Consider the following 56,495-nt stretch of genomic DNA (forward strand, 5'->3'; position numbering starts at 1 on the left):
GCCCCCGTCTACGGACGGGGGCTCTGCGCTGTTCCCTGCAGGCCGTCAGGTCCGGCGCTCCCAGCGGTAGAACTCGTGGGCCATCGCGTCCTTCGGGCTCCGCCAGGTCTCCGGGTCGTAGGCGCTGACGTACGCGGAGAGCTTGTGGCTCACGTCGCGGAAGTCAGGGTGATCCACGACCTTGGCGACCGCGGGTCCGGGCGGGCGGTCCGACTCGATCAGATGCAGGTAGACATCGCCGAACTGGAACAACGTCCGCCGGGTGACCCCGACGAGGCCCGGCAGCTCACCCCGGTCGGATTCCTCGAACACCTTGGCGATGTCAGGGGCCGTGCCGGGTGCCATGCGGGCGACGATCAGAGCTTGGTGCATCGGGGAGGGTCCCTTCGGTGGGTACGGGCGTGGGTCAGTCGGTGGTGACCGCGACGACGTCGCGCTCGCGCGCCCGCTGCTCGATCTTGTCCCGGATGAGCTGCATCTGGACCTTGGAGTTGCGGTTGATGTTGTCGGTCATCCAGTCGTCGTCGACCGGGGCGTCCGGCTTCATCGCGAAGTCCTGGGTCCAGTGCATCAGGACACCCTGCGGGGTCTCCTTGTACGTCCAGCGGATGTCCATGTGCTGGAACGGGCCGGTCTCGACGCGCCGGGCGCGCACCGTCAGCGCCTTGCGGTCAGTGGTGCGCTCCGACACCCAGCTCCAGACCTTGCCGTTCTCGTCGGGGTGCATGGTCAGCCGGAACGTGGTGGTGTTCCGGTCGCGCTCGACGATGTCCACGGACGCGTACTCGCTGAAGAGCTGGGGCCAGTTCTCGATGTCGTTGGTCATGTTCCAGACGAGATCGAGCGGTGCCTCGATGGTGATCTGGTTCTCGGTGTGCCCGGACACTTCACGCTCCTGCCATGAGGGAGTTGTTGACGAGGTCGAGGAACTCACGCGGCGTCTTGCAGCGGTCCGCGTCGGTGGGCAGTGGGCGGCCGTAGCGGTTCTCCAGCTCGCCGACGATGCCCAGCAGGCCGAGCGAGTCGAGCCCGTACTCGTCGAACCGGGCCTCGGGACGGCCGCCCATCTCCGCCGGATCGACCGTGATGCCGGCACCCTTCTTCATCAGGGCGGCCAGTTCTTCGATGGTCAGCTTGGTGATTTGCGTGGTCATGTGAGAGTCCTCCGTCTCACGAGGGGTTGTCGGCGCCGCGCCTGAGCACCAGCGCCGCGTTCGAGCCCATGAGTCCCCGGCTGAGGATCAGGGCCGTACGCAGTTCGGCGGGCCGCGCCCGGCCGGTCACCACTTCCAGGTCGTGGCATACGTCGAACACATTGGGTGTGGGCGGGACGAGGCCGTCCTGGAGAGCGAGCACCGCGGCGGCGGTGTCCAGCACCGGAGCCCCGCAGTAGGCCCTGCCCGTACCGGTCTTGGGGGCCGTGACCGGGACACGTGCGCAGTGCGGGCCCAGGGCGTCGGCGATCGCCATGGCCTCGGCCCGGTCCGCCTCGGGGATACCGAGTGCGTCCGCGAACACGACATCGATCTCCTCGGGGGCACACTCGGCGTCCGCGAGGGCACCACGGATCGCGTGGGCCAGACCTTCGCGGGACTGCTGCCAGCGTGAGGCGCCGGTGAAGGTCGCGGCATGTCCCGCCACGACCGCGCGCACCGGGACGCCGCGCTCACGAGCTGCGGCCTCCGCCTCGACCACGAGCATCGCGCCGCCCTCGGCGGGTACGAAGCCGCAGGCGCTGGGGGTGAACGGGCGGTAGGCCCGCTCCGCCTCCTCGCACAGGCTGAGCTCCCGGTAGCCGAGCTGGCAGACGAGCGAGTACGGGGCGAGGGGTGCCTCGGCCGCGCCGATGACCACGGTGTTGGTGCCCCGGGCGATCGCCCGCCCGGCGTGCGCGAGGGCGTCCAGACCGCCCGCCTCGTCGCTGGCCACGACACCGCAGGGGCCCTTGAAGCCGCCGCGGATCGAGATCTGTCCCGTACTCGCCGCGTAGAACCAGGCGATGGACTGGTAAGGGCCCACATAGCGCGAGCCCTGCCCCCACAGGCGTTGCAGCTCGCGCTGGCCGAATTCACCGCCACCGGATCCGGCGGCGGTGACCACTCCTACGCCGAACGGGTTGTCGGCGCTGTCGCCCGGGGCGATCCGCGCATCCGCCAGCGCCATGTCGGCGGCGGCCATGGCGAAGTGCGTGAACCGGTCGGTCTGTACAAGGAAACGTTCCTCCACCACGGACTCGGGTGCGAAGCCGCGGACCTCGCCGGCGATACGCACCGGCAGATGCTCGCAACCTTCCCGGGTGATGTGGTCGAGGACGCTCAGGCCTTCCCGTGTGGCCTTCCAGAAGGCGTCGGTGCCGACCCCGTTGGGGGCGACGACACCCATTCCGGTGATGACCGGACGCCGGTCCTGCCGAGGACTCATCTTGTCCTCCCTCCTGGCCGGGTCAGCACCACGGCGGACTGGAACCCGCCGAAGCCGCTGCCGACCGAGAGCACATTGCGCAGCTTGAGGGCGCGCGCCGTGCGCGGCACATAATCGAGATCGCACTCGGGGTCGGGCGTCTCGTAGTTCGCCGTCGGCGGCACCACCTGATTGGCCAGTGCCAGCACGCAGGCGACGATCTCTATCGCCCCGATGGCCCCGAGCGAGTGGCCCACCATGGACTTGATGGAACTCATCGGCACCTTGTAGGCGTGTGCTCCGAGCGACTCCTTGACGGCGGCCGTCTCGTGCCGGTCGTTCTGCTGGGTGCCCGAACCGTGCGCGTTGACGTAGTCGATGTCCGAGCCGTCGAGCCGGGCGTGATCGAGCGCGGTGTCGATCGCGCGGGCCATCTCCAGGCCCTCCCGGGTCAGACCCGTCATGTGGTACGCGTTGCCGAAGGTGGCGTAGCCGCCTACCTCGCAGTACACGGTGGCACCCCGGGCACGGGCGTGCTCGAGCTCCTCCAGGACGAGGACGGCTCCGCCCTCGCCCATCACGAACCCGTCCCGGTTCGCGTCGAACGGGCGCGAGGCATGGGCCGGGTCGTCGTTGTTCGCGGAGGTCGCCTTGATCGCGTCGAAGCAGGCCACGGTGATCGGGGAGATCGGCGAGTCGGACGCGCCCGCTATGCAGACGTCGACCTTCCCCTCCTCTATCGCGTGGAAGGCGTAGCCGATCGCGTCCAGACCGGAGGTGCAGCCCGTGGACACGGTCTGCACCGGGCCCCGGGCCCCGGTCTGCTCGGCCACCTCGGAGGCGAGGGCGCTGGGCGCGAACGCCCGGTGCAGATGCGGCTCGGCCTCGCTGTGGTCGACGTCCCAGCGCCGCCCGGAGCTGCTGACCTTGACGTAGTCGTGCTCCAGGCGGGTGGTGCCGCCCACCGCGGTGCCCAGGGAGACACCGATGCGCCAGGGGTCTTCCCGATCCGGGTCGAGCCCCGCGTCGCGCAGCGCCTCCCTGGCCGCGACCAGCGCGAACTGGACGTACCGGTCCGCGCGCTGGATCGTCGCCGGGTCGAGGCCGTGGGTGGCCGGGTCGAAGTCGCACTCCGCGGCGATGCGCGAACGGAAGCCCTTCGGGTCGAAGAGCGTGATACCGCGCGTCGCCGTGCGTCCGTTGGCCAGAAGGTCCCAGAACGCCGGTATGCCCACACCTCCCGGCGCCACTATGCCGACGCCGGTGACCGCTACCCGCCGTGTCATGAAGCCGTCCTTGTCCGTTCGGGCGGCCGGTGCCCTCCGGTACCGGCCTTGGCCGGGGTCTCCTCGGTGTCGACGTGTCCGAGCTCCGGCCGTGGCGCCAGCGGGCCCAGATGGAACACCATCCGGGCCTCCGTGCTGCCCACGTTGCGGAACCGGTGCCGTACATACGCGGGGATCAGCAGACCCTGGTCCGGGCGGAGCGCGTACGTCTCGTCGTCCAGGTCCACTTCGAGTGCTCCGCTGACGACGTACACGAACTCCTCGGAGTACGGGTGGTAGTGCTCACCGATGCGGTCGCCGGGCTCCACGATCGCCAGGCCCATGAACCCGCTCGTCGCGCCCACCGTGGTGGGCGTGAGCATGGCGCGCAGGTCGCCTCCGCGCTTGGTGTTGGGCTGGGTCTCGCTGAGATCGACGATGCGATGAGGTGTGGTCATGAGATTCCTCCACGTGGCCGGATGGCGTTGGGCCGGCGGTGCGGCGGACCGGATGGGCCCGGCGCGCCGCACCGCGCGGCGCATGACGGACGGTTCAGGGACCGACGGGGGACCGGCGATCGGTGATCAGGCGCATGTCGGCGCGAGCGAGGAAACGGAGCATGTCCGCATCCGTCGCCGGAGAACCGCCGCCGAACGCGTCCTCGTCGAGAAGACGGGCCACCATGGCCGCCTTGCGGGGACCGTGCGCTCCTCCCGCGAGCATCGGAGCGGCTTCAAGACCGCCCCGCACGTCGACGAGCCGGATGACGACGTCGTCGCGCAGGAAGATGGTGCTGCTCTCGATGACCCCGGAGGGGTCGTGGGCGGCTACCTCGTCCTGACGGGCGAGGAGCTTGGCCAGAGCCATGCCGCAACCCTGCTTGGCCGGGTAGTACAGCGCGTGTCGCTTCGAGTCCGAGTGCTCGCCCTCGACGGCCGCCAGATGGTGCACCGCCGGAAGCGAGGCCCGGGTGAAGAACATCCGTGCCGACTCCTGGTCGTTGAGGTCGCGGTACTGCTCCAGATAGGGGTTGATGGCTTCCTCGAGCGCCTGCACCTCGGGCTGCCTGGCCACATGGCGCAGCGCGGCGAGCAGATCGCCCTGCACCTCCACCGCGCGGATGACCCGGTTGCGGTGCATGAACAGGGAGGTACGGCGCAACCGGGTGTTGTCGTCCACCCGTGGCTCGGGTGACTTGTAACCGGCGAGGAGCTCGGCGACGATCTCCTCGCTGCCCGGCTTGACGGTAAAGGTGAGGGCGTGTCGGACGATGCCGTCACCCATCCGCGCGTATGGCTGAAGTGCACCGCCGAGCTCCGAGGCACGGGCCTCCGTGTGGATCTTGCCCGTCTCACGCAGCACGCTGAAGCGCAGCGAACGGGTGTCCCGCACACAGCTGTGCAGCGGCTTCACCACGTCGACGTGCTCCTCGCTGTTCACCCACTCGATGAACGGCGGCGCGCTCTCCCACTCACTGGTGATCAGCCACTGCGAAGGATTCTCGATCGACTGGCACAGCTGGTCACTCAGGTGGCCGGGTACCGAAGCCACCTGGTTGCGCATGTGCTCGTACGCGGCGAGAAAGCTCTGCTGCGCACCGTCATGAAGATCCACCAGCAGTACGACCCGCAGCCTGGAGCCGTCGAAGGCCGACTGAGATATACGTTCCGACAGAGTTGTCATGTTCCACGCATCTCCTTCGAGACAGTGAAGCCGCCACCGAAGTGACGGAGCCGGCTCTCCGGGGTTCGGAGTAAGGGGTCCGACGCATTGGAACCGCCGATCAGCGCCCAGGCGATGCGGCTGTCCGGCTTCGATCCTGTGCCGATACCACGGGTGGCGCGAGATGTGTGAACCATGCGGGTGAAGGGGCGATCGAGGCGCTCCCGCAAGGGCATGGAAACTCCAATCCCCCCAACCGGCGGCTGGAGCTGGAGCAACTGATGGAAGAAAACTTCGACGACCGTGTACCGGTCCTGATCGTGGGCGGCTCGCTGGTGGGCCTGTCCACATCGCTGTTCCTGGGCCGGCTCGGCGTCGGGCACATGCTCGTCGAGCGGCATGCGAGCACCTCGAGGCATCCGCGCGGTCGCGGCAACAACGTACGCACCATGGAGCTGTTCAGGGTGGCGGGGGCCGAACCGCTCATCCACGAGGCCGCATCCGCACTCGCCGGCAACCACGGCATCCTCCAGACCCCGTCACTGGTCGGCGACGAGGGCGAGTGGCTGCTCAAGGAGATCGCCCCGGGCGACGGACTGACCCGTATCAGTCCCTCCGGCTGGTGCGTGTGCAGCCAGAACGACCTGGAGCCGGTGCTGCTGGAGTGTGCCCGCAAGAACGGCGGCGACCTGCGCTACTCCACCGAGATGAAGTCGTTCGAGCAGGACGCCGACGGTGTCACCGCGGTCATCGAGGACCGCGAGAGCGGCCGGACCCGCGTCGTCCGGGCGGACTACCTCGTGGCGGCCGACGGCCCCCGCAGTCCCGTGCGCGAGCAGCTCGGCATCGGCCAGACGGGGCTCGGCGACCTGTTCCACAACGTCAGCGTCACCTTCCGGTCCCGCGCGCTCGCGGATGTCGTCGGTGACCGCCGCTTCATCGTCTGCTACCTCACCAACCCCGAGGCGGACGGCGCCCTGCTGCCCGTGGACAACGTGGAGAACTGGGTCTTCCACGCGCCCTGGCAGCCCGACAAGGGCGAGAAGCTGGAGGACTTCACCGAGGAGCGCTGTATCGCCCACATCCGCAAGGCGACCGGCGCCCCGGACATCGACGTCGAGATCACCGGAAAGGCCCCCTGGCACGCCGCCGAACGGGTGTCCGAGCGGTACGCGTCGGGCCGGGTGTTCCTCGCAGGCGACTCCTGCCACGAGATGTCGCCCACCGGGGCGTTCGGCTCCAACACCGGTATCCAGGACGCGCACAACCTCGCCTGGAAGCTCGCCATGGTGCTGGGCGGCGCCGCGGGTCCCGGGCTGCTCGACAGCTACGAGGCGGAGCGGCTGCCGGTGGCCAGGGCCACGGGTATGCGGGCGTCGAGCAGGTCGGAGGAGCACAGCCACCCCGGCTACGACCCGTCGTCGGTGGCGGGCCGCGGCGGCGGTCCCGGCGGTCCGGGCATGGGTGGTCCTGGCGGTCCCGGTGGTCCGGGTATGGGTGGCCCCGGTGGCCCCGGTGGCCCCGGTGGCCCCGGCGGTCCGGGGATGGGTGGCCCGGGCGGACCCGGCGGCCCGAGCATCGCCGGTGGTCCCAACGGCAGCCCCGGCGGGATGCTCGCCGTCGCGATGGGCTACCGCTACCCGCACGGTGCCGTCATCGGGGCCGACGCCGACATGCCCGTCATCCCCAAGGGGATCCAGGTCGTCGGGGAGCCCGGCGCCCGTTCGCCGCACATGTGGCTGCACAAGCCCGGCACCCAGCGCCGGATCTCCACGCTGGACCTGTTCGAGCGGTCGTACGTACTGCTGACCGGTTCGGGCGGTGCGGCGTGGCGTGCGGCGGCGCGTACGGTGGCAGACCGGCTCTCGTGCCCGCTGGACGCCTACCTCGTGGGTGAGGATCCCGAGGCCGATCTGATCCCCGAAACCGGCTTCGACTGGGCCGAGTCGCACGGCGCGTCCCCCGAGGGCGCGGTCGTGGTCCGCCCCGACGGGTTCATGGCGTGGCGCTCGACGGGGATGGAGTCCGACCCCGAAGCGGCGCTCATGACGGCCATGAAGTCGCTGCTGTACCGCTCGTGAACCACCCCTGAGCCGCCGCGCTAGCAGTCCGCCCCGTCGATGCCCACCCCCGTGAGGCACCGACGGGGCGGACTGCCGTCACCACCGGCAAGGCTGTCAGCGCTGTCACTGCTGTCGCAGCCGAACGCGCTGTCGAAGCGCAGCCCGCTCACTTGACCGAGCCCGCCATCACCCCCTGCACGAAGTGCCGCTGGAAGGCGAAGAAGACCACCACGGGCACGATCAGGGACAGGAACGCACCGGGCGCGAGCACATCGATATTGCTGCCGAACTGGCGCACCTGCGACTGGAGTTCCACGGTGAGGGGCTGCGATGAGCTGTCCGCGAAGAGCAGTGCCACGAGCATGTCGTTCCACACCCACAGGAACTGGAAGATCGCCAGACTCGCGATCGCCGGACGGCCCACCGGCAGCACCAGCCGGGTGAAGATCCGCCACTCGCTGCCGCCGTCCATCCGCGCCGCCTCCAGCATCTCGCGCGGGATGTCGGCGAAGTAGTTGCGCAGCAGGAAGACGGCGAACGGCAGCCCGTAGGCGACGTGGAAGAGCACCACACCGGGGATCGTGCCGAACAGACCCAACTGGCCGAACAGCTTGGCCACCGGCAGCAGACCCACCTGGACGGGCACCACCAGCATGGCCACCACCAGCAGGAACAGCCAGTCCCGGCCCGGGAACTCCAGCCAGGCGAAGGCATAGCCCGCCAGCGCCGCGATCACGATGACCAGGGCCGTCGCGGGCACCGAGATCATGACCGTGTTCCAGAAGGCCTGGGTCATCCCCGCGTTGCCGAGCAGCGCCGAGTAGTTGTCGAACGACAGCTGCCCGGGCGAGGACAGCGCGGTCCACCAGCCGCTGCCCGCGCTGTCCTGCGCCGAGCGCAGTGAGGACAGCAGCAGACCGGCCAGCGGAGTGATCCATACGAGCCCGATGACCACCAGGAGCGCTTGGACAACGCCGTTGCCGAGCCACTTCCCCAGCCTGCTCCCGGAGCGCCTCCGAGCGCTGCGGCGACCGGTCGGCGCTTGCTTCGTGACAGCCGGTTCGGTGACGGTGGCGCTCATGACTGGCTCCTGCGAAAGCGGCGGACGTTGAAGACCATGGCAGGGATGACCAGCAGCAGGAGCAGCACGCCCAGCGCACTGCCGAGCCCCTGGTTGTTGCCGCCGCCGAAGGAGACCAGCCACATCTGGGTGGCCAGCACGGTGGCGTCTTCCTGCACCGGCCCGGGCGCGATGATGTAGACGAGGTCGAAGACCTTCATCACATTGATGACCAGGGTCACGAAGACCACGGTCAGGATGGGCGCGAGCAGCGGCACGGTGATCCTGCGGAACACCTGCCACTCGCCGGCACCGTCCATCCGGGCGGCTTCGAGCACGTCGCGCGGCAGGGACGACAGGCCCGCGCCGATGAGCACCATCGCGAAGCCGGTCCAGATCCACAGGTACGCGCCGATGATCGCCGGGGTGACCAGCGCCGGGCCGAGCCAGGACACCCCCTCGTAGGGCGGGGCGAAGTTCTGCGCGGGCAGCCGCACGGTGTAGGAGCCGGCTGCCAGGCCGGGGAAGCGGAAGGAGCCGTCCGATGCGGTGGTGGCGGTGGCGACCGGGCGCCCGTCGCGTAGCGCCTCGACCGTCAGTTCCGGCAGTCCGCTCTCCTTCGGGTCCACCCGGCCCTGCTCGCCGCCGCCGCCCGGTGTGAAGTCGAGATAGGCCACGCCCAGCAGTTCACCCGGCCCGGCTTCGCGGCTCGCCGCCGGCTGCGCGGGCCGTGCGTCCGCGGACAGTTCCTTCGGCGGCACGCCGACAAGCCCGAGGGCGATGCTCTGTCCGCCGGGGGACACCGTGCCCGATGTGCTGTACGACCCGTCGGGTCCCTTCGTCAGCCCCTGGCCGTCCCGGGCGCGGGCGGTCGGATACGAGGACGAGCCCTTGACGGCGTCATGCACCCCGACGACGGCGGCGTTCAGCACCCCCTTGTCGGGGTCCTCTTCGTAGGCGAGCCGGAAGATGATGCCCGCGGCGAGGAAGGACACCGCCATCGGCATGAACAGGAGCAGTTTGAACGCCGTGGCCCAGCGGACCTTCTCGACCAGCACGGCCAGGATCAGTCCCAGACCGGTGAGCAGAGTCGGGGCGATGACCACCCAGATGGCGCTGTTGCGGACCGCCTTGAGGGTGGCCGGGTCGCGGAACATCTCGGCGTAGTTCTCGCCGCCGACGAAGCGTGTGCCACCGGCGTCGAAGAAGCTCCGGCCGACGGAGAACAGCACGGGATAGACGACCAGCGCGCCGAGCAGCAGCAGCGCGGGCAGCACGAAGGCCACGGAGACGGTCCGCCGACGGCGCTGGGCGCGGCGGCGGGGGTCGTGCCGGGGGGTGCGCCCGGGACCGGCGGCCCCGGCGGGCCCCGGGAGGGGGCCCGCCTTCGGTGATGTGGAGGTGGCAGCGGTCATGATCGTCAGCCCTTGTACGCCTTGGTCGCCGCGTCCTCGAGCTTGGCCGCGGTGCCCTTCGGATCCGACGGGTCGCGCAGGAAGTCCTGGAGCAGCTTCCACTCGCCCGCGCCCTTCGTCCCGCCGAACGCCGCGGGCGCCTGGTCGGACATGTCGAAGCGGACGGAGTCTCCGGCGTCGATCAGTGACTTGGCCGTCTGACGGGTGGTGTCATCGCCGTAGGACTTGAGGTCCAGCTTCTTGTTGGGGGACAGGAAACCACCCGCCTCGGCCCACACGGCAGCGGCCTCGGGCGTGGCCAGGAACTCCACGAAGGCCATGGCGGCCTTCTTGTTCTTCCCGTCCTCCAGGGCGACCGCGGCGTCACCGCCACTGACCACGGGCGCGTCGCCGCCGTCGACCGCCGGGAAGGGGAAGAAGGCGGCGTCCTCGCCGATCTTTCGGCCGAACTGGTCCTTGGCCACACCGGCGACGAAGTCGCCCTCGTAGACCATCCCGGCTTCCGGGTCGGGGCCGAAGACCTTCTCCACGGATCCGGGGAAGTCCGTGCTCAGCGCGCCCTTCTGGCCGCCCGCGATCAGCTGTTTGTCGGCGAACAGCTTGCCGAGGGTGGTGAGGGCTTTGACCACGCTCGGATCGGTCCACGGGATGCTGTGCCCGGCGAGCTGGTCATACGTCTGGGGACCCGCCTGGGACAGATAGATGTTCTCGAACCAGTCGGTGAGGGTCCAGCCGTCCTCACCCGCGACCGCGAACGCGGAGAGACCCGAGTCGGACACCGCCCGCCCGGCCTTGAGGAGCTCCGCGTAGGTCTTCGGCGCCTTGACCCCGGCCTGGTCCAGGGCGTCCGGGCTGTACCAGACGGTGGACTTGTGCGCGGCCTTGAAGTACACCCCGTACAGCGTGTTCTCGACGCTTCCGTAGTGCTTCCACACACTGGCGAAGTCGGTGTCCACGGACTTCTCGGCCGTCTTGGAGAGCGGGGTGAGCCAGCCGTTCTTCGCGAACTGCTGGAGCACACCGACCTGCGGCACCATCACCACATCGGGTGCGTTGCCGCCCTCGATCTTGCTGCCCACCACGGTGGAGACGTTGTCGCCGGTGGAGACGAACTGGGCCTTGGCTCCGGTCTTGGCGCTGAAGGCGTCGAGCACCTTCTGGAAGTTCTTCTGCTCGGCGCCGGACCAGACCCCCGCGACGGTGATCGTCTGGCCGTTCAGCGACTTGTCGCCGCCGTTCGCGGTGGTGACGGGGCCGCTGCCACAGGCGGTGGCCCCGAGGGCCAGGGTCAGCGCGGTGCAGCCCGCGAGTATGAGGCGTCGCGTCATGACGGGGATCTCCTTGGTGGGCGAGGGACAGGCGAGTTCGGACGAGGACCGAAGGGAACGGACCAGGACCGACGGGAGAAGGGGATGCTGGTTCAGGGGCCGGTGCCGTCGCCGGTCCACCAGGCGGCGGTGGATCCGGGCAGTACGCCGTTCGGGCAGGGACCGCTGGAGAGCAGCGGAGCTCCGGAGACGGGCGCGGGCACGGGTGCGGTGCCGAAGTTGACGGCGCAGACGAGACCGTCACCGCGGACGAAGGCGAGCACCCCGGGCGCCGACTCCAGCCAGCGCAGGGTTCCTTCGCCGAGCTGCGGCAGCCCCCGGCGGAGCTGGAGGCCGTCGCGGTAGAGGTGCCAGAACGAGCGGGTGTCGGCGACCGCCCGGTCAGTGGCGTGCTCGGCGAACCAACCGGGCTGCGGCAGCCAGGGCTTGGCCCCTTCGGCACCCGAGGTGAAGCCGAACGGGGAGGCGTGCCCGGACCACGGCAGCGGCACCCGGCAGCCGTCGCGGATCCGGGACCGGCTGCCGGTGCGCCGGAAGATCGGGTCGGTGAGGACCTCGTCCGGCAGGTCGACGACCTCGGGCAGCCCCAGCTCCTCCCCTTGGTAGATGTACGCGGCCCCGGGCAGTGCCAGCATCAACAGCGCGGCGGCCCTGGCCCGAGCGGCGCCGAGTCCACTGCCCTCGGTGCCGGACTCCCCGTAACGGGTCACGGTGCGGACCTGGTCGTGGTTGTTGAGCACCCAGGTGACCGTGGAGCCGGTGCCCGCGATGTCCTGCATGGCCTCGGTGATCACCTTGCGGAAGGCGCCGGCGTCCCAGGGGGCCGAGAGCAGATCGAAGAAGAAGGCCTGGTGCAGCTCGTCCGGACGCACGTAGCGGGCGTGTTCCCGCGCGGTGGGCACCGAGACCTCGCCCACCAGCAGCCGCTCGCGGCCGTCCCGCAGGGTGTACTGCTCGCACACCGACCGCCATTGGCGCCACACATCGTGCACCTCGGGCTGGTTCCACGCCAGCGGATTGACCGCGTCGCGGGTGCGGGCGTCGGCCTCGGGGTCGGAGGAGTCGGGCAGATCGGGGTGCTTGTAGAGCCCTGCCGCCACATCGATACGGAAGCCGTCGACACCATGGTCCAGCCAGAACCGCAGGACGCGCTCGAAGTACGCGGTCGTCTCCGGGTTGCGCCAGTTCAGGTCGGGCTGCTCGGGCGTGAACATGTGGAGGTACCACTGGCCGGGGCTGCCGTCGGTTTCGGTGACCCTGCTCCAGGCCGGCCCGCCGAACATCGCATGCCAGTTGTTGGGCGGCACGTCGCCGCCGGGGCCGCGGCCCTCGGCGAAGTGGAAGCGAGCCCGAGCCTCGCTGCCCGGTCCCGACGCGAGGGCCGCGCGGAACCACTCGTGCTCGCTGGAGCAGTGGTTGGGGACGATGTCGAGCAGCACCTTCATGCCGAGCCGGTGCGCGTCCGCGACCAGCAGGCCGAACTCGGCCAGGTCGCCGAACACCGGATCCACATCGCAGTAGTCCGCGACGTCGTAGCCGTGGTCGTGCTGCGGCGAGGGGTAGAACGGGCTCAGCCATATCCCGTCGACGCCGAGCTTCTTGAGGTACGGAAGTCCGGCGCGGACCCCCGCCAGATCGCCGATTCCGTCGCCGGTGCTGTCGAGGAAACTGCGGACGTAGACCTGGTAGATCACCGCGTCACGCCACCAGTGGTGCCGTGTGGGGCGCTGCGCGCCGCCCTGTGGGAGACCGTCGCCGGCCGTGGATGTGAGCATCACCCGTGAACCTGTTTCTGCACGTGTGTCTTCTGCATGAAGGGAGCATCCGCAGCCAAGAACGACCAGCGGTTATGCATTCATGTTAAGTAGCGGTGTCACGCAGGTGTCAACGGTTATGCAGAGCTGTACCGGCAAGTTGGGGGGATTGCCCGTTTTTATCCGCCGTAAATGACGGCGTGCGGCATGGCTTGAATGCCTAACGGTTAAGTAATGATGTCCGTGCGGGCTCAGCCGCGCCGGGCGATGGCGGCCAGCTCGCCGCTCAGCCTGCGCACAGCGGCGTCCGGCCCCTGGTGCTGGGCCATGGCGTCGTGAACGACCGCCTGCACGGCCAGACTCACCTGCTCGTACCGCGCGCTCTTCGGCCGGGGAGCAGCCGCCAGCACGCTCTTGCGCAGCGCGGGCAGATAGGGGAACTCCCGGATGAGCGCCGGGTCCTGGTAGAGGGCAGCCCGCACGGGGGGAAGCGCCCCCTCGGTGAGCACCTTGCGCTGCACCGGGGCGCTGGTGAGATACGCGATCAGGTCGCCCGCGGTCTCCGGGTGCCGGGCGCCGGTGCTGACGGCGAGATTGGACCCGCCCAGCACGCTCGTCCCCGCTCCGTGGGGTCCCGGGAGGGGTACGGCGCCGAACTTGCCCGCGACCCGCGAGCCGGGCCCCGACGCTCCCGCGTAGGCGTAGGGCCAGTTGCGCAGGAAGAGCAGCCGGCCGTCCTGGAAGGCCTGCCGGGACTCCTCCTCCTTGTAGCCGAGCGCTTCCTCGGGGATCCAGCCGTCGCGCACCCCGCGAGCGAGGAAACCGATGCCGGTACGTGCCGCGGGGGAGTCCAGCGTCACCCGGCCGTCGCCACCGAGCACTGTGCCGCCCGCCGAGTAGACCGCCTCGGTCGCGTTGACCGTGAGCCCCTCGTACGGGAGGAACTGACCCGCGTAGCCGCCGATCCCGTATCGCGGGGCGATGGTCCTGGCCTGGCGCTCCAGCTCCGCCCAGCTGCCCGGTGGGCGCTCGCCCTCGCGATCGAGGATGTCCTTGCGGTAGTAGAGCATCCCGGCGTCCGTGACGTAGGGAACCGCGTACAGCCTGCCCTCGTACGTGGCCGTGTCCACGACCGGCGGCAGGAAACTGTCCAGTGGGAAGCGCCCGCGCTCCAGCGGGGCTATCCATCCCGCTGCGGCGAACTCCGAGGTCCAGGCCACGTCGATGTTGAGGATGTCGAACCGGCCCGCACCCGAGCGCAGCTCGGTGGTCATCTGGGCGCGGGTCTCGTCGGCCGAGTCCGGCAGCTCCACGAGCGTGACCCTCTCGCCGGGGTGCCCCCGGTTCCAGCCCTCCAGCAGGGGCTCGAGATACCCGGTGAGAACACCGGCCGTAGCCAGCGTCACCGGTCCCCGGCCGCCGCCGCGCGCACCCTCCGCCGACGGCCCTCCGGCCCCGGCACCGGACGACACACAGCCCGCAATCACGACCGCCGCGACCAGGAGACCCCTACCGGCGGCACGTATCCACCGCATAGGTTCCTCCCTGTACCTCGGTCCCGGGCCTCGTCGCCCTCGTCACTCCGGACAACGGCATGTATACCCGTTAGGCATGGGCGATACTAGGGCCGGTATCGCATGCCGACCGGTATGGCGAATCGGGAAGAGCGGGACAACGGCAAGGGAGGAGAGCACGCGTGCGCCTGCCCCTCCTGGCACTTCTCTCCCGGGGCCCGGCCCATGGCTACGAGCTCAAGCAGGACCTTGAGCAACTGCTGGGCTCCGCGTACCCTCAGCCGAACGTCGGCCAGATCTACGTCACCCTCGGCCGGCTGGAGAAATCGGGCCTCATCGAGGGCGAGGACGTCGCCCAGTCGAACAGGCCCAACAAGAGGATCTACCGCCTCACCGACGCCGGGACGGAGGCGCTGCGCGCCTGGTTCGAGGAGACGGCGGACGAGCCACGGGTGCGGGACGAGTTCTTCATGAAGCTCGCCCTCGCGCCCCGGACCGGACTCGTCGACCAGATCGCCCTCATCAACAGACAGCGCCGCGAATACCTCAACACCATGCGCAATCTGTCCAAGCTGTCCGCGAGCGAGACCCGGGACAACCGCATAGCGCACCTGCTGATCGAGGGAGCCATGCTGCACCTCCAGGCCGACCTCGACTGGCTCGAGCGCTGCCAGGAGGAACTGGAAGGGCTGGAATGAGCGACACCGCGGTACCCGGCCCGGCCGCCCCCCTGCTGCGGGCTGCGGGCCTCGTCAAGACCCACCAGGGTGAGGGCGCGCCGGCCCACGCCGTACGGGGAGTGGACCTCTCCGTGGGCCACGGCGAGTTCGTGGCCGTCACCGGCCCGTCCGGCGCGGGCAAGTCGACCCTGCTGCACCTGCTCGGCGGGCTCCAGCGCCCGGACAGCGGCAGCATCTGGCTCGACGGGGAGTGCACGGACGCCTACAGCGAGGCCCGCTGGGCGCTGGAGCGCCGGCGGCGGATCGGCATCGTCTTCCAGTTCTTCAATCTGGTGTCCAACCTCACCGTGGCCGACAATGTCGAGCTGCCCGCACTGCTCGCCGGGACCAGCCCCAAGCAGGCCCGCGCCGAGCGGGAGAAGCTGCTCGCCGAGCTGGGCCTTGAGGGCAAGGCACGCAGCATGCCCGGCGAGCTCTCCGGTGGTGAGCAGCAGCGGGTGGCGCTCGCACGCGCGCTGGTGAACCACCCGCGACTGCTGCTCGCCGACGAACCCGCGGGCAGCCTGGACAGCAAGGCCACCCGAGAGGTGATGCGCCTGCTCTCCCGCTTCCACCAGCGCGGCCAGACGATCCTGCTGGTCACCCACGACGCCCGGCTGGCCAGCGCCGCCGACCGGGTCATCAGCTTCTTCGACGGACGCATAGCCGACGACGCCGAACTCGGCGGCACACCGGCCAGGGGCGGCGGACTGTCCGACGTCCTCGAACTGAAGGACTGACCGTGCGGGCCACACTGCGCTGGGCGCACGCCGATCTGCGCACACACCGGGGCGAGGCGCTGTTCATCGTCTCGGCCACCGCGGGGATCGTCGCCGCACTGCTGCTGGCCGCCGCGCTCTTCGGTTACGCCACCAACCCCTGGCAGCGGGTGTTCGCCCAGTCCCACGGGGCCCATGTGTGGATCCACACCGGGCCGGACGCCGACGCGAGCGCACTCGCCGCACTCGACGGGGTCGACGCCGTGTCAGGGCCCTACCGAACCGCGCACACCACTGTCGAGTCCCGGGGCGCACGCGCCGCCGTCGAACTGCGCGGAGCGGGCACCGAACCGCCCGCCACCGGCCGCCCCCTGCTCACCTCCGGGCGCTGGCTGACCGCCGGCAGCCCGGACGGGGCCGTCCTGGAGAGCAGCCTGGCCCGCGCCCTGGTCGTCGGGCCGGGTGACGCCCTCACCCTGCCAGGGACCGGGCAGATCCTCACCGTCGTCGGTGTCGCCGACAGCGCCGAGCCCCGCTACCGCCCCGGAGAGCGCGCCGGCACCGTCTGGGCATCCGCCGGTGCCGTACGCGCCGCAGCCGCAGGTGGCGGGGACCGCCCGGGCCAGGTCACCGGCCTGCTGCTGGCCGACCCCGACGACACCGACTACGCGGTCCAGCGTGCCGTCACCCGCCTCGGCGCCGGAGCCGTCACGGACGTGTCGAACTGGCGGCAGGCACGGGCCGAGGCCCAGGGGGACACCCGGCTGCTCGGCCAGGTGCTGGGCCTCTTCGGACTCGGAGCCCTGCTCGCCGCGGCCCTCGCCGTCTACGGCGCGATCAGCACCCGGGTACGCGGCCATCTGCGGGACATCTCCATCCTCAAGGCCATCGGATTCACCCCCGGCCAGGTGGTACGGGTCTTCCTGGTCCAGCACCTCGCCTTCGCCGCGCTCGGCGCGGTCGTCGCCACCACCCTCACCGGCCCACTCGGCAGCCGTATCCCGGGCAGGCTCGGCGAAGCCGTCGGCGTCTGGCAGGGACTGCCCGGCCACAGCCCCGCGCTGCTCGCCGTGCCCGTCGGTGCCGTGCTGTTCATCGGCGCCACGACCGCTCTCGCCGCCTGGCGTGCGGGACGGGTACCCCCGGTGCCCGGACTCGTCGGCGCGCCCGGCGCACGCGGCCGGCTCTCCGGCGCGGCACGCAGCGCCCTGGGCCTTCGGGTACCCCCGGCGCTGGTGCTCGGCTTCCACCGGGCCTTCGTACGCGGACGGCATACACCCGCCACGGTGGCCCGGCTGGCGCTGCCGCTGCTGCTGATCACGGTGGCACTCAGCGCGTGGACCACCATCGCCCGCTTCGACAGCCGGCCCCAGGAGCTCGGACTCGCCGCCGCGCTCACCGCACGCGCCGACAAGGACCTCGGCGACACCGAGGCAAAGGCCCTCATCGAGCGTGACGACCGGGTCGCCGCGGCACACCCCGGGGTCGAGGTCGCCGCCCTGGCCCCGGGCCAGACCGGCACCATCGCCCTGCGCGGCTTCGGCACCCGGCAGCAGCCCTACCCGTACTCGGTCGCCGAGGGCCGCGCCGCCACCGGACCCGACGAGGCCGTAGCGGGACAGGGACTGCTCGATCTCCTCGGTGTGCACGTCGGTGACTGGGTCAGGATGACCGTCGGCGGCCACCCCCAGGTGCTGCACATCGTCGGCCGCAGCATCGAGCCGGAGAACGCCGGCCGTACCGTCTCCACCTCGCTCGACACCCTCCGCGAGAACGATCCCGCCCTGCGGGCGACCCTCTACCAGGTGCAACTGCGGCCGGGCACGGACCCCGGCGAGGTGCGCACCGCTCTGTCCGAAGCCTCTGGTGGCCGGCTGGACATCCACGAGGTCACCAGCCCCGCCGACCGGCTGTCGGCCATGCGCGGAGTCGTGGCGGGCCTGATCGCCGTGCTGGCCCTGATCGGGCTCACCGAGGTCTCCACGGTGATCGGCGGCACCGTACGGGAAGGCGAACGCGACCTTCTCGCCCTGAAGGCGATCGGGCTGTCACCGCGCCAGATCACCGCGGTCACGGTGACCGCGGTCGGCTTCACCGCGCTTGCCGCGGTGACGGTGGGTGCCGGACTGGGTGTGCCGCTGGCCGGCTGGCTGATCGACGCGGAGGGCCGCTCCAGCGGCATCGGCGCCGGCATCGCCCATGCGCCCTCGCCCGTGCTGCTGGTGCTGCTGGCGGCCGCGGCCGTACTGGGAGCCGTCGCGCTCGCCCTGCTGCCCGCGATGCGCGCGGCCCGCCGCAGGCTGGTCGACACCCTGGCGGCGGTCGCCTAGGCCCTTTCCGGTCCGGCCGTCCGGGCAGGACCTGGGTCCTGCCCGGCGCCGGGGGACCTACGCGGGCGGACCGTGCAGCGCGTCCCTGAGCGCCGCCGTGGCCTGGTCGATCGCCGCTCCCGCGGCATGCGTGGACCGCAGCGCGTTCAGCATCACGAAGTCATGGATGATGCCCTGGTACCGCGTGGACGTCACCGGCACACCGGCCTGGCGCAGCTTGTTCGCATACGCCTCGCCCTCGTCGCGCAGTACATCCGCCTCACCGGTGATCACCAGCGCGGGAGGCAGCCCCGCCAGCTCGTCCAGTGACGCACGCAGAGGCGATGCGGTGATCTGTGCCCGTTCACGCTCGTCGGTCGTGTACTGGTCCCAGAACCACTGCATGCCGTCGCGCCGCAGGAAGTACCCCTCAGCGAACTGGTGGTACGAGGGGGTGTCGAAGTTGGCGTCGGTCACCGGGTAGAAGAGCACCTGCTGCACCAGGGTGACATCGCCGCGCTCCTTCGCCATCAGGGTCAGCGCGATGGCCATGTTCCCGCCGACGGAGTCACCCGCGACGGCCATCCGCGACGCGTCCAGGTTCTTGCTCATGCCGTCGGAGACCACCCAGCGCGCGACCGCGTAGTTCTGCTCGATCGCGATCGGGTAATGGGCCTCCGGCGAGCGGTCGTACTCGGGGAAGACCACCGCGGCGCCCACCCCGACGGCGAGCTCACGCACCAGCCGGTCGTGGGTGTGCGCGTCACCGAACACCCAGCCGGCGCCGTGGATGTACACGATCACCGGCAGGGTTCCGGTGGCATCGGCGGGTTTGACGATACGGGCACGGACCGAACCCGTGGGGCCGCTGTGGACCGTGATCCACTCCTCGTCGACCGCGGGCATGGTGACGTCGCCGGACTGCACGTCGTCCACGGCTCTGCGACCTTCGGCCGGGGGCATCTCAAAGAGGAACGGGTGGTTGCTCGTGGCCGTCGCGAACTCCGACGCCTCGGGCTCGAGCACCGGAGAGCTGGGCATGTAGGCGGTTGACATCGGCTCTTCTCTCTCGATTTCCCCCGAACGGACCACTCATTCGAGGCTAGGCCGGGCCGTCCGGGCACGCATCACGGCTCCCTCGGGCCGTCACGCGTCACTCCTCCCTCACCGCCGTCAGCACCCCGATCCGGTCGATGCGGTGCTCGGGATTCCCGTGCGCGTCACGCCAGTAGTTGCCTGCCGCGTGGTCCTCCGGCGTGGCACAGGTCGATATCGTGATCATCGCTTCCACCGGCTGTTTCCCGGGCGTCCCCGGGACGGCGGCCCGCTGCTCGGCCAGTGAGCGCCCGGAGCGGAACGAGGTCGTGCGGAGTTCGGTGATCCGGTACTCGTAGACCGTCCCGTCCCACGTCGCCGACACCGTGTCGCCGATGCCGACGGACGGCAGCTCGTGCAGCGGCCCGCCCGCGGCCAGGCGGTGCGCCGTGACGAGATAGTTCCCGACCTGGCCCGGCCCGACGCCGCCCCGCCGCCCGTAGGGGCTGGCGGCGATCCCCCGGTCCTGTATGCGGGTGCCGGGCCCGTCGTCGGTGGTGCCCTCGTAGGGGAGGACCTTCAGGTCCCTGACGCCTATCGCGGGGATGGCCAGCCGGGCCGGCTCGGTACGCAGTCGGGCCGGGTCGGGCGTCGTATGTGCCGTTGCCGTTGCCGTTGCCGTTGCCGTTGCCGTTGCCGTTGCCGTTGCCGTGGGCGTGGGCGACGGGGCGGTGGACCGGGCCGTGACCGGGGCAGCGGGGGAAGGGGAAGCGGCCGGTCGATCCGTGATGGGCCGGCCCAGGGTCGTGCAGCCGACGCTCAGGGCAGCCAGCGCGCCACAGAACGCGAGGCGCACCGCTCGGGAAACCGGCGAAGCTGGGGAAACTGGGGAAGGGGACATGGATCTCCAGAGGGTGCCCGGGTACCTGGCCACCACAACGCGCGCACTCGCTCACGTGTTCCCGCGCCGCAACCCAGCGCGCTCCGCCGTGGCCCGTGTGACGCTGGAGCCATGCCCAGGGCCAACGAAGAGATCGAAGCGCTGCTCCAGGAGTACGCCGACCTCATCGCGATCACCGGCGGGGATGCCTTCCGGGCCCGTTCCTACGAGAAGGCCGCCCGGGCCATCGGCGGCTACCACACCGATGTCGCCACACTCGATGCCAAGGGCCTGAAGGAGATCCCCAATGTCGGCAAGTCGATCGCCGACAAGGTCAGCGAGTATCTGACGACCGGGCAGATCGCCGTCGTCGAGGAGCGCAGGCAGTCCATCCCGGCCGGGGTACGCGAGCTCATGACCATCCCCATGCTGGGGCCCAAGAAGGCTCTGCTGCTCTACCAGGAGCTCGAGGTCGCCTCCGTCGACCAGCTACTCGACGCCATCCACCAGGAGCGCCTGCGGGACCTCAAGGGGTTCGGCCGGAAGACCGAGGAGAACCTCCTCCACGGCATCGCCCTGATGCAGAAGGCCGGGAGCCGGATCCTCCTGAACGCCGCGACCGAATCCGCCGAGCAGATCGTCGCCGCCCTGTCGGAGATCGAGGGCTGCGAGGGCTGTGCCTACGCCGGGTCGCTGCGCCGGATGCGCGAGACCATCGGGGACATCGACATCCTCGTCGCCGCGAAGAAGTCGGCGCCCTTCATGGAAGCCCTCGGCAGCCTCCCGTACACCGCCGAGATCATCGCGCACGGCGAGAAGAAGACCTCCATCCGCACCACCAAGGGCCTGCAGATCGATCTGCGGGTGCTTCCACCCGACGCCTGGGGCGGCGGCCTCCAGTACTTCACCGGATCCAAGGCGCACAACATCCGCACCCGCGAGATCGCCGTCCGCCTCGGCCTCAAACTCTCCGAGTACGGGCTCTTCGACGCCGAGAGCGGGAAGAAGGTCGCCTCCAGGACCGAGGAGGAGATCTACGAACGCCTCGGCCTGCCCTGGATCGCGCCCACCCTGCGCGAGGACCGGGGCGAGATCGCGGCGGGGCTGCGCGGCGAACTCCCTGATCTGGTCGTGGACAAGGACATCCGCGGGGATCTGCACACCCATACCGATCTCACCGACGGCCTCGCCTCACTGGAGGACATGATCGCCACGGCCGCCGAGCGCGGCTACTCCTACTACGCCGTAACCGACCACGCCCCTGACCTCGCCATGCAGCGGATGACCAGGGAGAAGATGCTCGCCCAGCGCGAGGAGGTCCGTGCACTCGACCGCAAGCACAAGGGGATGCGGCTGCTGCACGGCACCGAACTCAACATCGGACCGGACGGTGACGTCGACTGGCCCGACGACTTCCTCGCCGGCTTCGACATCTGCGTCGCCTCGATCCACTCGCACTTCAACCAGAGCCGGAAGGCGCTCACCCGCCGCCTGATCCGTGCCTGCGAGAACCCGTATGTCGCGATCATCGGGCATCCCACCACCCGCCGCATCGGCAAACGCCCCGGCATCGACGCCGACTTCGACGCGGTCTTCGAAGCCTGTGCCAGAACCGGTACCGCCCTGGAGATCAACGCGCACCCCGAGCGCCTCGACCTCTGCGACGAGGACATCCTGCGCGCCAAGAGGTACGGGGTGAGATTCGCGGTGAACTCGGACTCCCACTCCACCACGCATCTGCCGTACATGCGCTACGGAGTGGCCACGGCGCAGCGGGGCTGGCTGACCAAGGACGACATCATCAACACCTGGACGCTCACCAGGCTCCGCCGCTTCCTGCGCCCTGGAACCTGACGGACGACCACTCCCGGCCCGCGGTCAGCAGGGCTGCCGCCACGGGTCCAGATTCAGCCTCTTGCGCATCGACGACAGCCCGAGACGGCGCGCCTGCGCACAGAACTCGCCCGTGGACAGCGCGTATTCGACATGAAAGACCGCCTTCCCCGCCTTGATGAAGGGGGTGAGCAGCGCACACTCCTCGTACTGGGCGCACTCCTCGTTGACCGCGAAGTCGAAGTCCCGTACCAGCTCGGGGATCTGCGGCAGATCGTTCTTCAGCCCGACGGACAGCCCGCGCTCATGGGCGAGGCGGGCGAGCATCCGGTTGAACGCGAGCTGGTGCTCCGCCGTCAGCGGGAAGCCGGTGTCGTTCAGATACGCGTCCATGAGGTCCGGCTCGACCGCGGCGAAGCCCTTGTCGCGGCACATGTCGAAGCGCCGCTCCAGCAGTGGGCGCAGCACGTCGAGGCGGCGGATGTCCAGCCAGCGCTCGCCCCGCCAGCCGTTCGGCTTGCCCCGCACGGCGGCTGGGTAGTCGGCCTGGTCGGGCCGGAAGTCCTCCCAGGAACCGGCGTTGATGTAGCAGATGACCTTGCGGCCGTCCCGGTGCAGCCGGGCCACGTCGTCCGCGGTGTTCTCGAAGCCGTCGATGTCGTACACGGGCACGTCGGCCGTGGGGTCCAGCCGGTCGCTCAGCTGCCACTGCCAGGGCGTTCCGGGCGTGGGCAGCCAGCGCGGGTGGTCCGGACCGGGCCTCGGCGCCGGATCCGATGCGCATCCCGCCAGCAGGAGCAGGCAGAGGACGACGAGCAGCGCGGAGCACCGGGACCCGCGACGTGCCGGTGCACGAGCGGTCACGCGGATTCCTCGAGCAGTACGGGCGGCGGGGCGAGCCATGGGTTGGGCAGCGTATCCGCGACCGCGCACGACACCGCGGCGCCACGCTCGGTGGCCGCCTTCTCGGCCACCCGTGCAAGGGCGGGCGGAACCCCGTACACCAGATGGCAGAACCGTTCCGGCGGATGCCGGGCCGTCCAGCGGGGGAGTGTGAACGAGGACAGATACACCGTCCATGGGCCCTCGAAGGTCACCAGCAGATCCGCGATCCGCGCATAGCCCGGAGCGGGATGGACCCCGTGGTTGAGCACGACGGTCGCCGCACCGCGCTGCCGTGCCGCCCGCACCAGGCGGCGGCAGCCGGGCAGCGCGGAGCGGTCGGCCGGCACCTGGTCGAAGAAGCAGCCATCGGTGCCGTACCACTCCCGGTGCCGGTCGATGTCGCGGAGCACCGCGTCGTCGGGACGCACCCCGTAGTCCAGGTCGACATAGCCGAGGACGCGCGTCCCCGCCGCCCGCAGTGCGCGGGCGGCGGAGACGAACGCCGGGTCGGGCGAGGTGCCCGGCCCGTTCGCGGTGTTGAGCACCACGCCGTAGATCCGGTCGGCGGCCGAGGTGAGCAGCCGCCAGGCATCCGGGTCTTCGGCGGGGTGCACATAGAGCGGCACCAGGAGGCTCATGGCACCGCGTCCAGTCTCGCCTGCGCGGACACCGACTCCCAGAGCACGGCGAGCGAGTCCCCGAGCCCGTACCTGGGTGCCCAGCCCAGTGACTCGTGCGCCGCCGTGATGTCGGAGCACTGCCAGCCCACACCCGCCGAACGGGCCGATCCGGCCGTCGCCGCCTCCTCGATACGGCCCCGGAAGCCGGCCTCGGTCACCAGTCCGTGCACGAGGTCCCGGATCGGCACGGCCCGTCCGCCGCTGATGTTGAGCACCCGGGGGAGGGGCCCCGTGGTGGTGGTTGCCAGCACGACCGCCCGTGCCAGGTCCCGTACGTCGACGAAGTCGCGGTACGCCGACAGATCGCCGAACCGGACCACGGCGCCGGGGGTGTCGCCCGCCCGCATCAGCCGATCGGCGGTGCCACCGGGCAGGCTGTTCGACGGTGCCCCGGGGCCCACCGGATTGCCCACCCGCAGCACCACCGCGTCGAGTCCCGACGAGGTCACGGCCAGGGTCCCGGCGAGTTTGGTCGCCCCGTAGGGAGCCACGGGTCCGGCCGGTGCCGTCTCGGCCACCCGGACCCCGTGCTCGGCCGGACCGTACTCCGCCGCCGACCCCAGGTGCACCAGCCGGGCCGAGGGCGCCGCCTCCCGCAGAGCCGCGCACAGCACGGCCGGGCCGCGGGCGTTGACTTCCGCGAGTCTCACCGAGTCGCCGCCGACGGCTCCCGCGCAGTTGACGACCGCGTCGGGTGCGAAGTCGGCGAGTGCCTCGGCCAGCCGTCCCGCGTCGGCCGTGGCGAGGTCGACGCGGAGATCGGCGGCCGGGGAGCGGCCACCGCCGAACAGTCGCACGCCGCCCAGCGCGCGCAGCTGTCCGGCGATGTGTCCGCCCAGATACCCGGTGAAACCCAGGACGATGATGCGCATAAGACGTTCAGGCTCCCTTGAGCAACAGGGACTGGTGCGTGGTGAACTCGGCGTTGGCCCGGTCGTAGTCGTCGGGGCGGCCGATGTCCAGCCAGTAGCCGTCGAACTCGTAGGCGTGCGGCGGGTTGCCGTGCTTCAGCAGGTCGAGGACCAGCTCGTCGAAGCCCAGCGGCAGCCCCGGGGTGTATCCGTCGAGGGTGCCGAGGGAGAGCCCGTACACACCCATGGAGACCCGGTAGTCCATGCTGGGCTTCTCCCTGAAGCCCACCACCCGGTTCTCGTTCGTGGTCAGCACACCGAAGTCGATATGGACCTTGCGGGCGTAGGTGGCGATGGTCAGCGCGGCCTCGGACGCGACATGCCGGCGCAGCACGTCGGCGTAGTCGAGGTCGGTGAGGACGTCGCCGTTCATCACCAGGAAGGACTCGGGCAGCCGGTCCCGCATGGTCAGCAGTGGGCCCATGGTGCCCAGTGGGCTCTCCTCGATCGCGTAGTCGATCGTCAGTCCCCAGCGTGAACCGCTGCCGACATAGGCGCGGATGATCTGCCCGAGATGGCCGACGGCGATGGTGCAGCTGGTGAATCCGCAGGCGGCGAGCTGCCTGAGGACGATCTCCAGAATCGCGTGCTGGTCGCCGATCGGCACGAGCGGCTTGGGGAGGGCGGTGGTGTACGGACGCAGCCGGATGCCCTTGCCTCCGGCGAGAATCACTGCGTGCATGAGGAGCCCCCTGCGGGTACGGCGGTTGGATGGAACATGGTGGTGAGGGTCCAGTCCGGTCGTTCTTCGGTGGGTTTCTTGATCGGTGTTCGTCAGATGTTGTAGATGTCGGTCTTGTAGCGAGCGAGGTTGGCGGGGTCGCGGAAGAACTCGACGGTCTTCAGGAGCCCCTGCTCCAGGTCGGATTCCGGTGCCCAGCCCGTCGCCTCGCGCAGCCGGGAGGCGTCGGCGACCAGGCGCATCACCTCGGAAGCGGGGGGACGGATACGCTGCTCGTCCTCCTGTACGTCGAGGTCGGTGTCCATGACCTTGCCGATCAGCCGGACCAGGTCACCCACCGAGATCTCGCCGCCCGTACCGGCGTTGAAGGTCCGTCCCACCACTGCCTCCGCGGGAGCGGTGCCCACGGCGAGGAAGGCCCTCGCGGTGTCCTTGACGAAGGTGAAGTCCCGCGTGGGCCGCAGGTCCCCGAGGGTGATGGTCTTCGCTCCCGCCGCCACCTGGCCGATGACCGTCGGGATCACGGCGCGCATGGACTGCCGGGGACCGAAGGTGTTGAAGGGGCGCAGAGTCACCACAGGGGTCTCGAAGCTCGCGTGGTAGCTGTCCGCCAGCCGGTCCCCGCCTGCCTTCGAGGCGGCATACGGCGACTGGGTGTTGATGGGATGGTCCTCGGTGATCGGCACGGTCTGCGCGGTGCCGTAGGTCTCACTCGTGGAGGTGTGCACCAACCGCGGGATGTCCAGTGCCCGCACCGCCTCCAGCACATTGAGCGTGCCCGTGACATTGGTGTCCACATAACTGTGCGGTGCCTGGTACGAGTACGGGATCGCGATCAGCGCGGCGAGGTGGTAGACCGCGTCGGCGCCCTGGACGAGGCCACGGACGGACCCCGGGTCGCGGACATCTCCGAGGACGATCTCCACCTCGTCGAGTACCTCCGACGGCAGGGTCTCCAGCCAGCCGTAGGAGGAGAAGGAGTTGTACTGGGCCATGGCGCGCACCCGGTACCCGGCGGCCACCAGGGTTTCGGTCAGATGGGAGCCGATGAAGCCCTCGGCCCCGGTGACGGCGGCCAGAGGGGCTGGAGTCGAGGTCACGGTGAGTGGTTCCTTTCCTGGAACGTGCTGTGTGGTGCCCGGGGCTGTCCCCGGTGTTTCTGGGGGCTTTCTCGAACTTGTGTCTGCTGGTGATCGTGTATGTGCGATGCGTAGTCGCCCCGGTCCGTGCGTGACTGTCCCGGGTCGGGCGGGGAATCAGGCGTGTGCGGTGGGCCGCCCCAGTAGCCACAGCGCGCTCGCGGTGAGGAGCACCGCGGCGGCGGCGCAGCACAGCAGCAGGGCCGAGGCGTCCGGCGCTCCGGCCGTGACCGTCGCGAGCACCGCGACGGACGCCGCGCCGACGGTGATCACGGCCGGGGTCCAGGCGATACCGAACGCCTGAAGGAGCAGCGCCGTCCACAGCAGGGCCGCGACGGCGACCACCGGCCCGGGCGGCGCGCCCGTCAGCAGCGCCGCCGGTACGAGCGGCAGCAGATAGCCGCCGAGGCAGACCGCCAGCGTTCCGGCCGACCGGAGCCGGAAGCCCGGCTCGTCCGCCGCCGCCCGCAGCGCCGCGAGCGAGAGGCCCCGATAGCGGTACAGCAGCCACTCCGCGGGGCCCATGCTCAAGGTCAGCGCCACAACGGCCAGCGCACTGCGCTGTCCCACGAGCGTCACCAGCACCCCCGCGGCCAGCCCGAACAGCCCGTACGGCAGCGACGCGACAAGCTTCGGCCGGGTGCCGCCCCCGGCCCCCGCAGCGGCACGCAGCATCTCCAGGACGGAGTGCCCCGCAGCGGCGAGGGACAACAGCACCGTCAACGCCGGCAGGGCGATCCGCACCACGGCACCCGGTTCCCACCACGGCAGCACCGCGGTGCCCGCGATCAGCGGGGCCAGGGTGGCCAGCAGGATGCGCTCCCTCCCGCACACCAGCAGCACCCCGGCCGCAGCGAGATACAGCGACTGGCCCACGGCGAACAGCGCCGCAGGCCCGGGGCCCGCCACGGCCAGCGCCGCAGCCGAAGAGATCAGCGCACCGGCCGGGGCGCCGAACAGCAGCGTCCTGCCCGACTCCCGCCGCCCCACTGCCAGCCGCAGATACGCCCGGTGACTGAGCGCCTGCCCCCAGGCCCAGGACAGCAGCCCGGCCGCGATCAGCGCGTACACCCCCCGCTCCCCGTGCCACAGCCGCCCGGTCAGGACATACGCGAGACCCGGAAGGGCGAACAGCACGCCGCGCAGGGCGCACCGGACATGGTCCGGCGCCCAGGGGTCGGCGCCTCGCGGCGGCTCGGGAAAGCTGCGCGGCACCCGTCCGTAGAGATCCCAGGCCAGCGAGAACAGGCCCGGATGGCGGTACCGCTCCCTGATCTGTTCACCCGTCAGCCCCTCCGACTCGAGAAGGGCGGCCACCTCCCAGGCGTGCACGGCGGGCCCGATCTGGTCGGCCATGTCCGCCGCCAGCCGGTCCACCGGATCCTCGGGAGCCCTGGCCACACGCAGCGCGAGAGTGGTGTCGTGGCGGGCGCTCAGCCGCAGGGCCAGCGTGTCATCACGGCCGCCACCCGGCTCGAGGGACAGGGGGCCGCTCATCCGGCCACGCTCCTCAGCATCACCGTGCTGTCGAGGTCCGCGCCCCACGGATCGGCGAGCTGGAACATGCCGCGCACGGACAGCTCCAGATAGATGCCCCGGAAGGTCTCGATGGTCTGACGGAGCGTGAACTGCTCGATGACCCTCAGCCTGGCCGCTTCACCCATCGCCGTCCGGCGTGCCGGGTCGCCGAGCAGTTCCAGAGCCGCGGCCGCCATCGCGTCCGGATCGCGCGGCGGCACGACGAGTCCGGCATCGCCCACGGCCTCCCGTACCCCGCCCACATCGGTGGAGACGGTCGCCCGGCCGCACGACATGGCTTCGATGAGCGTGAAGGGGAAGCCCTCGCTGATGCTGGAGAGCATCACCACACTGCCCGCCGCATAGGCGTCCCGGATGTCGTCGACCCGGCCCTCGAAGGTGACCGCGTCGCCGTGTCCGAGCGAGGCGGCCAGCGCCTCACACCGCTCCCGGTACGCCTCGCCGCCGCGCGGGGTACCGCCGAACAGCCGCAGCGCGGCCTCCGGAATCACTTCTCGGACTTTCGTGAACGCCCGGATCAGGGTCTCCAGGTCCTTGATCGGGTCGACCCGGCCGGCCCAGCTGAGCGTCGGGCGCTGCGGTTCGGGGCCCGCGGGCGGGAAGGCCGCGGGGTCCACGCCGTTGTAGACCGTGCGGATGAGCTGTGGGTCGGCTCCGCCCTCCTCCTCCCAGAGCCGGTTGTAGCGGTTGCCGGGGGTGACCAGGGCGGCCTGCCGGTAGGTCTCCTCGGCCAGCAGCCGGAAGAAACCGAGCAGCACCGCCTTCACGGGCCAGCGGTACGGCCCCGTGCGGTAGCCGAGATAGCGCTCCCGCAGATACACCCCATGTTCCGTCAGCAGCAGTGGCACACCGTGCAGTTCCTTGGCGGCGAGCCCGGGGAGGACGGCGACGCCGCCGCTGACCGCGTGGGCGACACCGCGCTCGGGCGGCCGGGCGCTCAGCGGCCGCAGCGCGTGCTCAAGGAGACCGGTGGCGGTGACGGCGTCGTGCAGGGTGGGACGGGCCTCGCGTACCGGCAGGCCCCGCCGGTTCCACACCCCGGTCAGCACCCGCAGGGCCCGGTCGCCGCGCAGCGCGGGGCTGAGCCGGCCGTCCCGGGCGGCGTGCGCCAGCTCGTACAGCGCGGGGGCGAAGCCATCCTCGGCCGAAGGGTCGAGAAGGGCGGTCAGAAATCTCTCGTACGCGGCCATCAGCCGGCGCTCCCGGCGCCCGCGTGGCGGCGCACCCTTCGGCGCAGGACCCCACATGGGCACCGTCACGGGCTCGGACACATGCTGCGGCAGGTCCCAGGCGAGTGGCTCGCGGCCGGTGCCGGTCACCGCGATCACGTCGAAGTCGATATCGGGCATACCACTGACGAGTTGGTCGCACCAGACACTCACGCCGCCGTGACTGTGGGGATAGGTGCCTTCGGTGAGCAGGGTGACCCGCGCCGCGCCCGGGCGCGGCGCGCGGTGCTGAACGTGCATGGAATGGGCTCCACGGCAGTAAAGAACGGTGCGGAAGGCGAGCGGACCGGGTTCCGGGCACGAATGGCCCCTGGAACCCGATGTCTCGCGACGAGCCGGAGCGGCCCGGTAGGAACGGGCCGCTGGTTCAGCTGCGCTGGGTTTCGCCCTGCGTCACCGGGGTCTCGACCCCGGCGGGCACGGGTACATCCGGCGACGGCGCCGCGGCGCCGCCCGCCGCGCTGGCCGGGACTCCCGGGAGGGTGAGCGTCACACCGGCCTGGCCAGAGGCTGCCGCGACCCGGCCGGAGACGGTTCCGGCGTATGCCCGGCCGAAGCCGGTGGCTCTGCCGGGGAGCAGCTGGGTGGTGCCGCCCGGCATGGCGGCCGGCGCGGCGACGCCTTCCGGGGGCGTGATCGCCACCGTGTCCCCGATCCGGTAGCCGGTGACCTGACCCGCTGTCACCGCGTCGTTCCGGACGGCCCGGTCGCGCGGCTCCGCGCCGATGTCCTTCATCCGCAGGTCGACCAGAGGGGTGTTGTTCGCGTGGAGCGCTTCGTGGGCGTCGACCCGCGGGATGGCGTACGCCCGCTCGTGAGCGATCAGAGCGGCCTTCTCCTGGGAGCCGGCCGGGAACGGGTTGTCGTGGGGCAGCACCCGCTGGTCGATGCCTGGTGTTCCGTCGGCTGCCTGTGCGGGCGCCGACGGCATCCCGAGCGTGAGGATGGGCGCTCCTGCGGTGAGCGCGGCCGTGCGTATGGTCCGCGAAGTGGCGGTCCGCTTCATGCGGTGAAAGTCCCTCCCCCTAACCCCCCGGCACGACGACGACGCCCTCCCCCGAGCGCGGAAGTCGCCATGCCCTGTCGATCACATAGTGGTGCCTGCTGTGTGGGTTCTGTGCGCCTCGCGTGAAAGTTGACGCAAAAACGAAGGTGATCGAGTCCGCCCCGGATGTGGCGGGATCAAGCGGGCGCGGCGGGTAAACGCTTACATGTGCCAGTGGTCCAGACAACGCGATGGATCGCGGCCGGATGATTTTCAGCCAATGTGATGCGCGCGCTGCATGGGGTGCGCCCCCTGTGTCGGCCGATGGCGGCCGGCGATGCGGTGCGCCGCCGGCCGTCGCGCTGGTGCGGGTGCGTCAGAGGGGGAGGCCTGGTCACACGGGGCCGATGAGGTAAGGCAGTCGGGGAGTGTTGCGCGTCGGACTGAGCCTCGTACGGCCTGTGGCGCTGGGGTGGCTGGTGCGCAGGTGACGTGGGTGTGTGGCGTGTTCGCGATGGCGTCCTTGGCGCTTTGGCCGTTGTTGTACTCGTAGTAAAGGTACGAGTGGAAGCCGATGTCGCCGTTGCGGCCCGAGGCGCCCGCGAGCTCGTAGGTCAGGGCGACCGTCCGGTCGGCGCCCGGGGTCAGGGGGATCCCGTGGTTCACGACCGGGCCGGTGGTTCCGGTGGCGGTGCACGAGGTGCCTTCGGCCGTGCACGACACGAAGCAGTACTTCAGGTCCCTGCGCTGGGTGGTGGTCCAGGTCGACGGGACCGACCGGTGGACGAACCAGATGTCCGTGGACTGGTTGTCGGTGAGGGTCATCGCGAGCGAGCCGCCGAGCCCGGTGCCGCCACCGGCCGGTCGAGGGTGAAGTCCGGATCCGGGGGGTCGGCGGCGGCCGCCTGCGCCGTGCCGAGAGCGGCGAGGCCGAGGGAGAGGGCGGCGCAGAGCCCGGGGCGTCCCGGAAATGTGAAGGACATGAGGAGGGAGGTTAGGAGGGCGCCGCCCGCCGCGTCTGCCCGTTCGGAGTAAAGGGAAGCCCTTCCGGCGTGAAACCGGCGGGCGCCGGACCGGGACCCGCGTGTGCCGTGCCCCGCCCGCCATCCCGCATATGCGCCGACGGGACGCCTGGGCCCGCTCTGTGGAGTCCGTCGCCGAACGTGCGCGAGGCGCCACACGGAGTTCTCCGGCAATGGCCGGTTCCGGGTACATCACCCGGTCGGTCCCGAGCCGGGGTGCGCTACCCCGCCCGGCGCGGCTCAATGGAGGGCAGGGTGTGCACACCTGCGCCGTACGACCGGCAACGCCGTACGACAAAGGAGGTCCGTACGGCATGGATCCCGACTTCGATGAGGCAGTGCTCGACGCGCTCTTCACACAGCCCCCGATCGGGCTGCACGTGATGGACCGCGAGCTGCGCGTCGTGCGGTTCAACTCCGCCGCGCCGGGGGTCCGGGGCCTGGAGGCGCGCAGGCTGCTGGGCAGCACCTGGCGGGAGCTCGGGCTCATCGACGCCGAAACCGAGCAAAGGGTGCGCCGGGTGCTCGACACCGGCGAGCCGATCAAGGACCTGCGCTACCGGGGGCGGCTTCCCGGCACCGGCGACGTCAGACTGCTGTCCATCACCGCGTTCCGCATCCATGACCGCGACGGGAACCCCCTGGGCGTCGCAGCCACCACGGTGGACATCACCGAACGCGACAACGCCGAGCGGCGTCTTGACCTGCTCTACCGGGCCGGAGCGGCCATCGGCAGCACCCTCGACGTCTTCCGCACCGCACAGGAGCTCACCGACGTCGCCGCACCCGAACTGGCCGACGCGGCCGCGGTCGACGTACTGGACTCCGTCCTGCACGGCGAAGCCCCCGCCCCCGGCCCGCTGACCGAGCCCATCACCGTCCGCAGGGCGGGCATCCGCTGCGCCGGCCCCCTCGCCCAGCAGAATCCCATCAGGGTCGGCGATGTGCGGGTGATGCCGTACGGCACGCCCTTCGCCGGGGCGCTGAGCGATCTGCAACCACGGCTGATACGGGAGCTGGAGGCCGACGACACCCGTCTCGCCCGGGATCCGCGGTGGGCGGAGCTGCTGCGGGAGGCGGGCGCACACTCCCTGATGGCCGTTCCGCTCACCGCACGCGGGGTGGTGCTGGGCATGGCGGCCTTCTACCGTCTGCGCGGTTCCGACCCCTTCGACGAAGCGGACCTCGAGCTCGCGACCGACCTGGTGGCCCGGGCCGCCGTCTGCGTGGACAACGCCCGCCGCTTCACCCGTGAGCACACCCTCGCCCGTCTCACCCAGCGCACCCTGGTGCCCGCCCGGCTCCCGGCGCACACCGCCCTGGAGACCGCCTACGCGTATCTGCCGGTGGCATCCGGCGGTGCCTGGTACGACGTCCTGCCACTCTCCGGGACTCGGGTGGCGCTCGTGGCAGGCGACGTCTCGGGCCGGGGGATGCGGGCCGTGACCACCATGGGGAGGCTGCGCACGGCCGTCGGGGCCCTTGCCGCCATGGACCTCCAGCCCGACGCACTCCTCGCCCGGCTGGACGACCTGACGGTGCGGCTCGGAAGTGAGCTACAGCCACCGGGCCACGACGAACCGTTCCTGACGGCGTCATGCGTCTACGCGGTGTACGACCCCGCCACCGGGCTCTGCGCCGTGGCCCGCGCGGGCCACCCCCCGCCCGTCCTGGTGCCTCCGGACGGGCAGCTCCGGGTGATCGACTGCCCGGACGGCTCGGTGCTGGGCAGGGGCGTGGGCGAGTACACCGCGGCCACCGTCCAGCTCTCCGAAGGCAGTGTCCTCGTCCTCCAGAACCAGGGAATCCTCCCGGGGACGCCGGACCGGGAAAGCGCGGACAGCCGGCTCGCGCACTACCGCTCCGTCCTGAGCCGGCCCGACGCTCCCCTGCAGGAGCTGTGCGACAGGCTGCTGGCAGCCCTGCTCCCCGACTCCCCCCAGGACGACGCCCTGGTGCTGATGGCCCGCACGAGCGTCCTCGGCTCCGACCGCATCGGCTCCTGGAGCCTGCCCAACGAGCCGGCCAGCGCGGCCGCCGCCCGGCGCCTCGTCTCCGGGCTGCTCGGCGCATGGGGCCTCGGGGAGCTGGGTTTCAGCACCGAGCTCATCGCCACCGAGCTGGTCACCAACGCCGTCCGCTACTCCTCCGGAGCCATCGAGCTCCGGCTGATCCGGGACGCCGCCCTCATCTGCGAGGTGTCCGACACCAGCACCGCGGCGCCCCATCTGCGGCACGCCGAAGACGACGACGAGGGCGGCCGGGGGCTGGACATGGTCGCCCACATCAGCCGCCGCTGGGGAACCCGGCTGACCGGAGGCGGCAAGACCATCTGGACGGAACAGCGACTGCCCGAGCCCTCCGCGGTGCCCGGTGACCGAGAGGCGGGGCGACCGTGAGCAAGGACCATTCCGCCGCGGGCACGGCAAGCGCGCTGGTCGAGCTGAGCAAGGTCAACAAGCACTTCGGCGCATTGCACGTGCTCCGGGACATCGACCTGACCATCCAACGCGGCGAAGTGGTCGTCGTCATCGGGCCGTCCGGGTCCGGCAAGTCGACCCTGTGCCGCGCCATCAACCGCCTGGAGACCATCGACTCGGGCGAGATCGTCATCGACGGCAAACCGCTCCCGGCCGAAGGCAGGGAGCTGGCCAGGCTGCGCGCCGACGTCGGCATGGTGTTCCAGTCGTTCAACCTCTTCGCCCACAAGACCGTGCTCCAGAACGTCACGCTCGGACAGCTTAAGGTCCGCAAGAAGCAGAAGTCCGAGGCCGAGGCACGGGCCCGCTCCCTGCTGAACAGGGTCGGGGTCGCCGCCCAGGCGGACAAATACCCCGCCCAGCTCTCCGGCGGCCAGCAGCAGCGCGTCGCCATCGCCCGGGCCCTGGCCATGGACCCGAAGATCATGCTCTTCGACGAGCCCACCTCGGCACTGGACCCGGAGATGATCAACGAAGTGCTGGAGGTCATGCGGCAACTCGCCCGGGACGGCATGACCATGGTGGTCGTCACGCACGAGATGGGTTTCGCCCGTTCGGCCGCCAACCGCGTGGTGTTCATGGCCGACGGGCGGATCGTGGAGGAGACGACGCCCGACGAGTTCTTCACGAACCCGCGCAGCGACCGAGCCAGGGACTTCCTGTCGAAGATCCTTCACCACTGACTTCCAGGGACGATCACCATGAAGCTACGCAAGGCCACCATGGCAGCCGCCGCGCTCCTGCTGCCCCTGACCGGCACCGTCGCCGCCTGCGGCTCGGACGGCGGCGGTCAGGCCGGCGACGACAAGGACAAGATCACAGTGGGTATCAAGTACGACCAGCCGGGCATCGGGCTGAAGACCCCGGACGGCAAGTACACGGGCTTCGACGTCGACGTGGCCACGTACATAGCGAAGCAACTGGGCTACAAGCCCGACCAGATCGTGTGGAAGGAAGCCAAGAGCGCCGACCGCGAGACGCTGCTCCAGCGGGGCGACGTGGACTTCATCGCGGCTTCGTACTCCATCAACGACGAGCGCCGCAAGAAGGTCGATTTCGCGGGCCCGTATCTGCTGGCCCACCAGGACGTCCTCGTCCGCGCGGACGACGGCTCCATCACCAAGCCGTCCGACCTGAACAACAAGAAGCTCTGCTCCGTCACGGGTTCCACCTCGGCGCAGAACGTCAAGACCAAGATCGCCCCGCAGGCTCAGCTCCAGGAGTACGGCGGCTACTCGGAATGCCTGACCGGCCTGGAGAACAAGGCCGTCGACGCGCTGACCACCGACGACTCGATCCTCGCCGGATACGCGGCGCAGGACCAGTTCCAGGGGAAGTTCAAGCTCGGCGGGTTCAAGCTGAGCAACGAGAACTACGGCATCGGGGTCCCGAAGGGCAGCGAGCTCAAGAACAAGATCAACGCTGCCCTGGAGAAGATGGTCAAGGACGGCACCTGGGAGGCGTATGTGAAGAAGAACTTCGGCCCCGCCGGATACAGGAACGAGCCGCCGCCGAAGATCGGCGTCGTCGTGAGCTGACGGCCCGACGCGAAGCGGAAGGCGGGAGCCCGTGTTCGACTTCCTTGAGGGGTACGACCTGCTCGGGGCCTTCTGGACCACCATCCGGCTCACGGTCTACTCCGCCATCGGGGCCCTGGTGTGGGGCACCGTGCTGGCGGCGATGAGGGTCAGCCCCGTGCCCCTCATGCGCGGCGTCGGCGCCGCGTACGTCAACATCGTGCGGAACATCCCGCTGACCGTCATCATCGTCTTCACCTCCCTCGGTCTGTTCCAGACCCTTGGCGTGAACCTGGGAGCGGACACTTTCGAGGGGATCAACTTCCGGCTGGCGGTGCTCGGACTGACCGCCTACACGGCGGCGTTCGTCTGCGAGGCGCTGAGGTCCGGGATCAACACGGTGCCCGTCGGACAGGTGGAGGCCGCCCGGGCCATCGGCCTGAGCTTTCCGCAGGTGCTCAGCCTCATCGTGCTCCCGCAGGCCTTCCGCTCAGTGGTCGGACCACTGGCGAACGTGCTGATCGCCCTGACCAAGAACACCACGGTGGCCGCCGCGATCGGGGTCGCCGAGGCCGCGCTGCTGATGCGGGAGATGATCGAGAACGAAGCCCAGCTCATCCTGATCTCCGCCATCTTCGCGTTCGGGTTCATCTGCCTCACCCTCCCCATGGGGCTGCTGCTCGGCTGGGTGGCGAGGAAGGTGGCGGTGCGGCGATGACCTCCGTGCTCTACGACGCGCCCGGACCGCGCGCCCGTCGGCGCAACGCCGTGTACACGGCCGTCTTCCTCGTCGCGCTCGCCGCTCTGATCTGGTGGGTCGTGCGCAGCCTCGCGGAGAAGGGGCAGCTGGAGTGGTCCAAATGGGCGCCGTTCTTCACCGACCCGCGGGTATGGACGACGTACATCCTGCCGGGCCTGGAGTACACCCTCATCGGCGCGGCCCTCTCCATGGCCATCGCCCTGCCGCTCGGCGCGCTGTTCGGCATCGCCCGGCTGTCTCAGCACCGGTGGGTCCTCGCCGTCGCGGGAGTCTTCGTGGAGTTCTTCCGTGCCATCCCCGTGCTCGTCCTGATGCTGTTCGCCAATGCGGCGTACGCCGAGTTCACAGCCGTCAGCCCGGACGACCGTCCGTTGTACGCCGTGGTGACCGGGCTGGTGCTCTACAACGCCTCCGTGCTCGCCGAGATCGTCCGCGCGGGCATCCTGTCCCTCCCCGGTGGCCAGACGGACGCGGCCAAGGCGATCGGTATGCGCAAGGGCCAGTCGATGCGGTACGTGCTGCTGCCGCAGTCCGTGACGGCCATGCTCCCGGCGATCGTCAGCCAGCTCGTGGTCATCGTGAAGGACACGGCGCTCGGCGGAGCGGTTCTGGGCTTCTCCGAACTGCTGGCATCGGTCCGTCCGATGAGCGCCAACTACGGCGCCAACACCATCGCCAGTTTCACTGTCGTGGCCGTCGTCTTCATCGTGCTGAACTTCGCCCTGACCGCCTTCGCGGGCTGGCTGGAGCGGCGGCTCAGGCGTGGCAGGAAGTCGACCGGAGCGGTGGTCGGCGCCGACGCGGTCGCGGAGTTCGCGACACCGGGGGAGCACGTCAATCCGGGGCAGGAAAGGCCCTGAGCATCAGCGGGCCAGACCTGGGCTCCAGCACGGGCCGGCCCTGAGCATCAGAGCAGCTCGTCGTCCGTGAAACCGAGAAGCGAGGTCACCCCGTCATGGGGCGCGTTGCCGTGCAGCGGCAGCTCCGCCCAGATGATCTTTCCGCCGTGGGTGTAGCGGGTGCCCCAGCGCTGGGCGAGCTGCGCCACCAGGAACAGCCCACGGCCGCCCTCGTCGGTGGTGGCCGCGTACCGCAGATGGGGCGAGGTGTTGCTGCCGTCGGCCACCTCGACGGTCAGGCTCTGGTCGTGGAGCAGCCGCACGCGGATCGGCCCCGAGCCGTACCGGATGGCGTTGGTGAGCAGTTCGCTGAGGATCAGTTCGGTGCCGAAGGCGAGGTCCGGCAGCCCCCAGTCCTCCAGGGTGCGGCCGGCCCTCGCTCGCATCCCGGAGACCGCGCTCGGATCGGACGGCACCTCCCACTCGGTGACCCGGTCCGAGCCGAGGTGCCGGGTGCGGGCGATCAGCAGCGCCACATCGTCCTTCGCACGGGCCGGCAGCAGTGCGTCCAGCACGTCCTGGCAGGTCTCTTCCGGGGTGCGGTCGGCGTGGGCGAGCGCCTGACGCAACAGCTCGATACCGACGTCGATGTCCCGGCTGCGGTCCTCGATCAGACCGTCCGTGTAGAACACCAGCCGACTGCCCTCCTCCAGCGTCAGCTCCGCCGCCTCGAACGGCATACCTCCCAGGCCGAGCGGTGGCCCGGCAGGCAGCTCGGGGAAGTCCACCCGGCCGTCGGGGTGCACCAGAGCGGGCAGCGGGTGGCCGGCCCTGGCCATGGAGCAGGTGCGGGAGACAGGGTCGTAGACGGCGTACAGACACGTGGCGCCGGTCATCGACGGGCTGCCCTCACCACCGGGCTCGTCCTGGTCGATCCGCCCCACCAGGTCGTCCAGATGCCCGAGCAGCTCGTCCGGAGGCAGGTCCAGGGTCGAGAAGTTGTGCACCGCCGTACGCAGCCGTCCCATCGTCGCGGCGGCATGCAGCCCGTGGCCCACCACGTCACCGACCACCAGGGCCACCCTGCTGCCCGGCAGTGGAATCACGTCGAACCAGTCTCCGCCGACCCCCGACTGCGCCGGCAGATAGCGGTGCGCCACCTCGACCGCGCTCTGCTCCGGCAGCGCACGGGGCAGCAGACTGCGCTGGAGGGTCACGGCCAGGGCGTGCTCGCGCGTGTAGCGGCGAGCGTTGTCGACGGACACCGCGGCCCGCGCCACCAGCTCCTCCGCCAGCGACAGATCCTCGTCCTCGAAGGGGCCGGGCTTCTCGGAGCGCCAGAAGTTGGCCACGCCGAGGACCACGCCCCGTGCCTGGAGCGGCACGGTGATCAGTGAGTGGATGCCGTACGAGACCACGGCGTGCGTCCGGTCCGGATCCTGGGCCAGCCAGCCCGGGGCGTCCGACAGATCGGGCACGAGCTCCGCCACCCCGGTGCCGAGCCCCCTGGCCTGTGGGGTCGACGGCAGGAAGGCGATCAGCTTGCCGAGCTCGTAGAGGGGGTGGTCGTCGCGGATGCCGCTCACGGCCGTGCGGCGCATATGGGGGGTGCCCGCGCCGTTCGGCTCCTCGCCGTTCAGCACCGGGTCGGCCAGGTCGACGGTCACGAAGTCCGCGAAGCGGGGGACCGCGACATTCGCCAGCTCCCGGGCGGTACGGGTGACGTCGAGCGTCGTCCCGATGCCCACACCGGCGTCGTACAGCAGCTGCAGCCGCTTGCGGGCCAGTTCCGCCCTGCCGGTCAGGGCCTGGAGCTCGGTGGAGTCGCGGATGGTCGCGACGGTGCCCAACGGGCCGCCCGGCTCGTCGGTCGGCCGCTGGTTGACCACGAGCAGCCGGTCACCGGCCGAGTGGACCTCGTCGGTGGCGGTACGACCCGAACCGAGCAGTTCGGCGGTGGCGGGATCGAGCCCCGGCAGCCCGGCGACCGGCTGCCCCTCGGCGTCCTGGCCCAGGTCGAGGAGCCGTTTCGCCTCGTCGTTCGCGAGCACCAGGCGGCCGTCCCCGCCGACGATCACGACACCCTCGCGCACCGCGTGCAGCACGGCGTCGTGGTGCTCGTACATCCGGGTCATCTCGGCCGGCCCCAGGCCGTGCGTCTGGCGTTTGAGCCGCCGGGTGGTCAGCGCCGTACCGGCCGTGGCGAGAGCCAGCCCGGCCGCCCCGGCACCGAGGATGACCGGCAGTTGACGGTTCACCGCACCCGCCACGTTCTTGACCTTGAGCCCCGCGGACACAAGGGCCACCACCTTGCCGTCGCGCGCGGTCACCGGCACCACCGCCTGCACCTCGTGCCCCAGCGGTCCGTGGACGCTCTCGACGAGGACCTCACCCCTCAGCGAGGGCTCGATCGTCCCGACGAACCGGTGCCCGATCCGCTCCGGCAGGGGATGGGTGTAGCGGATTCCCTTGGTGTCCATCACCACGATGAAGTCGACCCCCGCGGCCTTGCGGGTTTCCTCGGTGATCGGCTGGAGCACCCGCGAGGGGTTGGGCAGTTTCAGGGTGGCCTGGAGCCCAGGGGAGTGAGCAAACGTTTCCGCCACCGCGACCGAGCGGTTCTGTGCCTCGCGGTCGGTGTCGTGCCTGGACTGGAGCACCAGGGCCAGGATCGTCCCGAGCACAAGCAGGACGACGACCGCCACCTGGAGGACGAAGACCTGCCCGGCGACGCTCATGGGGCGTTTTCTGATCAGTGGCCTGATCACGGTCTTCTTTCTAGCACCGTGGGGCCCTGCGGGGCCATACGGGGGCATTCCCGCCTCGGGGACCCTGGCCCGCCTGCGGGACGGGGACGCGTAAGGGATACCCGTCCGCGCCATAGATCACACGGTCCCCGGGGACGAGCCGCTCCACGGCGGGCGGTGGTCCCGGAAATCCCCGCCCGCCAGGGCCCTGTCGACCTCAGGGGAACCCGCCGACCACCGAGGCCACGAGGTCCGGCTGGGGTGCGGCCGCACCGCGAAACCGCCCGGTCCCGTGAGGCTCATCCGCAGGTGTACGTGAACCGGGTCGCCGCCGAACGCTCCACCGGAGAGGTGATCCGCACCTCGGCACGGGCGGCGAAGGCACCCTCGCCGTGGAAGGTCCACCGCAGCTTCAGCCGCGCCTGCCGCTGCCCGCGAGCCAGGCGTTCGGTCAGCTCCTCCGAAACGGTCCCGTCGTTGCGCACCCAGCGGTACCTCACGGTGCCAGGCCGACCGTTCGTCTCCACCAGCGCGGTGATCAGCGAGGTGCCGTCGCACCCTGGCCCACCGGCAGAGGTGCTCACCGACAGCCCGCGCACCGAGACGCCGGGCCCGTACCGATCCCAGCCGAGGTAGCAGAGCACGGCGACGAGGATCACGGCGGCGAGGGTGTAGCGGCGCAGGCCCGCGAAGCGGGAGACCGGGCGCTCCGGTGCCGCGGGCGGCAGGGCCGGGAGCGTGCCGTGCCAGACGGTGGTGGCCGTGACCCCTGGTCCGAAGCGGAGCACCGTGCCCTCGGTCCGGTCGGGGACCGTCACGTCTTCCGACCCCGGTCCGGGCTCAGGCTCCGACCCCGGTCCGGGCTCAGGCTCCGGCCGCTCGATCCAGTGGCTGGCCAGCACCGTGGCGCTGTAGTCGTCGCCCGGCTCAGCGGACGCCCCGGGCGCGCCGGACCTATCGCGTGGCTCGGTCATGTGATCACGCACCGCCTGATCAGGATCCGCTGCTCGGAGCCGCCGTTCCCGGCCGCGGGCGTGGTGCCGGCCCGGGCGATCCAGTAGCAGCCGCGTCCGCGGAAGGCGTGGTCGACGGTGAGCGAGTAGCGCGTGGCGCCTTCGCGTTGGAAGGTGTCGCTGCCGCCGTCCGGGGAACCGGCGCCCGCCTTGTCGTTGGCGGTGGCCCAGTCGAGGGTGATGGTCACCGGGTCGGTGCTGTCCGTGACGACGTCCACCGTGGCCTGTGCGGTCACCGTTCCCGTCTGCCGCAGCGAGCCGATGGACACCGACACGACCTTCACGGGATCGGGTTCCGGTGAGGTCGGAGGGTCGGAGGTCACCGGAGGGTCGGACACGGTCGGCGGATCGGTCACCGTGGCCGGGTCGGACGCCGTCGGCGGTGCGGACGTCGGCGCGTCCGTTGCGGGCGGGGACGCCGAAGGCGACACCTCCGCGGAAGCGCTCGGGCCGGCCGAAGGGCTTGCGGACCCCGACGCGCTGGGGCCGGCAGTGCCCGGGGGCGGCTGCGCACCGGCGGGCAGCGCGCTGGTGGTGGCCAGCGCCTGGGCCGTCGTACGGCCCGCTTCCTCCCCGTCCGCACGCGCCGCCAGCGCCAGCGCCAGCCCCAGCACCAGGGCGAGCGCCCCGGCCAGCAGGCCTTGACTTCCGGGCCACAGGGCGCGAAGCCCACGGCCGGGCGGCAGCGCCGTCGTCGCCAGCGAGGTGGTCCCCGAGGGCGCGGCGCCACCCGAGGGGAACAGCAGCGGCAGCAGCGCGGCGAGCGCGGCCAGTTTCCGCTGCCCCCGCTCCTCCCAGTCGGGGCCGTACGCTCCGACCGCGACCTGCTCGAGCTCGGCCACGAACGCATCGGCGTCCGACGGGCGCTCCTGCGGGGTCTTCGCCAGCCCGTGCCGGATCAGCGGCCGGAGCGCCGGTGGCACCTCCTCCTCGGGGATCGGCGCGCTGGTGTGCTGGAGCGCCAGCTCGGCGAAGTTCTGCCCGGGGTACGGCTTGCGGCCGGTCACACATTCGAAGAAGGTCGCCGTCGCCGCGTAGACATCGGCCGCGGGTGAGGCCGGCTCACCGCTCCACTGCTCGGGCGCCATGTACGCGGGCGTGCCCGCCACCCCGGGCGTGGTGCCCCGGTTCGTGGCGATGCCGAAGTCGACCAGCTTGGAGGAACCGTCCGCCGCCACCAGGACGTTTCCCGGCTTGTAGTCGCGGTGCACCACACCGGTGCGATGGGCCTCGGCGAGCCCGAGCAGTGACCCCTTCAGCACCGCCAGCGCGGCCTCCGGGCCCGTCTGCCCCTCGCGGGCCAGGAGCGTGCCCAGGGCGATGCCGTCGACCAGCTCCATGACGATGGCCGCGCCCTCCGGCGCCTCGACGTACTCGTAGAGCCGTACGACATACGGCGACTCCAGACCGCCGAGCAGTCGCGCCTCCGCCCGGAACTCCCGAACGAAGGCGGTGTCCCGCCGCAGTCGTTCGCCGAGGTATTTGACGGCGACCGGGATGCCCGTCGCGTCATGCACGGCAAGCACCACGCGACCGCTGCCGCCCGCACCGAGTTCCCTGGTCTCCGTGTATCCAGGGACCGACCACGTGTTCATCCCGCCCCCTCGCTCTCCTCACGGTAGACACATATCCGCCACACCCAGTTCCCGGCTACACCGGCGTTGTTACGGCTTCATGACTGTGCCGACCGGCCCTGCGGGCGGCCCGTCGCGGACTTAGGCTGGGGAGCGGCCGAACGGCGGGGGTCCGCGGAGGAGTGGCATGTCGCGCAACCACCACTTCCACGTCGACCGGGGGAGTCACTCGATCACCGTGAACGTGGGTCCTGGCAGGACCGGAGGCATCGAGCTCCTGGTGGACGGCAAGGTGATCGCGTACCGCCGCGAGCACGGGACGGGGACGACGGTGCTGACGGGCGAACTCCCCGAGGACCCCGCCCGCAGCTTCCGGGTCCGGGTGCACCAGCCGCATCTGGTGCGGGTGAAGCCGGGCTGCACGCTGGAGCTGGACGGTGTCGAGTTCCCCATGCCGGAGCGGTACACCGCGTTCTGAGTTCTTCGGGGCCCGGTCTCCCCGCCGGGTGACCTCGCGCCACCGCCTTCCGCTGAGGGCCCCAGCCTCGGCTCGCTCGCCCCTGTGCCGATCGGTCCCCTTTGACGCCCGCTTTCGAGTGACCCCCGCGGCTGCGTGCCGCTGATCGGGCTGCTGGGTGTCCGACGATCGCAGGCGGTCGGCCCACGCCGGCCACAGTGCCGTGACCGGTGGAAGGCCGCCATGCACATCCTGCTCGTCGCCAGCGCCTACAACAGCCTCACCCAGCGGCTCCACGCCGAACTGCGGGACCGCGGTCACCGGGTCGCCGTGGAGACGGCCGGGAGCGGTGACGGGGTGCGCGACGCGGTGCTCGCGCACGATCCCGAGCTGGTCGTGGCGCCGATGCTGAAGACCGCCATCCCCCGTGACGTGTGGTCGGTCCGCACCTGTCTGATCGTGCACCCCGGGCCTCCCGGCGACCGGGGCCCGTCGTCACTCGACTGGGCCATCCACGAGCGTGCCACCAGGTGGGGCGTCACCGTGTTGCAGGCGGACGAGGAGATGGACGCCGGCGACATCTGGGCCACGGCGGACTTCGCCGTGCCTGCCGCGCCGCCCGCGGCCAAGAGCGATCTGTACCGGGGAGAGGTCGCCGACGCCGCCCTCACGGCCGTGCTGCTGGCCGTGGAGCGTTTCGCGGCGGGCGGCCATACGCCGGTGCCGCAGACCACCCTGCGGGAAGCGGTGCGCGTCCGGCCGTACTTCCGTCAGGAACTGCGCGGCATCTCCTGGGCGAACGACACCACCGGGACCGTGGTGCGCACGCTGCGCGCCGCCGCCTCCCAGCCGGGTGTGCGGGACGAACTACTCGGTGCCGAATGGTTCCTGCACGGCGGACATCCCGAGTACGGGCTGCGCGGCCGTCCCGGGGAACTGCTGGCGACCCGGGCCGGTGCGATCTGCCGGGCCACCGCTGACGGAGCCGTGTGGATCCCCGAGTTGCGCCCGCGCCAGGGTCCTGGCATGCCCACCGGTCTCAAACTGCCCGCCACCCGGGCCCTGGCCCTCGCGGGAACGCTGCCGCGGCTCCCGGAGCACCCCGCACCGCTCCTGGCGGCCGACGGTGGGCCGCACCGGACCTGGAGCGACATCCACTACCGCGAAGAGGGCCCGGTCGGGTTTCTGTCGTTCTCGTTCCCCGGCGGGGCGATGAGCACGGACCACTGCCGGCGACTGCTCGATGCCTACCGGACGGCCTGCTCCCGGCCCACCAGCGTGCTGGTGCTGGGCGGCGCCAGGGACTTCTTCTCGAACGGCATCCACCTCCATGTCATCGAGGCTTCCGACGACCCCGCCGCGGAGTCCTGGGCGAACATCAACGCCATGGACGACCTGGTGGAGGCCGTTCTGACCACGAACGACCGGCTGGTGGTCGCCGCGCTCGGCGGCAACGCGGCCGCGGGCGGGGTGATGCTGGCACTGGCCGCCGACGAGGTCTGGTGCCGTTCGGGGGCGGTGCTCAACCCGCACTACCGGCTGATGGGTCTGTACGGCTCCGAGTACTGGACCTACTCGCTCCCGCGCAGGGTCGGCGCCGAGACGGCCGAACGCCTCACCCGGCAGGCCCAGCCGATCTCGGCTGCTTCCGCGTTGCGGATCGGCCTGGTGGACCGGGTCATCGATTGCGGTCCGGAGCAATTCGGAGCCGAGGCGCGCGGCCTGGCGGCGCGGCTGGCGCCGTTCCCGGCGACGCAGTCGAGGATCGCCGCCAAGAAGGCGCAGGGCGAACTGCGGGAGGCGGCCCGGCCGCTCGCCGCCTACCGGGAAGAGGAACTCGCCCGCATGCTGCGCACCTTTCGCGACCCGCACGCCCCGTACCACGCGCTGCGCCGGGCGTTCACCCGGAAGGAGCAACCGTCCGGTACTTCTCCGGGACCCCGTGCGGTGGCAGGGGAACCGGCCGCCTGTTAGCAAAGACAAAGGCCCAAAAGCGGGTCTTCATCGCATAACTCTCCGGGAGACGTCCTCATGGATGCAGCAACGCCGACCACGGCCGACGCCGCGGACCAGTCCGGCGCGGCGGTGGGCACGGACGAGAAGCCGATCCACATTCTCTGGATCAACGCGGGACTGAGTTGCGACGGGGACTCGGTCGCGCTGACCGCCGCCATGCAGCCCAGCATCGAGGAGATCGTGCTCGGCGCGCTGCCGGGACTGCCGAAGATCCAGGTCCACTGGCCGCTGATCGACTTCGAGTGCGGCCCGGTCGGGGGCGCGGACACGTTCATCGAATGGTTCTTCAAGGGGGAGCGCGGCGAGATCGACCCGTTCGTGCTCGTCGTCGAGGGATCCGTACCGAACGAGTCGATCAAGCGTGAGGGCTACTGGTGCGGTTTCGGTGACGACCCCGCGACGGGCCAGCCCATCACCACCAGCGAGTGGATCGACCGTCTGGCACCCAAGGCACTCGCCGTCGTCGCGATCGGCACCTGCGCCACCTACGGCGGTATCCACGCGATGGCGGGCAACCCGACCGGCGCCATGGGTGTGCCCGACTACCTGGGCTGGGACTGGACGTCCAAGGCGGGCATCCCGATCGTGTGCGTGCCCGGCTGCCCGATCCAGCCCGACAACTTCGCGGAGACCCTGACCTATCTGCTCTACCAGGCCGCCGGGTCCGCGCCCATGATCCCGCTGGACGACAAGCTCCGCCCGACCTGGCTGTTCGGCGCCACCGTGCACGAGGGCTGCGATCGTGCCGGCTACTACGAGCAGGGCCAGTTCGCCGACGCGTATGACTCGCCCAAGTGCCTGGTCAAGCTGGGCTGCTGGGGCCCCGTCGTCAAGTGCAACGTGCCCAAGCGCGGCTGGATGAACGGCATCGGCGGCTGCCCGAACGTGGGCGGCATCTGCATCGCCTGCACCATGCCCGGGTTCCCGGACAAGTTCATGCCGTTCATGGACGAGCCTCCCGGCGCGCGGGTCTCCACCACCTCCAGCGGTGCCTACGGCGCCGTGATCCGCAGGCTCCGGAACATCACGGCCAGGACCGTGGACAAGGAGCCGAAGTGGCGGCACACCGGAGACAAGATCACGACGGGCTACCGGCCGCCGTGGTGACACGGCCCCACCGCCGTGCGGCCACCACCGCAGAGCACACCGATCACCCCACCACCTGCTTGAAGACCTGCTCGAAGAGCGAGGAAGGGCATCGCACACACGATGGCAACGAAGACGCGACCCGGCGACGGCCTGGTCGAGATGTCCTGGGATCCGATCACCCGGATCGTGGGCAGCCTCGGCATTCACACCAAGATCGACTTCAAGCAGAAGCGGGTTGCCGAGTGCTACAGCACCTCGTCGGTCTTCCGCGGCTACAGCGTCTTCATGCGGGGCAAGGACCCCCGCGACGCCCACTTCATCACCAGCCGTATCTGCGGCATCTGCGGTGACAACCACGCCACGTGCTCGGTCTACGCCCAGAACATGGCCTACGGCGTGAAGCCGCCGCACCTCGGCGAATACGTCATCAACCTCGGCGAGTCGGCCGAGTACATGTTCGACCACAATATCTTCCAGGAGAACCTGGTCGGGGTCGACTACTGCGAGAAGATGGTCCGCGAGACCAACCCCGGCGTCATGGAGCAGGCGGACCGCACCGAGGCACCGCACGCCGCCGAGCACGGCTATCGCACCATCGGCGACATCATGCGCTCCCTCAACCCCCTCGAGGGGGAGTTCTACCGCGAGGCGCTCCAGGTGAGCCGCTACACCCGGGAGATGTTCTGCCTGATGGAGGGCCGCCATGTGCACCCCTCCACGCTCTACCCGGGCGGCGTCGGCACGGTCGCATCCGTCCAGCTCTTCACGGACTACATGAGCCGCCTCATGCGCTACGTGGAGTTCATGAAGCGGGTCGTCCCGCTGCACGACGACCTCTTCGACTTCTTCTACGAGGCCATGCCCGGCTACGAGGAGGTCGGCCGCCGCCGCGTGCTCCTCGGCTGCTGGGGCGCGCTCAACGACCCCGAGTACTGCGACTTCACCTACGCCAACATGACCGACTGGGGACGGAAGATGTTCGTCACCCCGGGCATCGTCGTGGACGGCAAGCTGGTCACCAACGACCTCACCCAGATCAACCTCGGCATCCGCATCCTGCTCGGCAGCTCGTACTACGAGGACTGGGAGGGCCAGGAGCAGTTCGTCACCCACGACCCGCTCGGCAACCCGGTCGACCCGCGCCACCCGTGGAACCAGCACACCATCCCCGCCCCGCAGAAGCGGAACTTCGACGACAAGTACAGCTGGGTGATGTCCCCGCGCTGGTTCGACGGCAAGGACCACCTCGCGCTGGACACCGGCGGCGGCCCCATCGCCCGCCTCTGGTCCACAGCCCTGTCAGGACTCGTCGACATCGGCTACGTCAAGGCCACCGGACACAGCGTCATCATCAACCTGCCGCGCACGCTCACCAAGCCGGAGACCACCTTCGAGTGGAAGATCCCGCAGTGGAGCAACGCGCTGGAGCGCAACCGCGCCCGCACCTACTTCCAGGCCTACGCGGCGGCCGTCGCGCTGCACTGCGCGGAGAAGGGCCTCGAGGAGGTGCGCGCCGGACGCACCCAGACCTGGGAGAAGTTCGAAGTCCCGGACGAGTCCATCGGCTGCGGATTCACCGAGGCGGTCCGCGGGGTGCTCTCCCACCACATGGTCATCAGGGACGGCAAGATCGCCAACTACCACCCCTACCCGCCGACCCCGTGGAACGCCAGCGTCCGCGACAGCTACGGCACCCCGGGCCCGTACGAGGACGCCGTTCAGAACACGCCCATCTTCGAGGAGAACTCCCCGGAGAACTTCAAGGGCATCGACATCATGCGGGCCGTGCGCAGCTTCGACCCCTGTCTGCCCTGCGGGGTGCACATGTACGTGGGCGGTGGCAAGACCGTGAAGTCGCTGCACGTCCCCACCGGACTGAGCGGCCTCGCCGGATGAGCCCGGTCACCGCGGAAGAGGCGGGCCGGCGGGTCGAGGAGATCCTCGACCGGCTCGCCTCATCGGGCGACGAACGCGCCTGCGCGGCCGTCGAGGAACTCGTCCGGGTCCTCGTGGACTTCTACGGAGCCGGACTCGCGCGGACCGTCGAACTGCTGGGCCACCGCCCGGCCGGCCAGGGATCCGGCGCCGCGCCCCTCGCCGAACTGCTCGACGACGAACTGGTCGCCGGGCTGCTCGTCCTGCACGACCTGCATCCCGATGACGTCCCCACCCGGATCGCCCGCGCCCTGCACCATGTCCGGCACTCCGTCGAATCCGCCGGGTTCGACGAGACGACGGGAGTGCTGCGGCTGCGTGTCACCGGCTCGACGGGCTGCGGTTGCCCCAGCACCCAGGAGGTCGCCCGACAGGCCGCCGTGGAGGCCCTCGCCTGCTTCGCACCCGAGGTCACGGCCGTCGAACTGGAATCGTCCGCAGGGGCCCGTGAACCGGCACTCCTCCAGATCGGCACAGGCCCGCCCGAGACCCTGAGCGCCCCTGGGGCGAGCCGGTCGAACCGGTCGTCGGTCACGGCACGGTGAGCGCGTCCTTCCCCGGCCCGGGGCCGCTGCGGTCCGCCCCGGGCCCCCGGCAGGTGACCTCCGGCCCCGCGCCCACAGGGCTGCGCCGCTTCACCACCCCGCGCCCACCGCGCGAGGAGCAGTGCGAGCTCTGCGGTGTGCCGCTGGCCGGCGAACGCCACCGCCATCTCGTCGACACCGAGAAACGCGCCCTTGCCTGCGCCTGCGGACCATGTGCCCAACTGCTCGCACACGAGGGCTCATCCAGCGGCCGCTTCCGCGCGGTCCCCGGCCGTTTCCTGAGCGACCCCAGGCACCGGATCGACGACACCGCCTGGGAACTGCTGAGGATCCCCGTCGGCGTCGCCTTCTTCTTCCGCAACGCCGCCCTCGACCGGCTCGTCGCGCTCTACCCGAGCCCGGCCGGAGCGACCGAGAGCGAACTCGAGCCCGTCGCCTGGCAGACGGCACTCGCCGGAACCCGGCTCGCCGCTCTGCTCGAGCCCGATGTGGAGGCACTGCTGCTGCGCCGCGCGGAGGGCCGCACCGAGTGCTACCTGGTGCCGATCGACCTCTGCTACGAGCTGGTGGGCCGGATGCGGCTGCGCTGGCAGGGCTTCGACGGCGGGGCCGAGGCCAGAGCCGAGCTCGACGCCTTCTTCGCCCACGTACGGCAGCAGGCCAGAGCCTTGCAGGGGAGCCGTCCATGACACAGCCCGCGACCACCTCCCAGCAAGCGACGTCCCAGCCGGCCGAGTTCACCTTCAGCTGCACGGGCGTACGCGCCGACGCCTACGCGGCCGGGCCCACCCTCGTCTTCCGGCTGCGCATCACGACCTCACCCGGCACACGGGTGCACGCCATGGCCCTGCGCTGCCAGCTGCGGATCGAACCCGCCAGGCGCGGCTACGACGCCGACGAGGCGAGCGGGCTCACCGATCTCTTCGGCGAGCGCTCCCGCTGGGGGACCACTCTCCATCCAGTGCAGTTCGCCCAGGTCACCGTGATGGTTCCCGGCTTCACCGGAGAGACCGAGACCGACCTCGTGGTGCCCTGCACCTATGACATGGACATTGCCGCGACCCGCTACGTCGGGGCGCTGAACCAGGGCGAGGTACCCCTGCTCCTGCTGTTCTCCGGCACCGCCTTCACCGGAGCCGCCGGGTTCCGGGTGGAGCCGGTGCCCTGGGACCGGGAGGCCGTGTACCGGATGCCGGTGCAGACCTGGCGCGAGATGATCGAACAGCACTTCCCCGGCTGCGGCTGGATCCGGCTCCCCCGCGCCACCATGGACGCCCTGCTGGCCTACCGCTCCCGACAGGCGCTGCCCTCGTGGGAGGCGACCGTGGAGGCGCTCCTCCACGACACAGCGGAGACAGCGGAGACGGCGCGGACAGCGCGGGAGCCGCGGGTGCCCGGCCGGCCCGACGAGAGGACGGCACCATGACGGCAGCAGCGGATCCCGCCGCCACCTACCCCGCCTTCTCCCCGGCGACCGAGGCACGGCTCGCCACCGCACGGCAGGTGGCCGACGCCGTGCTCTTCGAGGGCTATGTGCTCTATCCGTACCGGGCGTCGGCGGCCAAGAACCGGCTGCGCTGGCAGTTCGGCGTGCTGGTGCCGCCCGCCTGGAGCGCCGCCGGCGAGGAGCACGAGTTCCAGCACACCGAGTGCCTCATGGAGCCGAAACAGGGCGCCGTGCTCGCGGTCGAGGTGCGCTTCCTGCACACCCAGCGGCGCACGGTCCAGCAGTCGACCGCGGACGGCGGCTTCGAGACCGTCCGGGAACTGCACCTCGACGACCGGGTCCTGGTCCCCTGGGACGAGGGAGTGGAGGAGCGCGTCGAACTGGCCGTGCCCGTCGCCGCGCTGGCCGGGGACGGCGTGTCGTTCCCCTTCACCAAGCCCGCACGCGAGGACACCGAGCCTGTCCACGACGGCTTCGGACGGACGGTGGGGCGGCTGCTGCGCCGTCGCGAGGAGATCAGCGGCGTGGTACGGCTCTCCACCGCCGAACTCGAGGGCCCCTACCGGACCGTGCGGCTCACCGCCGTCGTCGAGAACACCAGCCCCTGGATGCCGGGCCCGGATGGCGGACGTGACGCGGCGCTGCCGTACTCGCTGGTCGCCAGCCATCTGCTGCTGTGTCTGGACGCGGGCGCGTTCCTGTCGATGACCGACCCGCCCGAGTGGGCCCGTGGCGCGGTCGCGGCCTGCCGCAATCTGCACACCTGGCCGGTGCTGGCGGGCGAGGCGGGCCGCACCGATCTGCTGCTGTCGTCACCGATCATCCTGGAGGACCATCCGGCCATCGCACCGGAGAGTCCGGGCGCGCTCTACGACTCCACCGAGATCGACGAGATCCTCGCGCTGCGCACCGCCGCTCTCACCGACGAGGAGAAGCGTGAAGCACGCGGGACGGACGCGCGGGCCGCGGCCGTGATCGAGCTGGCCGACACCATGCCTCCCGAAGTGCTCGAGCGGCTGCACGGAGCGGTGCGCGGACTGCGCGAGGTCACCGGCGAGGCGCCGGTGCTCGACGGGGTCGCTGACTTCACCGGCCTCCCCGAGGCCGGTGTGATGCGGCCCGACACCCCCTGGTGGGATCCGGGCGGTGACACGAGCGTCGACCCGGCGCGCGACCATGTCCTGATCGGCGGCCGGCCGGTCAGCGCAGGCAGCAGGGTGGTGCTCCGCCCGGGCCTGCGACACACGGACGCCCAGGACCTCTTCCTCCAGGGCCGCTCCGCGCAGGTGGAGGCCGTACTGCACGACGTCGACGGGGGAGTGCACCTGGCGGTGACCGTTGACGGCGACCCGGGCGCCGACATCCGTCGTGAGCAGGGTCGCTTCCTCTACTTCCAGCCCGACGAGGTCGAACCCCTGGAGGGCGCGTGAACGCCTCCGCGCACGGCGGCGCCAAGACCCTCGTCGCGGGCGTCGGCAACATCTTCCTCGGCGACGACGGCTTCGGCGTGGAGGCCGTACGCGCGCTGACCGCGCGGCCGCTGCCCGGCCATGTCGAGGTGGCCGACATCGGCATTCGCGGGGTCCACCTCGCGTACCGGCTGCTCGACGGCTACGACACGCTCGTCCTCGTCGACGCCACCGCGCGCGGCGGAGAGCCCGGGACGCTGTACCTGATCGAGCCCGGCGCACCGGGGGAGACCGCGGCGGCCGGCACCGCACTCGACGGGCACGGGATGTCCCCTGATGCCGTACTGGCCCTGCTGGACACCCTGTGCGCCGGTACGGACGGCACCCCGCCGCGGCAGATCTTCGTCGTGGGCTGCGAACCCGCCTGCCTGGACGAGGGCATCGGACTCAGCCCGCCGGTGGCCGCCGCCGTGCCGGAAGCCGTACGGATGGTCATGGACCTGGTCGGGCAGCGCGACGCCCTGACATCCGGCACCAAGCCCTGACACGAGGAGAACACCATGAGCAAGAAGAGCACCTTCATCGGCGGCGCCGCCGCGGCGTCCGCACTCGCGGCCCTCGTCTCCATCTTCCCCGACCTCAGGCGCTATCTGAGGATCCGCAAGATGTGACTTCGCGTCATGGTGGGTCCCGCACGCCAGAGCTGCACCGAATGGCGGACGCAGCGGCGTGGCGGCGGCGTGCCGGTCGGCCGGGCGCCCCGCCCCGCCCTGTAATGAGGCCGGACCAGGTGACCGCGCCGCAGGACGGAGACCCATGCACGAGATGTCCCTCGCGCTGGCCGTCGTCGACCAGGTGGAAGAGGCGGCGCGCTCCCATGGCGCCACCGCGGTCAGCATCGTACGGCTGCAGGTCGGGGAGCTGGCCGGAGTGGTTCCCGACGCCCTCGGCTTCTGCTTCGAACTGGCCTGCGCCGGAACCGTCCTGGAGGGCGCCGAGCTGGTCGCGGAATCCGTACCCGGCCGGGCCCACTGCGCCGGATGCGCCGACGACTGGGCGGTGGGCATGCCCCCGCAGCTGTGCTGTCCCGTGTGCGGCCAGGCGACCACCGAGCTGATCGCGGGCCGTGAGCTCCGTATCACCGGTGTGGAGTGGGCCGGAGAACCGGCGCCGAGCCGCACCGGCGCACCGATCCCGCCGATGATCCCTGAGGAGAGCTGATCATGTGCCGTGCCGTGGATCTGCACCAGGCGGTGCTCGCCAAGAACGATGCGACGGCGCAGACCCTGCGCGCGGGCTTCGCCGCCCAGGGCACCACGGTGGTGAATCTGCTGTCCAGCCCCGGCAGCGGTAAGACCGCCCTGCTCGAGGGGGAACTGCTGCTGGCCCGCGAACGCGGGCTGCGGGTCGCCGCGCTCACCGCCGATCTGGCGACCGAGAACGACGCCGAGCGCCTGGCCAGGTCCGGTGCCCCCGTCAAGCAGGTGCTGACCGACGGGCTGTGCCATCTGGAGGCCGGGATGCTGGCCGGTCATCTGCATGCCTGGCTGCCCGAGCACACCCGGCTGCTGTTCGTGGAGAACGTGGGGAACCTGGTCTGCCCGGCCTCGTACGATCTCGGCGAGTCGCTCCGTGTGGTGCTCGCCTCGGTGACCGAGGGCGAGGACAAGCCGCTGAAGTACCCCACGGCCTTCGGACTCGCCCAGCTGGTGATCGTGACCAAGACCGATATCGCCGAGGCCGTGGGTTTCGACGAGGGGGCCTTCCGCGCCCATGTCCAGCAGGTCAACCCGGGTGTGGACGTGCTCCTCACCTCCGCTCGTACGGGACAGGGCGCCGGCGTCCTGCTCGACCGGGCCCTGGCGGCGGCGGAGGGAACCCCGGTCCACTCCCCTGTCATGGCGCGGGCACGGTCGTGAGCACTCCGCAGCAGGAGGCAGGCGCCCCGGCAGTCATGGCCGCCACGCCATCCGTGCAGCGGCGCAGAGTCACCGTCAGGGGCGTGGTGCAGGGCGTGGGCTTCCGGCCGTACGTGTACACCCTCGCCACCGGCCTCGAGCTGGCCGGGCATGTCACCAACACCGGTGACGGGGTGGTCGCCGAAGTCGAGGGCGCACCGCTCGCCGTGGCCAGCTTCTGCACCCGTATCGGCGTGGACACCCCGCCGCTCGCGCTCGTGGAGTCGGTGCACGACGAGGAGCTCCCGGCGACGGGCGCCAGCGGGTTCGCCATCGTCGCCTCACACAAGGACGGTCCCATCCGCACTCTGGTATCCCCGGACACGGCCACCTGCGACGACTGCCTGGCCGAGCTCGCCGACCCGGACGACCGCCGCCATCGGCATCCGTTCATCACCTGCACACACTGCGGGCCGCGCTTCACCATCGTCACGGGACTGCCCTACGACCGGGCGCACACGACCATGGCCGACTTCCGGATGTGCGAGGAATGCGCCCAGGAGTACGAGGACCCCGGGGACCGCCGCTTCCACGCCCAGCCCGTCGCCTGCCACGCCTGCGGGCCCCGGCTGCGGCTGATCCTGGCACCGGCCGCCCCGGGCCTGCGGCATGAGCTGGTGGAGTCCCTCGACCCCAACGACCGCAGTCTGATCGGCCCCGTCGCCGCCGATCCGATCGACCACGCACGCCGGCTCCTCGCCGAGGGCGCGATCCTCGCGGTCAAGGGACTGGGCGGCTACCACCTCGCCTGCGATGCCACGAACCACTCGGCGGTCGCCCTGCTGCGCCGCCGCAAGGCGCGGGGCGACAAGCCGTTCGCCCTGATGGCCAGGGACCCCGCCACCGTGGAGCACCTCGTCCATCTCGGGACCGCCGAACGGGAGCTGCTCACCGGCAACATCCGCCCGATCGTGCTGCTGCGCCGCCGCGCCGAACCCTTGTCACGGCCCGGCGCCCCCCGGCCGGCGGCCGCGGTGGCCCCCGGCAGCCCGGACCTCGGCGTGATGCTTCCGTACACACCGGTGCACCATCTGCTGCTCGGCATCGGCGACCCGTCCCGCCCCCAGGCCCCGGCGGGCCCCGAACTGCTCGTGATGACCAGCGGCAACTTCGTGGGAGAGCCGATCGTCACCGACGACACCGAGGCACTGGACCGGCTGGCCCACCTGGCCGACGCTTGGCTGTTGCACGACCGCCCCATCCATGTGCCCTGCGACGACTCGGTGGTACGCGTCTGCGACGGCGAACCCCTGATCGTGCGCCGCTCACGCGGCTATGCGCCGCTGCCGATGACCCTGCCGGTACCCGTGGGGTCCGCGCTCGCCGTCGGCGGCGACCTCAAGAACACCCTCTGCCTCGGCAGTGGCCGCAAGGCCTGGCTCTCCGCGCACATCGGCGACATGGACGACCTCGCCACCCAGCACGCCTTCGAGTGCGCCGAGGAGCAGCTCGAACAGATCACCGGAGTGCGGCCCGCGCTGCTGGCCGCCGACCGGCATCCCGGATACCGCTCCGCCCAGTGGGCCCAGCGTCACGCGGACGACCGCCCGCTGGTGCGCGTCCAGCACCACCACGCCCATGTCGCGTCCGCGATGGCCGAGCACGGACTGGACGGCGGCGAGCCGGTGATCGGTGTCGCCTTCGACGGCACCGGCTACGGCGACGACGGCGCCGTGTGGGGAGGCGAGTTCCTGCTGGCCGACTACAACGGCTTCACCCGCTACGCCCACCTCTCCTACGCACCGCTCCCCGGCGGCGACGCCGCCGTCCATCGGCCCTACCGCATGGCACTGGCGCATCTGTGGGCGGCGCGCATCGAGTGGACCGCCGACCTGCCCTGCGTCCAGGCCTGTCCGGAGCGTGAACTGTCACTGCTTGAACGGCAGTTGGAACGCGGGCTCAACTGCGTGCCCACCTCCAGCATGGGGCGGCTGTTCGACGCCGTGTCCTCGCTCGCAGGCGTGTGCCACCTCGTCGGCTACGAGGCGCAGGCCGCCGTCGAACTCGAAGCCGCCGCGGTAGGCGCGGCCGGTGTGTGCCCGGAGGCCGGGACCGATGCCGATGCCGATGCCGATGCCTACGCCTTCGCACTGCGCCCGTCGCAGCCGGACGGCAAGGACCCGCTGACGGCCGATCCCGCTCCCGTACTCGCCGCCGTGGCCCGCGACCTCCGCACCGGCACCCCCGTCACCGTGATCGCCGCCCGCTTCCACACGGCCGTCGCACGGCTCGTGCGCACGGTCTGCGCATCGGCGCGCGAGCGGCACGGACTGACCACGGTGGCCCTGACCGGGGGAGTGTTCGCCAACGCGATGCTCTCCTCCGCCTGCGCCCGGGGACTGCGCGAAGACGGTTTCACCGTGCTGCGCCACCACCGGATCCCCCCCAACGACGGGGGACTGGCCCTCGGTCAGCTCGTGGTGGCCGCCCGCAGCACGGCCGGGGCCGCTGGGTGACGCGGTCACTACAGAAAGGGAGACGCGTATGTGTTTGGCGGTACCCGGAAAGGTCCTGGACATCGAGGACCGGGACGGCACCCGGATGGCCACTGTCGACTTCGGCGGCGTGGTGAAGGAGGTGTGCCTGGAGTATCTGCCGGACCTGCAAGTCGGTGAATACGCCATCGTCCACGTGGGGTTCGCCCTGCAACGGCTGGACGAGGAGTCGGCCCGCCAGACCCTGGAGCTGTTCGAGAACCTCGGCATGCTCCAGGAGGAGTTCGGCGACCCCTGGGAGCAGGCCGCGGCCGAGGCGCACGGCACCGACTCCCTCGACGGCCACGCGGACGGCGCGGCACGGGAGGCGCAGCGGTGAAGTACATCGACGAGTTCCAGGACCCCGAACTCGCCGGGCGGCTGCTCGACGAGATCCGCGCCACCGTGACCCGCCCCTGGGCGCTCATGGAGGTCTGCGGCGGCCAGACCCACACCATCATCCGGCATGGCATCGATCAACTTCTCCCGGACGAGGTGGAGTTGATCCATGGGCCCGGCTGCCCGGTGTGTGTGACCCCGCTCGAGGTCATCGACAAGGCCCTGGAGATCGCCTCCCGCCCCGGGGTGATCTTCTGCTCGTTCGGCGACATGCTGCGCGTCCCCGGTACCGGCCGGGACCTCTTCCAGGTGCGCGGCGAGGGCGGTGACGTACGCGTCGTCTACTCGCCGCTCGACGCCCTGCGGATCGCCCAGCAGAACCCGGACCGCCAGGTCGTCTTCTTCGGCATCGGATTCGAGACCACCGCCCCGCCCAACGCCATGACGGTGTACCAGGCGCGCAGGCTCGGCATCCGCAACTTCAGCCTGCTGGTGTCCCATGTGCGGGTGCCCCCCGCGATCGAGGCGATCATGCAGTCACCGGACTGCCGGGTGCAGGCTTTCCTCGCCGCGGGGCATGTGTGCAGCGTGATGGGTATCGGGGAGTATCCGGAGCTCGCCGAACGCTACCGGGTCCCGATCGTCGTGACCGGCTTCGAGCCCCTGGACATCCTCGAAGGAGTACGCCGCACCGTCCGGCAGCTGGAACGCGGCGAGCACACCGTCGACAACGCCTATCCGCGCGCCGTGAGGCCCGAGGGCAACCCGTCGGCACAGGTGATGCTCGACGATGTCTTCGAGGTCACCGACCGTGCGTGGCGCGGTATCGGGGTGATCCCGGACAGCGGCTGGCGGCTCTCCTCGCGCT

Annotated in this window: 52 protein-coding genes (1 of these 52 running past the window's edge); 25 read left to right on the top strand and 27 right to left on the bottom strand. The window is 70.8% G+C overall.

Annotation, left to right across the window (positions count from 1 at the left end; genetic code table 11):
- Positions 1-45 precede the first annotated feature (45 nt).
- From ACFV6V_RS24120 to ACFV6V_RS24150, 7 genes are all read right to left on the bottom strand, one after another.
- Positions 46-372, bottom strand: coding sequence for a TcmI family type II polyketide cyclase (locus ACFV6V_RS24120; RefSeq protein WP_361282393.1), 327 nt, complete (start codon positions 370-372; stop codon positions 46-48).
- A 34-nt stretch (positions 373-406) separates the two neighbouring features.
- Complete coding sequence (locus tag ACFV6V_RS24125) at positions 407-886, bottom strand: SRPBCC family protein (protein ID WP_385568536.1); 480 nt, start codon at positions 884-886, stop codon at positions 407-409.
- A gap of 1 nt (position 887) precedes the next feature.
- Positions 888-1,154, bottom strand: a complete 267-nt coding sequence (locus ACFV6V_RS24130; RefSeq protein ID WP_361282389.1) for an acyl carrier protein — start codon at positions 1,152-1,154, stop codon at positions 888-890.
- 16 nt (positions 1,155-1,170) lie between these two features.
- Entirely contained in the window at positions 1,171-2,421 is a 1,251-nt protein-coding gene (locus ACFV6V_RS24135; RefSeq protein ID WP_385568538.1) for a ketosynthase chain-length factor, read from the bottom strand.
- Positions 2,418-3,686 carry a beta-ketoacyl-[acyl-carrier-protein] synthase family protein gene (locus ACFV6V_RS24140; protein ID WP_385568541.1) on the bottom strand — a complete coding sequence of 423 codons (1,269 nt, stop codon included), beginning with the start codon at positions 3,684-3,686 and terminating at the stop codon, positions 2,418-2,420. Before ACFV6V_RS24140 ends, ACFV6V_RS24135 begins: the two co-directional genes overlap by 4 nt.
- Positions 3,683-4,123 (bottom strand): cupin domain-containing protein, encoded by a 441-nt coding sequence (locus tag ACFV6V_RS24145; RefSeq protein WP_385568543.1) that lies wholly within the window; start codon positions 4,121-4,123, stop codon positions 3,683-3,685. The genes ACFV6V_RS24140 and ACFV6V_RS24145 overlap by 4 nt, the downstream gene beginning before the upstream one ends.
- 94 nt (positions 4,124-4,217) lie before the next feature.
- Positions 4,218-5,348 carry a SchA/CurD-like domain-containing protein gene (locus ACFV6V_RS24150; RefSeq protein WP_361282381.1) on the bottom strand — a complete coding sequence of 377 codons (1,131 nt, stop codon included), beginning with the start codon at positions 5,346-5,348 and terminating at the stop codon, positions 4,218-4,220.
- A gap of 260 nt (positions 5,349-5,608) precedes the next feature.
- Here ACFV6V_RS24150 and ACFV6V_RS24155 point away from each other — a divergent pair, with 260 nt between their 5' ends.
- A complete protein-coding gene (locus ACFV6V_RS24155) occupies positions 5,609-7,408 on the top strand; it encodes an FAD-dependent oxidoreductase (RefSeq protein WP_385568546.1) in 1,800 nt (599 codons plus the stop codon).
- A 148-nt stretch (positions 7,409-7,556) separates the two neighbouring features.
- Here the strand turns inward: ACFV6V_RS24155 and ACFV6V_RS24160 are convergent, their stop codons facing one another.
- The 5 genes from ACFV6V_RS24160 to ACFV6V_RS24180 form a co-directional block, all read right to left on the bottom strand.
- A complete protein-coding gene (locus ACFV6V_RS24160; RefSeq protein WP_385568549.1) occupies positions 7,557-8,471 on the bottom strand; it encodes a carbohydrate ABC transporter permease in 915 nt (304 codons plus the stop codon).
- A complete protein-coding gene (locus ACFV6V_RS24165; RefSeq protein ID WP_385568551.1) occupies positions 8,468-9,865 on the bottom strand; it encodes an ABC transporter permease subunit in 1,398 nt (465 codons plus the stop codon). The genes ACFV6V_RS24160 and ACFV6V_RS24165 overlap by 4 nt, the downstream gene beginning before the upstream one ends.
- 5 nt (positions 9,866-9,870) lie before the next feature.
- Positions 9,871-11,193: an ABC transporter substrate-binding protein gene (locus ACFV6V_RS24170; protein ID WP_385568553.1), complete on the bottom strand. Its 1,323-nt coding sequence runs from the start codon at positions 11,191-11,193 to the stop codon at positions 9,871-9,873.
- Positions 11,194-11,285: 92 nt separating this feature from the next.
- Positions 11,286-12,968 carry a glycoside hydrolase family 13 protein gene (locus ACFV6V_RS24175; RefSeq protein ID WP_385568556.1) on the bottom strand — a complete coding sequence of 561 codons (1,683 nt, stop codon included), beginning with the start codon at positions 12,966-12,968 and terminating at the stop codon, positions 11,286-11,288.
- Positions 12,969-13,198: 230 nt separating this feature from the next.
- Complete coding sequence (locus tag ACFV6V_RS24180) at positions 13,199-14,482, bottom strand: ABC transporter substrate-binding protein (protein ID WP_385568559.1); 1,284 nt, start codon at positions 14,480-14,482, stop codon at positions 13,199-13,201.
- A 161-nt stretch (positions 14,483-14,643) separates the two neighbouring features.
- Between ACFV6V_RS24180 and ACFV6V_RS24185 the strand changes: the two genes are divergently transcribed.
- From ACFV6V_RS24185 to ACFV6V_RS24195, 3 genes are read left to right on the top strand one after another with little or no spacing between them, the layout of a single operon-like run.
- Positions 14,644-15,159, top strand: coding sequence for a PadR family transcriptional regulator (locus ACFV6V_RS24185; protein WP_385568562.1), 516 nt, complete (start codon positions 14,644-14,646; stop codon positions 15,157-15,159).
- Positions 15,156-15,920 (top strand): ABC transporter ATP-binding protein, encoded by a 765-nt coding sequence (locus tag ACFV6V_RS24190; protein ID WP_385568564.1) that lies wholly within the window; start codon positions 15,156-15,158, stop codon positions 15,918-15,920. Before ACFV6V_RS24185 ends, ACFV6V_RS24190 begins: the two co-directional genes overlap by 4 nt.
- Before the next feature lie 2 nt (positions 15,921-15,922).
- Positions 15,923-18,229, top strand: coding sequence for an ABC transporter permease (locus ACFV6V_RS24195; protein WP_385568567.1), 2,307 nt, complete (start codon positions 15,923-15,925; stop codon positions 18,227-18,229).
- 57 nt (positions 18,230-18,286) lie between these two features.
- Here the strand turns inward: ACFV6V_RS24195 and ACFV6V_RS24200 are convergent, their stop codons facing one another.
- Together ACFV6V_RS24200 and ACFV6V_RS24205 are read right to left on the bottom strand one after the other, a co-directional pair.
- The gene (locus tag ACFV6V_RS24200) at positions 18,287-19,264 is read right to left on the bottom strand and encodes an alpha/beta hydrolase (protein ID WP_385568570.1); all 978 of its coding nucleotides are present in this window, start codon (positions 19,262-19,264) and stop codon (positions 18,287-18,289) included.
- A gap of 97 nt (positions 19,265-19,361) precedes the next feature.
- A complete protein-coding gene (locus tag ACFV6V_RS24205) occupies positions 19,362-20,099 on the bottom strand; it encodes a class E sortase (protein ID WP_385568572.1) in 738 nt (245 codons plus the stop codon).
- Between the two features lie 156 nt (positions 20,100-20,255).
- Here ACFV6V_RS24205 and polX point away from each other — a divergent pair, with 156 nt between their 5' ends.
- On the top strand, positions 20,256-21,977 hold the full coding sequence (gene polX / locus ACFV6V_RS24210) for a DNA polymerase/3'-5' exonuclease PolX (protein ID WP_385568573.1): 1,722 nt from the start codon (positions 20,256-20,258) through the stop codon (positions 21,975-21,977).
- Positions 21,978-22,001: 24 nt separating this feature from the next.
- Here polX and ACFV6V_RS24215 read toward each other — a convergent pair whose 3' ends face one another.
- The 10 genes from ACFV6V_RS24215 to ACFV6V_RS24260 form a co-directional block, all read right to left on the bottom strand.
- Positions 22,002-22,859, bottom strand: a complete 858-nt coding sequence (locus tag ACFV6V_RS24215; protein ID WP_385568575.1) for an endo alpha-1,4 polygalactosaminidase — start codon at positions 22,857-22,859, stop codon at positions 22,002-22,004.
- A complete protein-coding gene (locus tag ACFV6V_RS24220) occupies positions 22,817-23,479 on the bottom strand; it encodes a spherulation-specific family 4 protein (protein ID WP_385568576.1) in 663 nt (220 codons plus the stop codon). Before ACFV6V_RS24220 ends, ACFV6V_RS24215 begins: the two co-directional genes overlap by 43 nt.
- The gene (locus tag ACFV6V_RS24225) at positions 23,476-24,393 is read right to left on the bottom strand and encodes an NAD-dependent epimerase/dehydratase family protein (protein WP_385568579.1); all 918 of its coding nucleotides are present in this window, start codon (positions 24,391-24,393) and stop codon (positions 23,476-23,478) included. The genes ACFV6V_RS24220 and ACFV6V_RS24225 overlap by 4 nt, the downstream gene beginning before the upstream one ends.
- A 7-nt stretch (positions 24,394-24,400) precedes the next feature.
- The gene (locus ACFV6V_RS24230; RefSeq protein WP_385568581.1) at positions 24,401-25,114 is read right to left on the bottom strand and encodes a sugar phosphate nucleotidyltransferase; all 714 of its coding nucleotides are present in this window, start codon (positions 25,112-25,114) and stop codon (positions 24,401-24,403) included.
- Positions 25,115-25,206: 92 nt separating this feature from the next.
- On the bottom strand, positions 25,207-26,214 hold the full coding sequence (locus ACFV6V_RS24235; RefSeq protein ID WP_385568584.1) for an SDR family NAD(P)-dependent oxidoreductase: 1,008 nt from the start codon (positions 26,212-26,214) through the stop codon (positions 25,207-25,209).
- A gap of 156 nt (positions 26,215-26,370) precedes the next feature.
- Positions 26,371-27,750, bottom strand: coding sequence for a hypothetical protein (locus ACFV6V_RS24240; protein WP_385568587.1), 1,380 nt, complete (start codon positions 27,748-27,750; stop codon positions 26,371-26,373).
- Positions 27,747-29,261, bottom strand: coding sequence for a GT4 family glycosyltransferase PelF (pelF, locus tag ACFV6V_RS24245; RefSeq protein WP_385568589.1), 1,515 nt, complete (start codon positions 29,259-29,261; stop codon positions 27,747-27,749). Before pelF ends, ACFV6V_RS24240 begins: the two co-directional genes overlap by 4 nt.
- A gap of 127 nt (positions 29,262-29,388) precedes the next feature.
- The gene (locus ACFV6V_RS24250) at positions 29,389-30,027 is read right to left on the bottom strand and encodes a hypothetical protein (protein ID WP_385568592.1); all 639 of its coding nucleotides are present in this window, start codon (positions 30,025-30,027) and stop codon (positions 29,389-29,391) included.
- 252 nt (positions 30,028-30,279) lie between these two features.
- On the bottom strand, positions 30,280-30,831 hold the full coding sequence (locus ACFV6V_RS24255) for a hypothetical protein (protein WP_385568595.1): 552 nt from the start codon (positions 30,829-30,831) through the stop codon (positions 30,280-30,282).
- The gene (locus ACFV6V_RS24260; protein WP_385568597.1) at positions 30,828-30,989 is read right to left on the bottom strand and encodes a hypothetical protein; all 162 of its coding nucleotides are present in this window, start codon (positions 30,987-30,989) and stop codon (positions 30,828-30,830) included. The genes ACFV6V_RS24255 and ACFV6V_RS24260 overlap by 4 nt, the downstream gene beginning before the upstream one ends.
- A gap of 353 nt (positions 30,990-31,342) precedes the next feature.
- Here ACFV6V_RS24260 and ACFV6V_RS24265 point away from each other — a divergent pair, with 353 nt between their 5' ends.
- Genes ACFV6V_RS24265 through ACFV6V_RS24285 form a run of 5 tightly spaced genes read left to right on the top strand, consistent with a single transcriptional unit; the run spans position 31,343 to position 36,645 of the window.
- Positions 31,343-33,427 (top strand): SpoIIE family protein phosphatase, encoded by a 2,085-nt coding sequence (locus ACFV6V_RS24265; RefSeq protein WP_385568598.1) that lies wholly within the window; start codon positions 31,343-31,345, stop codon positions 33,425-33,427.
- 35 nt (positions 33,428-33,462) lie between these two features.
- Positions 33,463-34,191 (top strand): amino acid ABC transporter ATP-binding protein, encoded by a 729-nt coding sequence (locus ACFV6V_RS24270; protein ID WP_385568651.1) that lies wholly within the window; start codon positions 33,463-33,465, stop codon positions 34,189-34,191.
- Between the two features lie 18 nt (positions 34,192-34,209).
- Complete coding sequence (locus ACFV6V_RS24275) at positions 34,210-35,046, top strand: glutamate ABC transporter substrate-binding protein (RefSeq protein ID WP_385568602.1); 837 nt, start codon at positions 34,210-34,212, stop codon at positions 35,044-35,046.
- Between the two features lie 31 nt (positions 35,047-35,077).
- Positions 35,078-35,743 carry an amino acid ABC transporter permease gene (locus ACFV6V_RS24280; RefSeq protein WP_385568603.1) on the top strand — a complete coding sequence of 222 codons (666 nt, stop codon included), beginning with the start codon at positions 35,078-35,080 and terminating at the stop codon, positions 35,741-35,743.
- Complete coding sequence (locus ACFV6V_RS24285) at positions 35,740-36,645, top strand: amino acid ABC transporter permease (protein ID WP_385568606.1); 906 nt, start codon at positions 35,740-35,742, stop codon at positions 36,643-36,645. Before ACFV6V_RS24280 ends, ACFV6V_RS24285 begins: the two co-directional genes overlap by 4 nt.
- A gap of 47 nt (positions 36,646-36,692) precedes the next feature.
- Here the strand turns inward: ACFV6V_RS24285 and ACFV6V_RS24290 are convergent, their stop codons facing one another.
- The 3 genes from ACFV6V_RS24290 to ACFV6V_RS24300 form a co-directional block, all read right to left on the bottom strand.
- The gene (locus ACFV6V_RS24290; protein ID WP_385568608.1) at positions 36,693-39,362 is read right to left on the bottom strand and encodes a SpoIIE family protein phosphatase; all 2,670 of its coding nucleotides are present in this window, start codon (positions 39,360-39,362) and stop codon (positions 36,693-36,695) included.
- A 308-nt stretch (positions 39,363-39,670) separates the two neighbouring features.
- Positions 39,671-40,345 carry a hypothetical protein gene (locus ACFV6V_RS24295; RefSeq protein ID WP_385568610.1) on the bottom strand — a complete coding sequence of 225 codons (675 nt, stop codon included), beginning with the start codon at positions 40,343-40,345 and terminating at the stop codon, positions 39,671-39,673.
- Positions 40,342-41,979, bottom strand: a complete 1,638-nt coding sequence (locus ACFV6V_RS24300; RefSeq protein WP_385568613.1) for a protein kinase — start codon at positions 41,977-41,979, stop codon at positions 40,342-40,344. The genes ACFV6V_RS24295 and ACFV6V_RS24300 overlap by 4 nt, the downstream gene beginning before the upstream one ends.
- 166 nt (positions 41,980-42,145) lie before the next feature.
- Between ACFV6V_RS24300 and ACFV6V_RS24305 the strand changes: the two genes are divergently transcribed.
- From ACFV6V_RS24305 to hypD, 15 genes are all read left to right on the top strand, one after another.
- Positions 42,146-42,436 (top strand): hypothetical protein, encoded by a 291-nt coding sequence (locus tag ACFV6V_RS24305; RefSeq protein WP_361282325.1) that lies wholly within the window; start codon positions 42,146-42,148, stop codon positions 42,434-42,436.
- 222 nt (positions 42,437-42,658) lie between these two features.
- Complete coding sequence (locus ACFV6V_RS24310; protein WP_385568616.1) at positions 42,659-44,389, top strand: enoyl-CoA hydratase-related protein; 1,731 nt, start codon at positions 42,659-42,661, stop codon at positions 44,387-44,389.
- Between the two features lie 57 nt (positions 44,390-44,446).
- A complete protein-coding gene (locus ACFV6V_RS24315; protein ID WP_385568618.1) occupies positions 44,447-45,538 on the top strand; it encodes a hydrogenase expression protein HypE in 1,092 nt (363 codons plus the stop codon).
- A 102-nt stretch (positions 45,539-45,640) separates the two neighbouring features.
- On the top strand, positions 45,641-47,416 hold the full coding sequence (locus ACFV6V_RS24320; protein ID WP_385568620.1) for a nickel-dependent hydrogenase large subunit: 1,776 nt from the start codon (positions 45,641-45,643) through the stop codon (positions 47,414-47,416).
- Positions 47,413-48,000: a hypothetical protein gene (locus tag ACFV6V_RS24325; protein WP_385568622.1), complete on the top strand. Its 588-nt coding sequence runs from the start codon at positions 47,413-47,415 to the stop codon at positions 47,998-48,000. The genes ACFV6V_RS24320 and ACFV6V_RS24325 overlap by 4 nt, the downstream gene beginning before the upstream one ends.
- A 53-nt stretch (positions 48,001-48,053) precedes the next feature.
- Complete coding sequence (locus tag ACFV6V_RS24330) at positions 48,054-48,689, top strand: DUF5947 family protein (RefSeq protein ID WP_385568653.1); 636 nt, start codon at positions 48,054-48,056, stop codon at positions 48,687-48,689.
- Entirely contained in the window at positions 48,686-49,426 is a 741-nt protein-coding gene (locus tag ACFV6V_RS24335; RefSeq protein ID WP_385568624.1) for a DUF6084 family protein, read from the top strand. The genes ACFV6V_RS24330 and ACFV6V_RS24335 overlap by 4 nt, the downstream gene beginning before the upstream one ends.
- Positions 49,423-50,877, top strand: coding sequence for a hypothetical protein (locus ACFV6V_RS24340; protein WP_385568626.1), 1,455 nt, complete (start codon positions 49,423-49,425; stop codon positions 50,875-50,877). The genes ACFV6V_RS24335 and ACFV6V_RS24340 overlap by 4 nt, the downstream gene beginning before the upstream one ends.
- The gene (locus tag ACFV6V_RS24345) at positions 50,874-51,401 is read left to right on the top strand and encodes a hydrogenase maturation protease (protein ID WP_385568628.1); all 528 of its coding nucleotides are present in this window, start codon (positions 50,874-50,876) and stop codon (positions 51,399-51,401) included. The genes ACFV6V_RS24340 and ACFV6V_RS24345 overlap by 4 nt, the downstream gene beginning before the upstream one ends.
- A gap of 15 nt (positions 51,402-51,416) precedes the next feature.
- Complete coding sequence (locus tag ACFV6V_RS24350; protein ID WP_385568630.1) at positions 51,417-51,527, top strand: DUF6893 family small protein; 111 nt, start codon at positions 51,417-51,419, stop codon at positions 51,525-51,527.
- A gap of 145 nt (positions 51,528-51,672) precedes the next feature.
- On the top strand, positions 51,673-52,077 hold the full coding sequence (locus tag ACFV6V_RS24355) for a hydrogenase maturation nickel metallochaperone HypA (RefSeq protein WP_385568633.1): 405 nt from the start codon (positions 51,673-51,675) through the stop codon (positions 52,075-52,077).
- 2 nt (positions 52,078-52,079) lie between these two features.
- The gene (hypB, locus tag ACFV6V_RS24360; protein ID WP_385568635.1) at positions 52,080-52,775 is read left to right on the top strand and encodes a hydrogenase nickel incorporation protein HypB; all 696 of its coding nucleotides are present in this window, start codon (positions 52,080-52,082) and stop codon (positions 52,773-52,775) included.
- A 35-nt stretch (positions 52,776-52,810) separates the two neighbouring features.
- Positions 52,811-55,270, top strand: a complete 2,460-nt coding sequence (gene hypF / locus ACFV6V_RS24365) for a carbamoyltransferase HypF (protein WP_385568656.1) — start codon at positions 52,811-52,813, stop codon at positions 55,268-55,270.
- 28 nt (positions 55,271-55,298) lie between these two features.
- Positions 55,299-55,628, top strand: a complete 330-nt coding sequence (locus ACFV6V_RS24370; RefSeq protein ID WP_385568638.1) for a HypC/HybG/HupF family hydrogenase formation chaperone — start codon at positions 55,299-55,301, stop codon at positions 55,626-55,628.
- Positions 55,625-56,495, top strand: the 5' portion of a protein-coding gene (gene hypD, locus ACFV6V_RS24375; protein WP_385568639.1) for a hydrogenase formation protein HypD. 254 nt of this gene lie beyond the right edge of the window; only the first 871 of its 1,125 coding nucleotides appear in the window; its start codon is at positions 55,625-55,627; its stop codon lies beyond the right edge, outside the window. Before ACFV6V_RS24370 ends, hypD begins: the two co-directional genes overlap by 4 nt.

The organism is Streptomyces sp. NPDC059828, from assembly GCF_042731955.1.
Lineage (GTDB): Bacteria > Actinomycetota > Actinomycetes > Streptomycetales > Streptomycetaceae > Streptomyces.

Excerpts from the sequence above, each read along its gene's own strand:
- ACFV6V_RS24120 (WP_361282393.1), bottom strand. The coding sequence starts at position 372 with ATGCACCAAGCTCTGATCGTCGCCCGCATGGCACCCGGCACGGCCCCT.
- ACFV6V_RS24130 (WP_361282389.1), bottom strand. The coding sequence starts at position 1,154 with ATGACCACGCAAATCACCAAGCTGACCATCGAAGAACTGGCCGCCCTG.
- ACFV6V_RS24135 (WP_385568538.1), bottom strand. The coding sequence starts at position 2,421 with ATGAGTCCTCGGCAGGACCGGCGTCCGGTCATCACCGGAATGGGTGTC.
- ACFV6V_RS24140 (WP_385568541.1), bottom strand. The coding sequence starts at position 3,686 with ATGACACGGCGGGTAGCGGTCACCGGCGTCGGCATAGTGGCGCCGGGA.
- ACFV6V_RS24145 (WP_385568543.1), bottom strand. The coding sequence starts at position 4,123 with ATGACCACACCTCATCGCATCGTCGATCTCAGCGAGACCCAGCCCAAC.
- ACFV6V_RS24150 (WP_361282381.1), bottom strand. The coding sequence starts at position 5,348 with ATGACAACTCTGTCGGAACGTATATCTCAGTCGGCCTTCGACGGCTCC.
- ACFV6V_RS24155 (WP_385568546.1), top strand. The coding sequence starts at position 5,609 with ATGGAAGAAAACTTCGACGACCGTGTACCGGTCCTGATCGTGGGCGGC.
- ACFV6V_RS24160 (WP_385568549.1), bottom strand. The coding sequence starts at position 8,471 with ATGAGCGCCACCGTCACCGAACCGGCTGTCACGAAGCAAGCGCCGACC.
- ACFV6V_RS24165 (WP_385568551.1), bottom strand. The coding sequence starts at position 9,865 with ATGACCGCTGCCACCTCCACATCACCGAAGGCGGGCCCCCTCCCGGGG.
- ACFV6V_RS24170 (WP_385568553.1), bottom strand. The coding sequence starts at position 11,193 with ATGACGCGACGCCTCATACTCGCGGGCTGCACCGCGCTGACCCTGGCC.
- ACFV6V_RS24175 (WP_385568556.1), bottom strand. The coding sequence starts at position 12,968 with ATGCTCACATCCACGGCCGGCGACGGTCTCCCACAGGGCGGCGCGCAG.
- ACFV6V_RS24180 (WP_385568559.1), bottom strand. The coding sequence starts at position 14,482 with ATGCGGTGGATACGTGCCGCCGGTAGGGGTCTCCTGGTCGCGGCGGTC.
- ACFV6V_RS24190 (WP_385568564.1), top strand. The coding sequence starts at position 15,156 with ATGAGCGACACCGCGGTACCCGGCCCGGCCGCCCCCCTGCTGCGGGCT.
- ACFV6V_RS24200 (WP_385568570.1), bottom strand. The coding sequence starts at position 19,264 with ATGTCAACCGCCTACATGCCCAGCTCTCCGGTGCTCGAGCCCGAGGCG.
- polX (WP_385568573.1), top strand. The coding sequence starts at position 20,256 with ATGCCCAGGGCCAACGAAGAGATCGAAGCGCTGCTCCAGGAGTACGCC.
- ACFV6V_RS24215 (WP_385568575.1), bottom strand. The coding sequence starts at position 22,859 with ATGGCTCGCCCCGCCGCCCGTACTGCTCGAGGAATCCGCGTGACCGCT.
- ACFV6V_RS24220 (WP_385568576.1), bottom strand. The coding sequence starts at position 23,479 with ATGAGCCTCCTGGTGCCGCTCTATGTGCACCCCGCCGAAGACCCGGAT.
- ACFV6V_RS24225 (WP_385568579.1), bottom strand. The coding sequence starts at position 24,393 with ATGCGCATCATCGTCCTGGGTTTCACCGGGTATCTGGGCGGACACATC.
- ACFV6V_RS24230 (WP_385568581.1), bottom strand. The coding sequence starts at position 25,114 with ATGCACGCAGTGATTCTCGCCGGAGGCAAGGGCATCCGGCTGCGTCCG.
- ACFV6V_RS24240 (WP_385568587.1), bottom strand. The coding sequence starts at position 27,750 with ATGAGCGGCCCCCTGTCCCTCGAGCCGGGTGGCGGCCGTGATGACACG.
- pelF (WP_385568589.1), bottom strand. The coding sequence starts at position 29,261 with ATGCACGTTCAGCACCGCGCGCCGCGCCCGGGCGCGGCGCGGGTCACC.
- ACFV6V_RS24250 (WP_385568592.1), bottom strand. The coding sequence starts at position 30,027 with ATGAAGCGGACCGCCACTTCGCGGACCATACGCACGGCCGCGCTCACC.
- ACFV6V_RS24255 (WP_385568595.1), bottom strand. The coding sequence starts at position 30,831 with ATGACCCTCACCGACAACCAGTCCACGGACATCTGGTTCGTCCACCGG.
- ACFV6V_RS24260 (WP_385568597.1), bottom strand. The coding sequence starts at position 30,989 with ATGTCCTTCACATTTCCGGGACGCCCCGGGCTCTGCGCCGCCCTCTCC.
- ACFV6V_RS24265 (WP_385568598.1), top strand. The coding sequence starts at position 31,343 with ATGGATCCCGACTTCGATGAGGCAGTGCTCGACGCGCTCTTCACACAG.
- ACFV6V_RS24275 (WP_385568602.1), top strand. The coding sequence starts at position 34,210 with ATGAAGCTACGCAAGGCCACCATGGCAGCCGCCGCGCTCCTGCTGCCC.
- ACFV6V_RS24285 (WP_385568606.1), top strand. The coding sequence starts at position 35,740 with ATGACCTCCGTGCTCTACGACGCGCCCGGACCGCGCGCCCGTCGGCGC.
- ACFV6V_RS24290 (WP_385568608.1), bottom strand. The coding sequence starts at position 39,362 with ATGAGCGTCGCCGGGCAGGTCTTCGTCCTCCAGGTGGCGGTCGTCGTC.
- ACFV6V_RS24295 (WP_385568610.1), bottom strand. The coding sequence starts at position 40,345 with ATGACCGAGCCACGCGATAGGTCCGGCGCGCCCGGGGCGTCCGCTGAG.
- ACFV6V_RS24300 (WP_385568613.1), bottom strand. The coding sequence starts at position 41,979 with ATGAACACGTGGTCGGTCCCTGGATACACGGAGACCAGGGAACTCGGT.
- ACFV6V_RS24305 (WP_361282325.1), top strand. The coding sequence starts at position 42,146 with ATGTCGCGCAACCACCACTTCCACGTCGACCGGGGGAGTCACTCGATC.
- ACFV6V_RS24310 (WP_385568616.1), top strand. The coding sequence starts at position 42,659 with ATGCACATCCTGCTCGTCGCCAGCGCCTACAACAGCCTCACCCAGCGG.
- ACFV6V_RS24315 (WP_385568618.1), top strand. The coding sequence starts at position 44,447 with ATGGATGCAGCAACGCCGACCACGGCCGACGCCGCGGACCAGTCCGGC.
- ACFV6V_RS24320 (WP_385568620.1), top strand. The coding sequence starts at position 45,641 with ATGGCAACGAAGACGCGACCCGGCGACGGCCTGGTCGAGATGTCCTGG.
- ACFV6V_RS24325 (WP_385568622.1), top strand. The coding sequence starts at position 47,413 with ATGAGCCCGGTCACCGCGGAAGAGGCGGGCCGGCGGGTCGAGGAGATC.
- ACFV6V_RS24335 (WP_385568624.1), top strand. The coding sequence starts at position 48,686 with ATGACACAGCCCGCGACCACCTCCCAGCAAGCGACGTCCCAGCCGGCC.
- ACFV6V_RS24340 (WP_385568626.1), top strand. The coding sequence starts at position 49,423 with ATGACGGCAGCAGCGGATCCCGCCGCCACCTACCCCGCCTTCTCCCCG.
- ACFV6V_RS24350 (WP_385568630.1), top strand. The coding sequence starts at position 51,417 with ATGAGCAAGAAGAGCACCTTCATCGGCGGCGCCGCCGCGGCGTCCGCA.
- ACFV6V_RS24355 (WP_385568633.1), top strand. The coding sequence starts at position 51,673 with ATGCACGAGATGTCCCTCGCGCTGGCCGTCGTCGACCAGGTGGAAGAG.
- hypB (WP_385568635.1), top strand. The coding sequence starts at position 52,080 with ATGTGCCGTGCCGTGGATCTGCACCAGGCGGTGCTCGCCAAGAACGAT.
- hypF (WP_385568656.1), top strand. The coding sequence starts at position 52,811 with ATGGCCGCCACGCCATCCGTGCAGCGGCGCAGAGTCACCGTCAGGGGC.
- ACFV6V_RS24370 (WP_385568638.1), top strand. The coding sequence starts at position 55,299 with ATGTGTTTGGCGGTACCCGGAAAGGTCCTGGACATCGAGGACCGGGAC.